Annotated in this window: 57 protein-coding genes; 49 read left to right on the top strand and 8 right to left on the bottom strand. The window is 50.3% G+C overall.

The window, feature by feature from the left end; genetic code table 11:
* Positions 1-24 precede the first annotated feature (24 nt).
* From hisC to B0F88_RS07500, 6 genes are all read left to right on the top strand, one after another.
* Complete coding sequence (hisC, locus tag B0F88_RS07525; protein ID WP_104423336.1) at positions 25-1140, top strand: histidinol-phosphate transaminase; 1116 nt, start codon at positions 25-27, stop codon at positions 1138-1140.
* Positions 1133-2011 carry a prephenate dehydrogenase gene (locus tag B0F88_RS07520; protein ID WP_104423335.1) on the top strand — a complete coding sequence of 293 codons (879 nt, stop codon included), beginning with the start codon at positions 1133-1135 and terminating at the stop codon, positions 2009-2011. Before hisC ends, B0F88_RS07520 begins: the two co-directional genes overlap by 8 nt.
* A gap of 1 nt (position 2012) precedes the next feature.
* Positions 2013-3332 carry a 3-phosphoshikimate 1-carboxyvinyltransferase gene (gene aroA, locus B0F88_RS07515; protein ID WP_104423334.1) on the top strand — a complete coding sequence of 440 codons (1320 nt, stop codon included), beginning with the start codon at positions 2013-2015 and terminating at the stop codon, positions 3330-3332.
* Positions 3332-3988, top strand: coding sequence for a (d)CMP kinase (gene cmk, locus B0F88_RS07510; protein WP_104423333.1), 657 nt, complete (start codon positions 3332-3334; stop codon positions 3986-3988). Before aroA ends, cmk begins: the two co-directional genes overlap by 1 nt.
* Before the next feature lie 102 nt (positions 3989-4090).
* The gene (gene rpsA, locus B0F88_RS07505; protein WP_104423332.1) at positions 4091-5761 is read left to right on the top strand and encodes a 30S ribosomal protein S1; all 1671 of its coding nucleotides are present in this window, start codon (positions 4091-4093) and stop codon (positions 5759-5761) included.
* Positions 5762-5794: 33 nt separating this feature from the next.
* Positions 5795-6130 (top strand): integration host factor subunit beta, encoded by a 336-nt coding sequence (locus B0F88_RS07500; RefSeq protein WP_219820805.1) that lies wholly within the window; start codon positions 5795-5797, stop codon positions 6128-6130.
* A gap of 76 nt (positions 6131-6206) precedes the next feature.
* Here the strand turns inward: B0F88_RS07500 and B0F88_RS07495 are convergent, their stop codons facing one another.
* Both B0F88_RS07495 and B0F88_RS07490 read right to left on the bottom strand, forming a co-directional pair.
* Positions 6207-6806, bottom strand: a complete 600-nt coding sequence (locus B0F88_RS07495; protein ID WP_104423330.1) for an NUDIX domain-containing protein — start codon at positions 6804-6806, stop codon at positions 6207-6209.
* On the bottom strand, positions 6799-7923 hold the full coding sequence (locus tag B0F88_RS07490; protein WP_104423329.1) for a PQQ-dependent sugar dehydrogenase: 1125 nt from the start codon (positions 7921-7923) through the stop codon (positions 6799-6801). Before B0F88_RS07490 ends, B0F88_RS07495 begins: the two co-directional genes overlap by 8 nt.
* A 113-nt stretch (positions 7924-8036) precedes the next feature.
* On the opposite strand from B0F88_RS07490, the gene htpX reads away from it, so the two are divergent.
* The 15 genes from htpX to B0F88_RS07415 all read left to right on the top strand — a co-directional run bounded on the left by htpX (position 8037) and on the right by B0F88_RS07415 (position 25615).
* Entirely contained in the window at positions 8037-8912 is an 876-nt protein-coding gene (htpX, locus tag B0F88_RS07485; RefSeq protein ID WP_104423328.1) for a protease HtpX, read from the top strand.
* A gap of 97 nt (positions 8913-9009) precedes the next feature.
* Entirely contained in the window at positions 9010-9240 is a 231-nt protein-coding gene (locus tag B0F88_RS07480) for a DUF2835 domain-containing protein (RefSeq protein WP_104423327.1), read from the top strand.
* Between the two features lie 60 nt (positions 9241-9300).
* Positions 9301-10710: a dihydrolipoyl dehydrogenase gene (gene lpdA, locus B0F88_RS07475; protein WP_104423326.1), complete on the top strand. Its 1410-nt coding sequence runs from the start codon at positions 9301-9303 to the stop codon at positions 10708-10710.
* A gap of 26 nt (positions 10711-10736) precedes the next feature.
* The gene (locus B0F88_RS07470) at positions 10737-11432 is read left to right on the top strand and encodes a DUF445 domain-containing protein (RefSeq protein WP_258076590.1); all 696 of its coding nucleotides are present in this window, start codon (positions 10737-10739) and stop codon (positions 11430-11432) included.
* Positions 11432-12220, top strand: a complete 789-nt coding sequence (locus B0F88_RS07465) for an alpha/beta fold hydrolase (protein WP_104423324.1) — start codon at positions 11432-11434, stop codon at positions 12218-12220. The genes B0F88_RS07470 and B0F88_RS07465 overlap by 1 nt, the downstream gene beginning before the upstream one ends.
* A 118-nt stretch (positions 12221-12338) precedes the next feature.
* Positions 12339-13223, top strand: a complete 885-nt coding sequence (gene galU / locus B0F88_RS07460) for a UTP--glucose-1-phosphate uridylyltransferase GalU (RefSeq protein ID WP_104423323.1) — start codon at positions 12339-12341, stop codon at positions 13221-13223.
* A gap of 683 nt (positions 13224-13906) precedes the next feature.
* A complete protein-coding gene (locus tag B0F88_RS07455; RefSeq protein WP_104423322.1) occupies positions 13907-15592 on the top strand; it encodes a SulP family inorganic anion transporter in 1686 nt (561 codons plus the stop codon).
* Positions 15593-15662: 70 nt separating this feature from the next.
* Complete coding sequence (locus B0F88_RS07450; RefSeq protein ID WP_104423321.1) at positions 15663-17264, top strand: SulP family inorganic anion transporter; 1602 nt, start codon at positions 15663-15665, stop codon at positions 17262-17264.
* Positions 17265-17311: 47 nt separating this feature from the next.
* The gene (hyfB, locus tag B0F88_RS07445) at positions 17312-19435 is read left to right on the top strand and encodes a hydrogenase 4 subunit B (protein WP_104423320.1); all 2124 of its coding nucleotides are present in this window, start codon (positions 17312-17314) and stop codon (positions 19433-19435) included.
* The gene (locus B0F88_RS07440; protein WP_104423319.1) at positions 19435-20379 is read left to right on the top strand and encodes a respiratory chain complex I subunit 1 family protein; all 945 of its coding nucleotides are present in this window, start codon (positions 19435-19437) and stop codon (positions 20377-20379) included. The genes hyfB and B0F88_RS07440 overlap by 1 nt, the downstream gene beginning before the upstream one ends.
* 97 nt (positions 20380-20476) lie before the next feature.
* Entirely contained in the window at positions 20477-21154 is a 678-nt protein-coding gene (locus B0F88_RS07435) for a formate hydrogenlyase (RefSeq protein ID WP_104423318.1), read from the top strand.
* Positions 21151-22614, top strand: coding sequence for a hydrogenase 4 subunit F (locus B0F88_RS07430; protein ID WP_104423317.1), 1464 nt, complete (start codon positions 21151-21153; stop codon positions 22612-22614). Before B0F88_RS07435 ends, B0F88_RS07430 begins: the two co-directional genes overlap by 4 nt.
* Complete coding sequence (locus tag B0F88_RS07425; RefSeq protein WP_104423316.1) at positions 22611-24185, top strand: hydrogenase large subunit; 1575 nt, start codon at positions 22611-22613, stop codon at positions 24183-24185. Before B0F88_RS07430 ends, B0F88_RS07425 begins: the two co-directional genes overlap by 4 nt.
* Before the next feature lie 9 nt (positions 24186-24194).
* Positions 24195-24728: an NADH-quinone oxidoreductase subunit B family protein gene (locus B0F88_RS07420; protein ID WP_104423315.1), complete on the top strand. Its 534-nt coding sequence runs from the start codon at positions 24195-24197 to the stop codon at positions 24726-24728.
* Positions 24729-24904: 176 nt separating this feature from the next.
* Positions 24905-25615, top strand: coding sequence for a DUF2490 domain-containing protein (locus B0F88_RS07415; RefSeq protein WP_104423314.1), 711 nt, complete (start codon positions 24905-24907; stop codon positions 25613-25615).
* A 115-nt stretch (positions 25616-25730) separates the two neighbouring features.
* Here B0F88_RS07415 and B0F88_RS07410 read toward each other — a convergent pair whose 3' ends face one another.
* Positions 25731-26312 (bottom strand): hypothetical protein, encoded by a 582-nt coding sequence (locus B0F88_RS07410; protein WP_104423313.1) that lies wholly within the window; start codon positions 26310-26312, stop codon positions 25731-25733.
* A 232-nt stretch (positions 26313-26544) separates the two neighbouring features.
* Between B0F88_RS07410 and B0F88_RS07400 the strand changes: the two genes are divergently transcribed.
* Positions 26545-26889 carry a DMT family protein gene (locus B0F88_RS07400; protein WP_104423311.1) on the top strand — a complete coding sequence of 115 codons (345 nt, stop codon included), beginning with the start codon at positions 26545-26547 and terminating at the stop codon, positions 26887-26889.
* Between the two features lie 49 nt (positions 26890-26938).
* On the opposite strand, the gene B0F88_RS07395 is transcribed toward B0F88_RS07400, so the two are convergent.
* Positions 26939-27328, bottom strand: coding sequence for a hypothetical protein (locus B0F88_RS07395; protein WP_104423310.1), 390 nt, complete (start codon positions 27326-27328; stop codon positions 26939-26941).
* Positions 27329-27441: 113 nt separating this feature from the next.
* Between B0F88_RS07395 and B0F88_RS07390 the strand changes: the two genes are divergently transcribed.
* The 6 genes from B0F88_RS07390 to B0F88_RS07365 all read left to right on the top strand — a co-directional run bounded on the left by B0F88_RS07390 (position 27442) and on the right by B0F88_RS07365 (position 35266).
* Positions 27442-28056 (top strand): TetR/AcrR family transcriptional regulator, encoded by a 615-nt coding sequence (locus B0F88_RS07390; protein WP_104423309.1) that lies wholly within the window; start codon positions 27442-27444, stop codon positions 28054-28056.
* The gene (locus B0F88_RS07385) at positions 28049-28681 is read left to right on the top strand and encodes a pyridoxamine 5'-phosphate oxidase family protein (RefSeq protein WP_104423308.1); all 633 of its coding nucleotides are present in this window, start codon (positions 28049-28051) and stop codon (positions 28679-28681) included. Before B0F88_RS07390 ends, B0F88_RS07385 begins: the two co-directional genes overlap by 8 nt.
* A gap of 186 nt (positions 28682-28867) precedes the next feature.
* A complete protein-coding gene (locus B0F88_RS07380) occupies positions 28868-29527 on the top strand; it encodes a CerR family C-terminal domain-containing protein (protein ID WP_104423307.1) in 660 nt (219 codons plus the stop codon).
* The gene (locus B0F88_RS07375; RefSeq protein WP_104423306.1) at positions 29524-31062 is read left to right on the top strand and encodes an efflux transporter outer membrane subunit; all 1539 of its coding nucleotides are present in this window, start codon (positions 29524-29526) and stop codon (positions 31060-31062) included. The genes B0F88_RS07380 and B0F88_RS07375 overlap by 4 nt, the downstream gene beginning before the upstream one ends.
* Positions 31059-32171, top strand: a complete 1113-nt coding sequence (locus tag B0F88_RS07370; protein ID WP_104423305.1) for an efflux RND transporter periplasmic adaptor subunit — start codon at positions 31059-31061, stop codon at positions 32169-32171. Before B0F88_RS07375 ends, B0F88_RS07370 begins: the two co-directional genes overlap by 4 nt.
* Positions 32168-35266, top strand: coding sequence for an efflux RND transporter permease subunit (locus B0F88_RS07365; RefSeq protein ID WP_104423304.1), 3099 nt, complete (start codon positions 32168-32170; stop codon positions 35264-35266). Before B0F88_RS07370 ends, B0F88_RS07365 begins: the two co-directional genes overlap by 4 nt.
* A 337-nt stretch (positions 35267-35603) precedes the next feature.
* Here B0F88_RS07365 and B0F88_RS07360 read toward each other — a convergent pair whose 3' ends face one another.
* Positions 35604-36047 (bottom strand): winged helix-turn-helix transcriptional regulator, encoded by a 444-nt coding sequence (locus B0F88_RS07360; RefSeq protein ID WP_104423303.1) that lies wholly within the window; start codon positions 36045-36047, stop codon positions 35604-35606.
* A gap of 101 nt (positions 36048-36148) precedes the next feature.
* Here B0F88_RS07360 and B0F88_RS07355 point away from each other — a divergent pair, with 101 nt between their 5' ends.
* From B0F88_RS07355 to B0F88_RS07340, 4 genes are all read left to right on the top strand, one after another.
* Positions 36149-36961 carry an oxidoreductase gene (locus tag B0F88_RS07355; RefSeq protein WP_104423302.1) on the top strand — a complete coding sequence of 271 codons (813 nt, stop codon included), beginning with the start codon at positions 36149-36151 and terminating at the stop codon, positions 36959-36961.
* Between the two features lie 202 nt (positions 36962-37163).
* Positions 37164-38342 (top strand): efflux RND transporter periplasmic adaptor subunit, encoded by a 1179-nt coding sequence (locus tag B0F88_RS07350; RefSeq protein ID WP_258076589.1) that lies wholly within the window; start codon positions 37164-37166, stop codon positions 38340-38342.
* Positions 38339-41455, top strand: a complete 3117-nt coding sequence (locus B0F88_RS07345) for an efflux RND transporter permease subunit (protein WP_104423301.1) — start codon at positions 38339-38341, stop codon at positions 41453-41455. Before B0F88_RS07350 ends, B0F88_RS07345 begins: the two co-directional genes overlap by 4 nt.
* 14 nt (positions 41456-41469) lie before the next feature.
* Positions 41470-42924, top strand: coding sequence for an efflux transporter outer membrane subunit (locus B0F88_RS07340; protein WP_104423300.1), 1455 nt, complete (start codon positions 41470-41472; stop codon positions 42922-42924).
* Positions 42925-43092: 168 nt separating this feature from the next.
* Here the strand turns inward: B0F88_RS07340 and B0F88_RS07335 are convergent, their stop codons facing one another.
* Both B0F88_RS07335 and B0F88_RS19325 read right to left on the bottom strand, forming a co-directional pair.
* The gene (locus B0F88_RS07335; RefSeq protein ID WP_104423299.1) at positions 43093-43524 is read right to left on the bottom strand and encodes a hypothetical protein; all 432 of its coding nucleotides are present in this window, start codon (positions 43522-43524) and stop codon (positions 43093-43095) included.
* Positions 43525-43613: 89 nt separating this feature from the next.
* Positions 43614-43781, bottom strand: a complete 168-nt coding sequence (locus tag B0F88_RS19325) for a hypothetical protein (RefSeq protein ID WP_181049856.1) — start codon at positions 43779-43781, stop codon at positions 43614-43616.
* Positions 43782-43975: 194 nt separating this feature from the next.
* Here B0F88_RS19325 and B0F88_RS07330 point away from each other — a divergent pair, with 194 nt between their 5' ends.
* The 8 genes from B0F88_RS07330 (at position 43976) to B0F88_RS07300 (ending at position 50577) form a co-directional block, all read left to right on the top strand.
* The gene (locus B0F88_RS07330; RefSeq protein WP_104423298.1) at positions 43976-45181 is read left to right on the top strand and encodes a phage/plasmid replication protein, II/X family; all 1206 of its coding nucleotides are present in this window, start codon (positions 43976-43978) and stop codon (positions 45179-45181) included.
* Positions 45182-45203: 22 nt separating this feature from the next.
* Positions 45204-45554 (top strand): hypothetical protein, encoded by a 351-nt coding sequence (locus B0F88_RS07325; protein ID WP_104423297.1) that lies wholly within the window; start codon positions 45204-45206, stop codon positions 45552-45554.
* Positions 45555-45570: 16 nt separating this feature from the next.
* The gene (locus tag B0F88_RS19185; protein ID WP_146083329.1) at positions 45571-45876 is read left to right on the top strand and encodes a hypothetical protein; all 306 of its coding nucleotides are present in this window, start codon (positions 45571-45573) and stop codon (positions 45874-45876) included.
* Between the two features lie 50 nt (positions 45877-45926).
* A complete protein-coding gene (locus tag B0F88_RS07320; protein WP_104423296.1) occupies positions 45927-46133 on the top strand; it encodes a hypothetical protein in 207 nt (68 codons plus the stop codon).
* A gap of 189 nt (positions 46134-46322) precedes the next feature.
* Positions 46323-47870 (top strand): hypothetical protein, encoded by a 1548-nt coding sequence (locus B0F88_RS19180; RefSeq protein ID WP_146083328.1) that lies wholly within the window; start codon positions 46323-46325, stop codon positions 47868-47870.
* 10 nt (positions 47871-47880) lie between these two features.
* Positions 47881-48174 (top strand): DUF2523 family protein, encoded by a 294-nt coding sequence (locus B0F88_RS07310; RefSeq protein ID WP_104423294.1) that lies wholly within the window; start codon positions 47881-47883, stop codon positions 48172-48174.
* Positions 48175-48187: 13 nt separating this feature from the next.
* On the top strand, positions 48188-49285 hold the full coding sequence (locus B0F88_RS07305; RefSeq protein WP_104423293.1) for a zonular occludens toxin domain-containing protein: 1098 nt from the start codon (positions 48188-48190) through the stop codon (positions 49283-49285).
* Positions 49282-50577 (top strand): type II secretion system protein GspD, encoded by a 1296-nt coding sequence (locus B0F88_RS07300; RefSeq protein WP_104423292.1) that lies wholly within the window; start codon positions 49282-49284, stop codon positions 50575-50577. Before B0F88_RS07305 ends, B0F88_RS07300 begins: the two co-directional genes overlap by 4 nt.
* Positions 50578-51272: 695 nt before the next feature.
* Here the strand turns inward: B0F88_RS07300 and B0F88_RS07285 are convergent.
* The gene (locus B0F88_RS07285) at positions 51273-51695 is read right to left on the bottom strand and encodes a hypothetical protein (protein WP_181049855.1); all 423 of its coding nucleotides are present in this window, start codon (positions 51693-51695) and stop codon (positions 51273-51275) included.
* Positions 51696-51815: 120 nt separating this feature from the next.
* Here B0F88_RS07285 and B0F88_RS07280 point away from each other — a divergent pair, with 120 nt between their 5' ends.
* The 9 genes from B0F88_RS07280 to B0F88_RS07240 all read left to right on the top strand — a co-directional run bounded on the left by B0F88_RS07280 (position 51816) and on the right by B0F88_RS07240 (position 57509).
* A complete protein-coding gene (locus B0F88_RS07280; RefSeq protein WP_104423289.1) occupies positions 51816-52142 on the top strand; it encodes a hypothetical protein in 327 nt (108 codons plus the stop codon).
* Positions 52143-52205: 63 nt separating this feature from the next.
* The gene (locus B0F88_RS07275; RefSeq protein WP_104423288.1) at positions 52206-52415 is read left to right on the top strand and encodes a hypothetical protein; all 210 of its coding nucleotides are present in this window, start codon (positions 52206-52208) and stop codon (positions 52413-52415) included.
* Positions 52408-53721, top strand: a complete 1314-nt coding sequence (locus tag B0F88_RS07270; protein WP_104423287.1) for a replication initiation factor domain-containing protein — start codon at positions 52408-52410, stop codon at positions 53719-53721. Before B0F88_RS07275 ends, B0F88_RS07270 begins: the two co-directional genes overlap by 8 nt.
* Entirely contained in the window at positions 53718-54008 is a 291-nt protein-coding gene (locus tag B0F88_RS07265) for a hypothetical protein (protein ID WP_104423286.1), read from the top strand. The genes B0F88_RS07270 and B0F88_RS07265 overlap by 4 nt, the downstream gene beginning before the upstream one ends.
* Entirely contained in the window at positions 54008-54313 is a 306-nt protein-coding gene (locus B0F88_RS07260) for a hypothetical protein (RefSeq protein WP_146083327.1), read from the top strand. The genes B0F88_RS07265 and B0F88_RS07260 overlap by 1 nt, the downstream gene beginning before the upstream one ends.
* Before the next feature lie 2 nt (positions 54314-54315).
* On the top strand, positions 54316-54540 hold the full coding sequence (locus B0F88_RS07255) for a hypothetical protein (protein ID WP_104423284.1): 225 nt from the start codon (positions 54316-54318) through the stop codon (positions 54538-54540).
* 67 nt (positions 54541-54607) lie between these two features.
* On the top strand, positions 54608-55942 hold the full coding sequence (locus B0F88_RS19175; protein ID WP_146083326.1) for a hypothetical protein: 1335 nt from the start codon (positions 54608-54610) through the stop codon (positions 55940-55942).
* Positions 55943-55945: 3 nt separating this feature from the next.
* Positions 55946-56299, top strand: coding sequence for a DUF2523 family protein (locus B0F88_RS07245; RefSeq protein WP_104423282.1), 354 nt, complete (start codon positions 55946-55948; stop codon positions 56297-56299).
* A gap of 7 nt (positions 56300-56306) precedes the next feature.
* Positions 56307-57509, top strand: coding sequence for a zonular occludens toxin domain-containing protein (locus B0F88_RS07240; protein ID WP_104423281.1), 1203 nt, complete (start codon positions 56307-56309; stop codon positions 57507-57509).
* The last annotated feature ends 162 nt before the right edge of the window (positions 57510-57671 follow it).

Raw genomic sequence — 57671 nt, 5'->3', positions numbered from 1 at the left:
ATTACAAGCTCTCAAACAAATACCATGAACAACGCTGATAAAATCTATAACCTTGCCGTGTCCGGCGTACAAAAGCTGATTCCTTATACGCCCGGCAAGCCGATCGAAGAACTTGAGCGCGAGCTGGGGCTTTCCAACATCATAAAGCTTGCGTCTAATGAAAATCCTTTAGGGCCTGGAAAAAAAGCCTTGGCTGCGATACAAGCGACTTTAAAGGACTTGGCCTTGTACCCGGACGGCAACGGCTTTAATTTAAAGCGCGCATTAGCCGACAAGTATGCAGTCGACATGAGCCAGATTACATTGGGCAACGGCTCCAATGAGATTCTGGAGCTGGTGGCCAGGGCGTTTTTAACGCCTGAGCTTGAGGTGGTTTTTTCGCAGCATGCTTTTGCCGTGTATCCAATCGTAACTCAAGCAGTCGGTGCTACGGCGGTTGTAGCTCCTGCATTGGATTACGGTCACGATCTTGGCGCGATGCTGCAAAGGGTGACCGACAAAACACGGCTGGTATTTATAGCGAACCCTAATAATCCAACCGGCACATTGCTGAATCACGCCTACTTGGAAGCATTTATTGGAGCGCTGCCGGACACTTGCGTGTGCGTGCTCGATGAGGCCTATTGCGAATTTGTCGGTGACGGTAGTGCGGACAATTCAATCGCCTGGCTGAAAAAATATCCGAATCTATTAATTACCCGCACCTTTTCCAAAGCCTACGGCCTGGCCGGATTGCGCGTCGGCTATGGCTTATCCAGTCCGCAATTGGCCGACATCCTGAACCGGGTGCGCCAGCCTTTCAATAATAACATGCTGGCCTTGGCCGCCGCCGAAGCGGCGTTGACGGATACCGAGCACTTGCAAAATACCATTGCGGTTAATGCACAAGGCATGCAGTTTATCACCGAAGGCTTTAAAAAACTGGGCCTGGAATGGATTCCATCGGCGGGTAATTTTGTGCTGGTTGACTTGAAACAGCCGGCAATGCCGATTTATGAGGCTTTGTTGCGCAAAGGGGTTATCGTCAGGCCGGTTGGGGTCTATGAATTACCCAATCATCTGCGCATTACTATAGGCACACAGGCGGAAAATCAGCTGTTTTTACAGGCATTAACCGAAGTTCTATCGGGCAATGTTTAACCGGCTTTGCATTATCGGCGTCGGCCTGATTGGCGGGTCTATAGCCCGCGCGGCAAGGCAGCAGGGTTTATGCAACAACATAGTCGGGTATGGAAGAAAGCTCGATGAGCAAAACCTGAAAACGGCAAAAAGCCTGGGCGTCATTGACGACTATACACTGGAGCTGGACAAAGCCGTCCAGGACGTCGATTGCGTGGTCATTGCGACGCCGGTTGCAAGCATCGAAAGCATTTTTACGCAGCTTAAGCCGCTGTGGTCGAATGACGCGATTTATACCGATGTCGGCAGCACCAAGGGCAGTGTAATCGCCGCAGCACAGAAGGTTTTCGGTGTCGTGCCGGATAACCTGGTTCCGGCTCATCCGATTGCCGGAGCCGAGAACAGTGGCGTGACCGCGTCGGTCGATGATTTATTTCTGAACAAGCGCCTGATCATCACACCAGCTGACAATGCCAGCCCCGAAGCGGTGCAAAAAATTCAAGTCTTCTGGGAACGGCTGGGCTCGCTGGTGTCGGTGATGGATGTGCAGCATCATGACAGCGTGTTGGCCGCAACCAGCCATTTGCCGCATATTCTGGCCTTTGCGTTGGTCGACATGCTCGGTCATAAAGACGAGCAGAGCGAGATTTTTCAATATGCGGCCGGCGGATTCAAGGATTTTACCCGGATTGCGTCCAGCGACCCGACGATGTGGAAGGACATTTGCGCCGCCAATAAAGACGAAATCATCCCTTTAATCGAGCAGTTGAAGGGAGAATTGGATAAAATACAACGTTTGCTGGAAACGAATGATAGCCAGCAGCTTTTTGAAACCTTTACGTATGCCAAAAACGCACGGCAACGCTTTCTTGACCAGTTCTATAATAATTAATATGTCAAAATCAATCACATTTTACGTTCAACCCGGCGGTAAATTACAAGGCGAGGCCCGCGTGCCTGGCGATAAATCCATGTCGCACCGATCAATCATGCTGGGCTCGCTGGCCGAAGGCGTGACTCATGTCAAAGGCTTTCTCGAAGCGGAAGATGCGCTGGCAACCTTGCAGGCTTTTCGTGATATGGGGGTTGAAATCGAAGGTCCGGTCAATGGTGAATTGACTATACACGGCGTCGGCAAGCACGGCTTGAAAGCGCCTAAAAATGATTTGTATCTGGGTAACTCGGGTACATCGATGCGATTGCTGAGCGGTTTATTGGCCGGTCAGGCATTCAACTCGGTATTAACCGGCGACAAATCATTGTCCGGCAGGCCGATGAAACGCGTCACCGAGCCGTTGGCGGCGATGGGTGCCGACATCAAAACCACTGAAAAAGGCACCGCTCCCCTGCACATTACCGGCAGAGCGGGGCAGTTGACCGGCATTGATTATGCGATGCCGATCGCCAGCGCCCAAGTCAAATCCTGTTTGTTGCTGGCGGGCATGTACGCACAAGGCGTAACTACCGTTACCGAGCCCGCGCCGACCCGCGACCATACCGAACGCATGCTGACCGGCTTTAATTATCCGGTAAAACAGGAAGGTAACAAGGTCAGCATTACTGCCGAAGGTAGCTTGACAGCGACCGATATTGATGTACCCAGCGATATTTCATCGGCGGCATTTTTCTTGGTCGGGGCATCCATTGCGCCGGGTTCCGACCTGTTGTTGAAGCATGTCGGTGTTAACCCTACGCGTACCGGCGTCATCGACATCCTGAGATTAATGGGCGCGAACATTGAGGTCCTTAACGAGCGCACGGTCGGCGGCGAGCCGGTAGCCGACCTGCACGTTGTTTACAGCCCTCTTAAAGGCATAGATATTCCCCAGCATCTGGTGCCGCTGGCTATTGACGAGTTCCCTGTGTTGTTTGTCGCCGCAGCCTGTGCGGAAGGTCAAACCCGGTTAACCGGGGCGGAAGAACTCAGAGTAAAAGAATCGGATCGCATTCAGGTGATGGCGGACGGCTTGCAAATCTTGGGCGTGGATGCCCAGTCGACCGAGGATGGCATGATCATTCAAGGCGGAACAATTGGCGGCGGCGAAGTTATATCGCATGGCGACCACCGAATTGCGATGTCGTTTTCAATTGCCGGTTTGCGCGCTAATGCGCCGATTACCATCCATGATTGTGAAAACGTCAATACCTCGTTCCCGGAATTTAGAGACTTGGCAAAGCGTTTGGGTCTTGATCTGGTTTGCAAGGAAGCATAGTGAGTATTCCGGTATTGACTATTGATGGCCCTAGCGGTGCCGGAAAAGGCACGGTTAGCCGGGCGGTAGCGAAAAAACTGGGCTGGAACTATCTGGATAGCGGTTCTATCTATCGCTCGTTGGCAATTGCGGTGTTAAAACAGGCTGTTGATCTGGAAGATGAAACAGCCGTTGTTAATGTGGCCCAGACGATGACGCTGGAGTTTGATTGCAATGATGAATTGGTCGTCAGGTTGGATAGTGAAGACATAACCGCCCAATTAGGCCTTGAAAGCACCGGCAATGTAGCCTCTATCGTTGCGGCGCTGCCTGAAGTCAGGCGTGTTTTGTTGCAAAAACAAAAAGATTTCAAGCAGCTGCCAGGCTTGGTTGCAGACGGACGGGACATGGGAACGGTGGTTTTTCCTGAGGCTGGATATAAAGTGTTTTTAACGGCCAGCGCAGCCGAAAGGGCTAAGAGGCGATATAAACAGTTGATAGAAAAAGGGAATGATGCTAACCTAGCGCAGATTACCAATGAGATAGAAGAACGTGATCGTCGGGATATGGAGCGTAAGGCCGCTCCGTTAGCGATGGCCAGTGACGCGCTTTATATCGATTCTTCGGATATGACATTGGATTCCGTCATAGAAGAAGTGCTGAATTTAATCCGTTAAGGATTTTTTACGTGATCACATTGTAAATTGTTTGTGTGATCTTTTTTTTAACTTTGATAAAGAAAAGGCTTGTTGTTGTTTCGACAGGCTTGGGAATAGAAAATGAGCGAAAGCTTTGCTGAATTATTTGAAGAAAGTCTAATCAAGACGGAAATGCGTCCTGGTGCCATGTTAATGGGTACGGTTGTTGATATAGAAAACGATATGATCATCGTCAGCACCCATTCTAAATCAGAAGGTGTCATTCCAAAATGGCAGTTTCTAAATAACGATGGCGAATTAGAAGTTGCCATTGGCGACGAAGTCGAGGTTGCCCTTGATTTATTTGAAGACGGCTTGGGTGCCACACTTCTTTCTCGTGATAAAGCGAAGAAAAATAAAGCTTGGTCCGAACTTGAACATGCGTTCGAAAAAGAAGCAACCATTATCGGTCGTATTACCGGTAAAGTTCGCGGTGGTTTCACCGTGGCTGTTGGCGCATTACGTGCTTTCTTGCCTGGCTCATTGGTTGACGTTCGCCCAATCAGAGACACGACTTTCCTGGAAAATCGTGACCTGGAATTCAAAGTTATAAAAATCGATCAAAAACGCAACAACGTTGTTCTGTCTCGCCGTGCTGTTGTAGAAAAAGAATACAGCGCAGAAAGAGAAGAATTGCTGAAAACGCTGGAAGAAGGCGCAGTGGTTACCGGTGTGGTTAAAAACCTGACCGATTACGGTGCGTTTATCGACCTTGGCGGTATCGACGGTCTATTACACATCACCGATATGGCATGGAGACGCGTGCGTCATCCGTCCGAGTGTGTAGAAATCGGCCAGGAAATTAAAGTTAAAGTCCTGAAATACGACAAAGATAAAAATCGCGTTTCATTAGGCATGAAGCAAATGGGTGAAGATCCATGGCAAAACATAGCCCGTCGTTACCCTGCCGGCACACGCGTATTCGGTAAAGTCAACAACCTGACCGATTACGGTTGCTTTGTTGAAATTGAAGAAGGCGTAGAAGGTTTGGTTCACGTTTCTGAAATGGACTGGACTAACAAAAACGTCAACCCTTCTAAACTTGTTCAGCTGGGCGATGAAGTCGAAGTGATGGTTCTGGAAATCGACGAAGAACGTCGTCGTATTTCTTTAGGCATGAAACAGTGCAAAACCAATCCTTGGGATGAGTTTGCAGCAACACATAACAAAGGCGATAAAATCTCAGGAAAAATCAAATCGATTACTGATTTTGGCATTTTCATCGGCTTGGATGGCGGCATCGACGGCTTGGTTCACATGTCCGACATTTCCTGGGCTGAAGAAGGCGAAGCCTCAGTTCGCGATTTCAAGAAAGGCGATGAGCTGGAAACCGTTATTCTTGCAGTTGACTCCGAGCGTGAACGTATCTCTTTAGGTATCAAACAACTTGAACAGGATCCATTCCAAAACTTCCTGGCTACTCACGAAAAAGGCAGCTTGGTAAAAGGAACTGTTAAAGAAGTTGATGCTAAAGGCGCTGTTGTCACTTTAGCCGATCATGTTGAAGGCTATCTACGCGCTTCCGAAATTCAACGTGACCGCGTTGAAGACGCCAGAACCTTGTTAAAAGAAGGCGACGAACTTGAAGCCAAGTTCATCGGCGTAGACAAGAAAAGCAAATCAATTTCTTTGTCTATTAAAGCAAAAGATAGCGACGAAGAGTCTCATTCTATTAAAGATCATTCTCAGCAATCATCAGCGGGCGTATCTACACCTACTTTTGCTGACATCTTTAAGCAAATGGAAAAATAAAGCCATGAGGGGGTATGTATCCGTACATACCCCTTGTGTTTATTTGTTTTCGCAGGACAGAATGTGACAAAATCAGAATTAATTGAGGCACTTGCCAAACATCAACCGCATCTGGCGCAGAAAGATGTAGAGATAGCGGTAAAATGTATCATTGAACAAATGAATCAGGCGTTATCTTCCGGCGAAAGAATCGAGATTAGAGGTTTTGGTAGTTTTTCGCTGCATTTGCGTCCTCCTCGCATGGGACGTAATCCTAAAACAGGTGAATCTGTAGCATTATCCAAAAAATATGTGCCGCATTTTAAGCCTGGCAAAGAGCTCCGTGATCGGGTAGATGCTTCACGGGAGAAATGTAAGATAGTCGATTAATCGCTACTGCGTTGAAGCTCTGTAAAATTTATGCAGAGCTTTGATGTTGCAGTTTTTCAATATAACCCCTCCTTTTTTAGCCTCCCCACTGCCGTTTAAGTTTTTGTCTGTTCAATGCCAGCCATTGAATTGCAATAATGGATATTGCCGACTCTATCTCGCCATTTTCCAGCATAAGATACGTCTCATCAAAATCAACAGCGCGTACCAATATATCCTCGCCCTCATGATCCAAACCGTGAATACCGCCCACATGTGTGCTATCCACTTTGCCGCAATACAGGGTGATCCACTCTGAGAAAGCGCCCGGCGTGCTATAGAATTCATTGATAACCATTAATTGCTGAATTTCACAGCCCGCTTCTTCCAAGGATTCCCGGTAAGCGACTTCTTCGGCCGATTCGCCGTCCTCAATGGCTCCCGCAACAATTTCCACTAACCAAGCCCTATCAGGATTTAAAATCGCGCCTGTCCTGAACTGTTCGATCAATACCACCTTATCGGCATAGGGATCATATAATAGAACCGCAACGCAGCTGCCGCGCATGAATAATTCGCGAGTTATTTCAGCGCTCCATCCACCGCCAAACAAAGTGTGTCTAAGACGGTATTTTTCCATGCGGAAAAAGCCCTGATAAACGATCTCCTTGCTTAAAATTTCAACCTGCTTATCCATGATTGCCTTTGTAGTCAATTTTATAAATAACGCCAAGAGCATCATCGCTAATCAACAGGCTGCCGTCCTGAATTTCCAGAATATCAACAGGACGTCCCAATACATTGCCGTCTTTGGTTAACCAGCCGTCGATAAAAACCTGTTCCGAAACGGGTTTGCCTTGCTTGAATTTTATCGAGGCAACGCGGTAGCCTTGCGGTTCAGACCGGTTCCATGAACCATGTTCTGCGACAAATAACTGATATTTGAATTCGGACGGAAATTGCTCGCCCCGATAAAAACGCAGTCCCAACGGTGCTATATGCGCCTTAAATTTCCACGCAGGCGCAGTAAATTGTCGGCATTTTTTATCTGCGCCAAGCTCGGGGTCGGGAATGTAACCGCCGTGGCAATAAGGAAAACCGAAATGTTCTCCGCTAGCAGTCCATTGATTAAGTTCATCGGGCGGCAAATCGTCGCCCAAATAATCGCGGCCATTATCGGTAAAAAATAAGGCGTCAGTTTCCGGTTGCCAGTCAAAACCGACCGAACTTCTGATACCTTTGGCAAGAATCTCAAAACCACTGCCGTCGGCATTTAATCTGACCAGCGAGCTAAAGATCGCTTTTTCAGGCTCGCAAATATTGCACGGCGCTCCGACTGAGGTGTACAGCTTATGGTCAGGGCCAAAGCGCAGATATTTCCAACCGTGATGCCGCTCTGACGGAAATTGATCGTAAACCACAGTGGGTTTGGGCGGGTTGGTTAACTGCTGCGTGATATGGTCGAAACGAATAATGCGGTTAATTTCCGCTACATAGAGCGAACCGTCCTTGTAAGCAACGCCGTTGGGCATATATAAATGGCTGGCGATCACATAACGTTTATCCGCCACGCCATCGTTATTGCTGTCTTGTACGGCGTAAACCGTACCTTCCGATCCGGTGCCTACAAATACCACGCCGTTATCGCCCAAAGCCAAACTGCGGGCATTGGGCAGATTGTCGGCAAAAATAGACAGGGTGAAACCTGCGGGTGCATGCAGCTGCTTTATAATGTCCTGATGAGTGTTTTGTAGCGCAAAGGCTGTGCAAGGATGAATTAAAAACAAAACAGACAGTATTATTTTAATAGGCATGAAAATACCCTCCCTCAATAAACTTAAGCTATATTAGCACCCTAAAAACGGATTGAATTTATTTATTCGATCCCCATATCGATTAAACCTTAACTTAGTCAAAAGGCTCAACCATGATGCGTATTTTCCTTTTTCTTGCAACCAATGCGGCTATATTGGTTGTGGTCAGTATTATTTTTAATGTTTTAGGCTTAAGCGGCACTTTGGATGCTCAAGGCGTAGACCTTAACCTGAATGCGCTTTTAGTCATGTCGGCCATCATCGGCATGACCGGTTCCGTTATTTCTTTGGCGATGTCCAAATGGTCGGCAAAAAATGCGATGGGCGTACATGTAATTGAACGCCCGCAAAATCAAACCGAGCAATGGCTGCTCAACATCGTAGCCAAGCAAGCCAAGCAGGCCGGGATCGGCATGCCGGAAGTCGGGATATTCCAGACGCCTGAGTCCAATGCCTTTGCTACCGGCATGAGCCGCGACAGTGCGTTGGTAGCGGTCAGCACCGGTTTGTTGCAAAACATGGATGCCGATGAAGTGGAAGCGGTTGTCGGTCATGAAATCAGTCACGTCGCCAACGGCGATATGGTAACAATGGCTTTAATGCAGGGCGTGGTCAACACCTTTGTTTACTTTTTTGCGACCATTATCGGTCATGTTATCGATCGGGTTGTGTTTAAAACAGAACGCGGTTACGGCCCGGCTTATTACATTACCCAGATGGTGGCGCAAATTGTTCTGGGGATTTTGGCCTCTATGCTGGTCATGTGGTTCTCCCGCTACCGCGAATTTAAGGCCGATGCCGGTGGCGCAAACCTGGCCGGACGGGAAAAAATGATCGGCGCCCTGCGTGCCTTACAGCGCGGACACGAAGCGGAAGACCTGCCCGGACAATTGGCGGCTTTCGGCATCAACGGCGGTGGCGTAAGCAAGTTGTTTATGAGCCATCCGCCATTGGAAGAGCGCATTGCCGCGCTGCAAAACAGCCGTTAATTAACTAAAAGCATAAAACCACGAAGAACACGAAGGACACGAAGAAAATTCAAGGTAAAAACTTCGTGTCCTTCGTGGTTAATTTACTGCCTATATCATGACCCAACATCAACACATCCGCTTTGCGCTAAAACTGTCTTATGACCAATACCTCAAGGTCTATCAAGGCATTGCCAAAAATGTTACCGTGGTCGCCGATGACGGCAGGAGAATCGCTTTTCCAGCAGGCAGAATTCAGTCCTTTTTGACCAAGCAGGGCATCAACGGTTATTTTGAAATGGAATTAACCCCCGAAAACAAATTCGTCAATATCAAAAAACTAAAATAAAGCCTTACGTTCATCGGCTTTTCAGATACCGATAAATTTCCATCACTCTAAATTGAAGGTGTGCAATTGAAAACAGAAGTCCTGGTGCTGGGCGGTGGCCCTGGAGGTTACACGGCGGCGTTTCGTGCGGCCGATTTAGGCAAACAAGTCACATTGGTTGAGCGTTATCCGGTGTTGGGCGGGGTTTGTTTAAATGTCGGCTGCATTCCTTCAAAAACCTTATTGCATGTGGCCGCGGTACTGAATGAAGCCAAAGAAATCAGTTCGGCCGGGATCAGTTTTACCGAACCCGGCATCGATCTGGAAAAGCTGCGCAATTGGAAAAACAACATTAGTTCTCAGCTAACCGCAGGCTTGGCGGCACTGGCTAAGCAGCGCAACGTAACGGTTGTTAAAGGTATCGGGCGATTTGTTTCCGACACGCAAGTGCTGGTTGAAGACGGCGACAACACCGAGACCATCGAGTTTAAACAGGCCATTATCGCCGTCGGCTCCCAGCCGGTAAAAATATCGTCATTCCCAAATGACGATCCCCGGCTGATGGATTCCACCGATGCGCTGAATCTTGAAAGCATCCCGAAAAAACTGCTGATTATCGGCGGCGGCATCATCGGCCTGGAAATGGCGACGGTCTATAACGCGTTGGGTAGCAAGATCACCGTGGTGGAAATGCAGGATCAGATTATCCCCGGTTGCGACAAGGATCTGGTCAGGCCGTTAATGCAACGGATCAAAAAGCAATACGACAATATCTTTCTTGAAACCCAGGTAACAAATATTGAAGCATTGCCGGAAGGCTTGAAAGTCAGACTCAGCGGCAAAGACGCCCCCGAATCCGACGTGTTCGACAAAGTGTTGGTTGCCGTAGGCAGACGTCCCAACGGCCATTTAATCGATGCCGACAAAGCCGGGGTTAATGTCGATGAACGCGGTTTTATCGGCGTCGATAAACAACAGCGCAGCAACGTGAAACATATTTTTGCGATCGGCGATGTGGTGGGCAACCCGATGCTGGCGCATAAGGCGACGCACGAAGGTAAAATAGCGGCCGAGGCGATTGCCGGAATGGCAACCGAGTGGCAGGCGTTGACGATTCCTTCCGTGGCTTATACCGATCCTGAAATAGCCTGGATGGGCTTGACTGAAAATGCAGCCAAAGCGCAAGGCATCGCTTATGAGAAAGCCGCTTTCCCGTGGGCGGCAAGCGGGCGGTCATTAAGTATCGGGCGTAAGGAAGGCGCAACCAAATTGCTGTCCGACAAACAAACCGGCCGTATTCTCGGCGCGGGCATCGTCGGCACCAATGCAGGGGAACTGATTGCGGAAGCCGTCTTGGCTTTGGAAATGGGCGCCGATGTTGAAGATTTGGCATTAACGGTACATGCGCATCCGACTTTAGCCGAAACCCTGGGTTTTTCGGCTGAAATGATTGAAGGCACTATTACTGATTTATTGATTAAGAAACGATGAAAGAAAAATTTTTAAACAAAAGCTTCATGACCAATTTTCTATCGGTTGTAATCATTGCAATCGGTTATGCCAGCCCGATACAACCGGAGTTAATCAAATCCATCGGTTTTTTTGCCCTTTCCGGTGCCATTACCAATTGGCTCGCAATTTACATGCTGTTCGAGAAAGTGCCTTATCTTTACGGTTCAGGCGTTATACCGGCCCGGTTTGAAGAATTCAAACTGTCGATCAAGCAGCTGATGATGGTGCAATTTTTTACCGCAAACAACATCGAACAGTTTATTGAAAACGAGGAACAGCAAGGTAAAGACCTGCTGAACCTGGAGCCTTTACTGAATGCGGTCGATTACGACAAGGTTTACGAAGGCTTGGTGTCATCGATTATGGGATCGTCTTTTGGCGGTATGTTGATGATGATGGGCGGCGAAGAAGCGTTGATACCGCTAAAAGACCCGTTTACCGAAAAAATGAAAGTCACCCTGACCGAAATGGTCGAGTCCGACCGCTTTAAAGCCGCCTTAAAGCAGGGCTTGGATGCGCACAAAATCGGCGGCGACATTGTCGGCAAAATCGAATCGGTAATCGACAAACGCCTGAGCGAACTCACCCCGCAACTGGTTAAGGAAATGGTCCAGGCTATCATCCGTCAGCATCTGGGCTGGCTGGTGGTTTGGGGTGGCATTTTCGGCGGTTTGATGGGCGCATTGTTCGATTTCGCCTGATGGAAACGGTGGAACTCGCTTTTGAGCAATTCGGCGACCCGGATGACAGCGCGCTGATTATTTTGCATGGCTTTTTTGCCTCCTCGCGTAACTGGCGGCAAATAGCGCAGCGTCTATCCGACCGGTTTCATGTTTATGCGCCGGATATGCGCAATCACGGCGCATCGCCGCATCATCCGGTTATGGACTACCCGGTCATGGCCGCTGATTTGTTGCGCTTTATCGATGATCGCGGGTTGGAGACAGCTAATCTTCTGGGACACAGCATGGGCGGCAAGGTGGCGATGTGGTTTGCGCTTGGATTGCCTGCTAGGGTCAACAAACTGATTGTGGCCGATATTGCGCCGGTCAGCTACAAACACAGCTTTGACAACACCGTGCTGGCCTTAAAAGAGCTGCCGCTGGACGAACTCAGCAACCGCAAACAGGCCGAAACACTGCTGGCTCCGCGTATAGCCGAGTTGAGTTACCGCCAATTTCTGTTGCAGAATCTGGTGCTAAAAGACGGCAAATATTGCTGGCGGCTTGATCTGGATATTTTTCAGCGGGCGGCGCCCAATATTGCAGCTTTTCCCGACGCCGATTATTTAGCGCCTTTTACCGGTAATGCGTTATTTATTGCAGGAGGCGATTCAGACTTCGTTCAGCCGGGAGATATAAACTCATTATTTCCCAAAGCGGCTTTTAGCACGATAGCCAATGCCGGACATTGGCTGCACGTACAACAAGCGGATGCTTTTGCGGCGCTGGTTGAAGATTTTTTAGCTCCAGGTTGGACGCAAAGATAAATAGAGCCGAAACCGGGAAAAAGCTTAAAATGAATCGCTCTTGTTGAAGAGCAGGGATGATCAAATGCTGCCCCAGCATCTGATTTTTTAATGATCTGTATAGTCGAGAATGCCACAGATGAATCAAAAAATAAGAAAAGCAGTTTTTCCGGTTGCGGGTCTCGGAACCCGCTTTTTACCCGCTACTAAAGCCAGCCCCAAGGAAATGTTGCCGATTGTGGATAAGCCCTTGATTCAATATTGCGTTGAAGAGGCTGTAGCTGCCGGTATTGATACGATGATATTTGTAACGGGCCGCACCAAAAACGTCATCATGGATCACTTTGACAAGGCTTATGAGTTGGAAAATGAGCTGACCATCCGCGGCAAGACAGGAATATTGAAAATGGTGCGGGAGATGATGCCGCCGAATGTGTCATTCGTGTTCATTCGTCAGCCTGAGGCGTTGGGACTGGGCCATGCCGTGCTTTGCGCGAAGTCTGCGGTCGGCGATGAGCCGTTTGCCGTTATCCTGGCCGATGACTTGATCGCGAACAGCGACGCCGGTGAGGGCTGCATGGCGCAAATGGTCGAGCAATACGACAAAAATCAGTGCAGCATCTTGGGCGTAGAGCGGGTTAATCCACAGGAAACCGATAAATACGGCATCGTCAAAACCAAGGAGGTGTCGCCATCGGTAGGCCAGGTTGAACTGATTGTTGAAAAGCCCGCTCCTGAGCGCGCTCCGTCAAATCTCGGGGTAGTCGGACGTTATATTCTGACGCCCGCAATTTTTGAAAAGATTGAAACCACGGAGCGCGGCGCCGGCGGTGAAATTCAGCTGACCGATGCGATCGCCTCATTGATGAGCGACGAGCAGGTGTTAGCCTACGAGTTTGAAGGCAAGCGTTATGATTGCGGCGCAAAACTCGGTTATTTGCAGGCAACCGTTGAATACGGTTTGAAGCATGACGAGTTAAAGAGCGATTTCCGGGAATATTTAAAGAACCTGGCTCTCGATTAACTTTAAGAACGATTTCCGCGAAAGACACGAAAATCACGAAGCTCCATATGCTGAGTAGCCATTCACTTCGGCTGACACGGGTTACCTGTTGAATGTTTTCGTGTTTTTCGTGGCTCCATCGATTTAAGCAAGATTGTTAAGACGGATTTATTGATCCGCCCGCATCCGCATTTTCTCCACCTAATCCCCCGCCTATTTTTGCATGTGCTGCCCGTAGCCTTTGGCCGGTATAAAGCTTCTGCAAGGCGCAATATCGCCAGATTTACTTTAGGATATGGTCAGTAATAACTTCCCGATATTGAACGGATGAAATTTTTCCGTTCGCCCTGAGCTTGTCGAAGGGTGGGCGGAAAAATTTCGTCCCGCCGCGTCAAGCCGATCATGCTTCGACAAGGCTCTCCTGAGAGTAGCCGAAGGGCTCAGCACGAACGGCTTGACGAGCGAAAATGGTGATTTCGGGAAGTTATTTTTAACCACATCCTTAGCGCAACAAACACCCTCAACAGTATCCGGCACCGGTGCAAAACAACAACCGAGAGGTTGTTTTACACCACCGCAGTTCCTGGCTTTTATCCTGACAATAAAAACTCCCATTAAAATCAGACCATTATAAAAATAAATCAGCTTGGCACGGTAATCGCTTACAACCCCGTCAGAACCTTTTTATAATTACGAGGATTTGTATGAGTGAGCCATCATTGTCAGGGATACCAAAATCCGGTCTAGCCGGTTTAAAAGAAAACTGGCGTAGCGATTTACTGTCCGGTTTTCTGGTTTTTCTTATTGCTCTGCCGTTGTGCCTGGGTATTTCAATGGCTTCCGGTTTTCCGCCGTCGGCGGGGCTGATCACGGCTATTATCGGCGGGATGCTGGTTTCGCGCATCAACGGCTCATTTGTAACTATTAACGGCCCGGCTGCCGGATTGATCGTGGTGGTTTTGGGGGCGGTTCAGGAACTGGGCGGAGGCGATGCGATGGCCGGTTACCGCTATGCATTGGCGGCTATCGTCGTCGCCAGTGCGCTTCAGGTTTTGATGGGCGTCTTTAAAGCGGGCAGGCTCAGTTCCTTTTTCCCGGCATCGGTGGTGCATGGCATGTTGGCGGCTATCGGCATTATTATCATGGCCAAGCAAATCAACGTGGTGCTGGGCACTACGCCGGAGAAAGGCAGCAGCCTGTTTTCGACTATCGCGCAAATTCCGCACAGCATTGCCAATCTCAATCCTGAAATCGCCATTATCGGCGGTTCGGGATTGGTGATACTGACGGCCTGGACGATGATAAAAAATCCAACCTTAAAGATGATTCCGGCCCCTCTTATCGTGGTATTGGTCGGCATGGGGTTGGCCCGGTATTTCGACCTGGAGCATGAGCACATGTATCTGTTCCTGCCGGACGCCCATTTTCTGCCGCATCACGAGGAAACCGTCGGGCCGAAATTCCTGGTCGCGATTTCCGATAATTTCATGTCCAGCTTTTACTTTCCCGACTTTTCTAAAGGGGCGACTCTTGAATTCTGGGAGGCGGTGGTCAGTATTTGTTTGGTCGGCAGTCTTGAAAGTTTACTCAGCGCGATGGCGGTAGACAAACTTGATCCTTATAGACGCCATTCGGATTTCGACCGCGATTTAACGGCGGTGGGCGCAGGCAATCTGCTGGCCGGTTTGATCGGCGGCTTGCCGATGATAGCGGAGATCGTGCGTAGTTCGGCCAATATAAATAATGGCGCGAAGACCGGCTGGGCCAACTTTTTTCACGGCGCATTTTTGTTGCTGTTTGTGGTGTTGTTTCCGCGCTTGATTCACAGTATTCCGTTGGCTGCGTTGGCTGCATTGCTGGTATTTACCGGCTTTCGTCTGGCTTCGCCTAAAGAATTCGCCAAGGTCATGGGCGTCGGCAAGGAACAGTTGTTTATGTTCGTGGTGACGATTATCGGCGTCTTGCAGACCGATTTATTAGTCGGTGTCGGCATCGGCATTTTAACCAAGTTCGCTATCCACATGCTGCGCGGCGTCAGGCCGAATAACCTGTTCAAGATTCACTTTGTTGTTGAACCGAAAGACGCCGATTCTGTTGTCGTCTCGATAGTCGGCGCGGCGATTTTCTCCAACTTCATGTCCTTAAAAGACGCGCTGGCCAATCTGGAAAGCGGCAAAACGGTGATATTCCAATTGAATAACGCCTACCTGATCGATCATACCGTAATGGAATTTATTCATGATTTTCAGCATAACTACGAAAGGCAGGGAGGACAATGCAGGTTTTTTGGCATGGAATATCATGATACTTTTTCAGAACATCCTTTGTCCGCACGCAGAATGAAGCGGAATAACATGAGCCGCCGCAAGAGTGATCATCATGGCGTATAAAACCTGCCAATGCTACGTGATATAGTGATTATTTATAGACATACTATTTTCACAATTAACGAGGGTTTTTATGAATGAATCATCCCTATCGGCTGCACCTAAAACCGGCCTAGCGGGCTTAAAAGAAAACTGGCTTGGCGATTTACAATCAGGATTCCTGGTCTTTCTGATCGCTTTGCCGCTGTGCCTGGGCATATCCGTGGCTTCAGGTTTTCCGCCGTCGGCCGGCATTATCACGGCGATTATCGGCGGGGTATTGGTATCGCGTATCAGCGGCTCGTACTTGACCATCAACGGCCCGGCCGCCGGGCTGATTGTGGTGGTTTTGGCGGCGGTACAAGCGTTGGGCGAAGGCGATGCGATGGCCGGTTACCGTTATACCCTGGCGGCGATTGTGGTGGCCAGCGTTTTACAGGTTCTGATGGGGGTGTTTAAACTGGGACAACTCAGCTCATTTTTCCCCACCTCGGTGGTGCATGGAATGCTGGCGGCGATCGGCATTATTATCATCGCCACGCAAACCCACGTCATGCTCGGCGTAACGCCGGAGTCCGGCAACCTGTTTTCGGTTATCGCGCAGATTCCGCACAGTTTGCTTGGCATGAATGCGGAAATCGGCCTGATCAGCTTCTTAGGTTTACTCGTACTCGTTATTTGGCCGTTCATCGGCAGCAAGATTCCCGCTCCGATCATTGTCGTGCTGGTGGGGGTCGTATTTGCCTGGCATTTTAACCTGGCTCAGGATGCGGCTGTTGGCGGGGCGAAATTCCTGGTGTCTATTTCCGAAGACTTTTCGGCCGACTTTTATTTTCCCGATTTTTCCAAGCTGTTCAGCCTAGCTTTTTGGGAAGCCGTGTTCAGCATCAGCCTAGTCGGCAGTCTTGAAAGCTTGCTGAGCACGACGGCGATAGACAAGCTCGATCCTTGCAAGCGCTCTTCCGATCTTGACCGCGATTTAACGGCAGTCGGGCTGGGTAATATCGTTGCCGGTTTCATTGGCGGCTTGCCGATGATCGCCGAAATTGTGCGCAGTTCGGAGAATGTCAATAACGGCGCCAAAACAACGTGGTCCAATTTCTTTCACGGCTTGTTCTTGTTGGTGTTTGTGGTTCTGTTTCCAGGCCTTATCAACAGCATTCCGTTAGCCTCTTTGGCCGCATTGCTGGTTTACACCGGCTATCGTTTGGCTTCGCCTGAAACCTTTTACCGGGTAAAAGAGGTCGGCAAGGAACAATTGTTTATATTTGTGGTCACGATTATCGGCGTATTGGCGACAGACTTGCTGGTCGGCGTCGCTTTGGGAATTGTTGTAAAACTTGCGATTAATCTGGTCAGGGGCGTTTGGCCCAACAACTTGTTCAAGATTCACTTTACTGTCCAGCGACAAGATAACGATACGCTGGTTATCAAGCTATTGGGTTCGGCGCTGTTTTCGAATTTCCTGCCGCTGAAAAAAGCGCTGAACCAGTTGGAAAAAGGCAAAACGATTATTTTCGATTTTACAGACGGCTACATGATCGATCATACCGTTATGGAGTTTATCCATGACTTCAAGCGGAACTATGAGGCTCAGGGCGGCCAATGCAGGAAAGTCGGCAAAGCCTTGGAAACGTTTTCAGACCATGCGCTCGCAGCGAGACTGATGACTCCTGATGATAGAAAACAATTGTAGATTTCGGTTGGGTTGTCGTAACCCGGCCTTTGGAGAGTGAGAATTTTATGATCCTTATATCCGCTTATTGTGCGGTACTGTTAAGCTTTGCGTCCGGCTTGCTGGCGTTGCTGATGAATCGGCGGGACATGCTGTTAGCCGTAAAGCGGTACGCTGTTAAGACATTCTTTAAAGCCGGGCATGGCCCGGATTGGCTTGGTAAAAATCTTGAAGAACAGCGTTTTCCGCCTTTTCTAAGATTCTCGGTGTTTGTTTTACTGGGTTTGTCCGGTGTGTTCGCGGTATTGGCCGGGTTGGGTGTACTGATCGGCAAAACGGTTATTACCGACCAGATCAGTTTGGGGTTGCCCTGGCTGCCCTGGCATGTGCGTTTTGACAGTTTGTCCGGCTTCTTCTTTCTAATTATCGGTATCGCTGTGAGCGCAGTCAGCCTTTACGGGCCCGGCTACGCGAACAGTTACGACGAAAACCGACATCCTTTTGCGGTTCTGGGCTTATTTACCGGACTGTTTGTTGCCGGGATGTTGCTGGTGCTGCTGGCCGATGATGCGTTCTTTTTCATGATCGCCTGGGAGTTGATGTCGGTCGCCAGTTATTTCCTGGTCGCGTTCCAACATGAAAATCCGGCCAATCGCCGCGCCGCTTTTATCTATTTATTGATGGCGGAAGTCGGCGCCCTGGCCATTATTCTGGGCTTTGGCGTACTGGCCGCTTTTTCCGACGGCTTTACCTTCGACGCCTTGCGTGAGGCGAAGCTGTCGACAACCTGGGCCGGCATCGCCTTTATGCTGGCGCTGCTGGGATTCGGCATGAAAGCCGGGATTGTCCCGGTGCATGTCTGGTTGCCGGAAGCGCATCCGGTTGCGCCTTCTCATATTTCCGCGTTGATGAGCGGAGTGATGCTTAAAGTCGCAGTCTACGGGCTGATCCGTTTTTGCTTCGATTTACTCGGCGAGGTGCATTGGCAATGGGGCGTGGTGTTGTTGGTATTGGGCGCCGTATCGGCGCTGGGCGGCATCTTGTATGCGATGATGCAACCCAATTTAAAGCGGCTTTTGGCCTACAGTTCGGTCGAAAACATCGGCATTATTTTTATGGTGCTGGGGCTGTCGATGATCTTCATGGCCAACGGCCATCCGCAACTGGCGGCGCTGGGTTTTTTGGCGGCGTTGCTTCATGCCTTCAATCATGCGCTGTTCAAGAATCTGCTGTTTCTGGGCGCGGGCATTATTCACCATCAAACCCATCAGCTAAACATCGACATGATGGGCGGGCTGATTAACAAGATGCCGAAAACCAGCATGCTGTTTTTGATCGGCTGTATGAGTATTTCGTCATTACCTTTGTTCAACGGTTTTGTTTCGGAATGGCTGGCTTTTCAGACCGCATTGCAGGTCGATGTGCTCGACAACGGCGTGTTGCGCAGCTTGATACCGGTCGCCGCCGCGGCATTAGCGCTGACCGCGGCATTGGCGGCCGCCTGTTTTGTCAAGGTATTCGGCTTGATCTTCTTGGGACTGCCCCGTTCGCAGCATTGTGAGAAAGCGCACGAGATTCAGGATAAAGGCATGCTGGCCGGGCCTTCTTTGCTGGCCGGTTTGTGTTTTTTGTTCGGCATTTTCCCCGGCTTGATTATCGGCCTGATCAATAATGTCGCCGGGCAATTGTTAGGCGAAACCCTGCCGAATGATGCGGCTTTAAGCTGGTTGTGGCTGGCGCCGGTTTCCAGTCAGCAAGCGTCTTACGCCCCGCCTTTGGTTTTGATCGGTGCGCTGATTGCCGGCTGCATCAGTTTTTGGTACTTGCGGCGCAATCCCGCAACGGCGTTGCGTACCGCCGAAACCTGGGATTGCGGTTTTGGCGGTTTGACATCGAAAATGCAATACACCAGCAGCGCTTTTACGATGCCGTTCCGGCGTATTTTCCGCAGCGTCTGGATTATTGACGAACGGATAGAAAAAGACATGCAAGGCGCGATGAACCAGGATGTGGCGGCGGTTCATTATCACTTGGAGGTTCAGGATCATAGTTGGCCGCGTTTATATGAACCGATTGAACACGCGGTAAACCGTTTAGCCAAACTGGTCGGGCGCATTCAAACCGGAAATATCCGGGTTTATCTGGGTTATTCGTTTGTGACCTTAATTATTATGTTATGGGTGATCAGCTGATGAACTGGTTAATCGCTATTTTACAAACCACGCTGTTTGTCGCGCTGGCGCCGTTATTGGCGGGGTGGGTCAAGTGCTGCAAATGCCGGTTGCAAAACCGTAAAGCGCCGTCCTTATTCCAGCCTTACCGGGACTTAATTAAATTAACCAATAAACAGCCGGTAGTCTCGGAACAGGCCTCATGGCTGTTTATCAAAGCGCCGTACATTATCTTTTCGGCAACCGTGCTGGCGGCGACGGTTGTGCCGCTGATTGCGGTCGATTTGCCGACTTCGGCCAGCGCCGATGTGATTGTGATGGTGGGTTTTTTCGCGTTCGCCCGATTTTTCCTGGCGCTGGCGGGCCTCGACGTCGGCACCGCATTCGGCGGTATGGGTTCTTCGCGGGAAATGACCATCTCATCGCTGGCGGAACCTGCGATGTTGATGGCTGTTTTTACACTGACCATGACCGCCTCAACGACCAATTTATCGTTCGCTATCAGCCATGTACTCAATGAAGGCTTGGTTTTGCGGCCTTCGTTTGTATTCGCGTTAGCAGCCCTGGTACTGGTCGCCGTCGCTGAAACCGGGCGCATTCCGGTGGATAATCCGGCGACGCATCTGGAGCTGACCATGATTCATGAAGCGATGATTCTCGAATACAGCGGCCGTCATCTGGCGCTGATCGAGTGGGCGAGTCAGTTGAAGCTGATGCTGTACGGCGTACTGATCGCCAATATCTTTCTCCCCTGGGGCATCGCCGATACCCTGGGCGCTCAAGCCTTAGGCTACGGCCTGCTGGCTATCATCGCTAAGCTTGCGGTGTTGTCGATATTCCTGGCGATAGCGGAGACGCTGTTTGCCAAAATGCGCCTGTTCCGGGTGCAGGAATATTTGAGTTTCGCTTATTTGTTGGGGTTATTGGGGATGTTGAGCCACATCATTTTGGAGGCGGCGCGATGAAGAAGGCAAAAGGCAAAGGACGAAAGGCGAAAACCGAGCATCAAATCCGGCCTTTAGCCTTTCGTCCTTTGCCCTTCGCCTTTTTGGAATCTTACTCATGAACATTGAACAATTGGATTTTTATACCCAGGCTATTTTATCGATGGCCGCATTGGTCGGACTGACATCATTCCTTATGCTAGGGCAGGGAAGGTTGCTGCGGCTGATCTTTGTGTTTGCGTTGCAGGGCTTTTTATTAACCCTGACCACGGCGGTGGCGGCATACAGCCTGAATAACAATCATCTGTATATTTCCGCGGTGCTGACTCTGGTGCTGAAAGTGATTTTTATCCCGTGGATGTTAAGGCGGCAGGTTTTGCAAATGAATATGCATCGCGATATTGAAGCCTTAAAAAACAACACCGCCGTGATGATGGGCGGAGCCAGTCTGATGGTGTTCAGTTATTACGTGCTGCATCCTGTTGTGCAATCCTCATCGGTCGTCATGCTGAATGCGTTGGCGGTCAGTCTTTCGGTCATGCTGCTGGGCATGTTGCTGATGATTTCACACCGGCAGGCTATCGCTCATGTGGTCGGCTTTATGTCGATAGAAAACGGTTTGTTTTTCGCGGCCATCGTCGCCACCAACGGCATGCCGATGGTCGTTGAGCTGGGCGTTGCGTTCGACGTATTGGTGGCTGCGGTGCTGTTCGGCATTTTTTTCCTGCATATACGCACCAGTATCGACTCGCTGGATGTCGATCTGTTAAACAAGTTAAACGAGGTGGATAAATGATCGCCGCTTATTTGGTCTTACTGATACCCTTGGTCGGCATATTCTATTTTGCGCTGGCAGGGCACAGGACGGACAGCGGCAAGCTCAATGTCCGGTTCAACGGCGTCTGTTTATTGGCGACTGTCTGGCTGGCAATCAACGTGCTCAATCAAGGCACGATCATCTCGTCGGGCAAAGCTTTTTTAATCGATCCGTTTAATGTGTATCTGATTGTGTTGACGGCTTTCGTCGGCTTCACCACGTCGATATTTTCCTCGCCCTATATGGCGCATGAAAAGGAAATCGGCAAGCTCACCGACAACCGCTTGAAACTGTACCACTCGATGTTCCAGGGTTTTATGCTGGCCATGTATCTGGTGTTGACGACCAATAACATGGGCATCATGTGGGTGGCGATGGAAGGCGCAACGCTGGCAACCGTGTTGCTGGTCAGTTTGTACCGCACGCCGGAGTCTATCGAGGCGGCGTGGAAGTACTTTATTCTCTGCGGCGTGGGCATTGCCCAAGCCCTGTTCGGCACCATCTTGCTGTATTACGCGGCGGTGCAGATCGGCGACGGGGAAAACGCCTTGCTGTGGTCGGTGCTTTACGAAAACGCCGATAAATTAAACCCGGAAATTCTTGAAATCGCCTTCGTTTTCTTGCTGATCGGTTACGGTACAAAAATCGGTTTGGTACCTTTGCATAACTGGTTGCCCGATGCCCATTCCGAAGGCCCGACGCCGATGTCTGCTGTGTTATCGGGATTACTGTTAAACGACGCCCTGTACGCCGTGGTGCGCAATAAAATGCTGGTCGATGGCGCCGCGCATTCCAGTATGGCGGGTTACCTGATGATGGGCTTCGGCATGCTGTCGTTTCTGGTGGCCGCGATACTGCTGCACCGGCAGAAAGATATTAAACGATTGTTCAGTTACTCGTCCATCGAGCACATGGGGCTGATGACGTTTGCGTTCGGCATCGGCGGCCCCTTGGCCACGTTTGCCGCGTTGCTGCACATGACCGTACATTCGCTAACCAAGTCGGCCATCTTTGTGACGGTAGGCCATGCGGCGCAGCTTGCCGGAACCCAGCGTATAGAACAGATCCGCGGCTTGATTAAAACCCAGCCCAAGATCGGTTGGGGGCTGTTGATCGGTACTATTTCGATTGCCGGATTTCCGCCGTTCGGCGTGTTTACCAGCGAGTTTCTGGTGCTGCTGGCGACCATGCACAGTTATCCCTGGTTGGCGCCGTTGCTGTTGCTGGGTATCGGCATCGCCTTTGCGGGACTGTTCAGGCATATACAACCGATGGTTTACGGCGACAGCCCCGAAGGTCAAAAACCGATTACAGCCAACTTATGGCCGGTCACGATACATCTGGCCTTGGTGCTATGGCTGGGGCTGGCCATCCCCGGCTTCTTGGCGCACTGGTTTTCACAAGCGACACTGTTAATCTCCGGGAGCACGCCGTTATGAGTTCTTCAAACTGGACTGCGGATTTTCTAAGCCGCTTAAGTGCCGACATAAGGGTTGACCGTATCGACGTACCTTCAATTACGCTGTGGCAAATCGAAAGCCGCACATGGCGGCGATTTGCAGAATTGGCCCAGCAGCAAAACCTGCGTTGGGCCGCCGGATGGGCGGAACAGCTTGATAAGCAATTCTTCGTCAATAGCTGTTTTGAAAAACAAGGCGAGTATGTCCTGCTGCGCACGATCATTGACGAGACCAACCCGGAGCTGCCGAGCCAAGCCACGGTCTATCCTGCGGCCAACCGCAGCGAGCGGCATACGCAAGACCTATTCGGGATTAAATTTGTCGGACATCCCGATAACCGGCGTTGGACGCGGCATCAAGCCTGGATCGAAAACAGCTATCCGTTACGGAAAGACTTTCCTGTTCAGGGTGCGCCGGTAGGCGTCACGCCGCCAGATATGCATTATCCGTTCATCAAATCCCACGGCGCGGGCGTTTATGAAATTCCGGTAGGTCCTGTGCATGCAGGCATCATCGAGCCCGGACATTTCAGGTTTCAGGCCGTCGGAGAACTTATCCTGAATTTGGAAGAACGTTTGGGTTATGTGCATAAAGGCATAGAGAAAATCGCCGAAGGCAGAACGCCCGAGTCTTTAGCCAAGCTCGCCGGACGCGTCTCCGGCGATACCACGGTCGGACATTGCTGGGCCGCCTGCATGGCTATGGAACAGGCGGCGGGCGTTGAAATACCGCCCCGCGCGGCTTTGATACGCGGCATTCTGGCCGAACGGGAACGCGTCGCCAACCACATGGGCGATATCGGCGCAATCTGTAATGATGTCGCTTTTGTATTCGCGCAAATGCAGTTCACCCGTTTGCGCGAACTTTGGCTGCGCACCAATGCGACGGTGTTCGGCCATCGGCTGTTGATGGATAAAATCGTTCCCGGCGGCGTTGCCTGCGACTTGCCGGATGCATCCTGTAGTTTAATCAAGAAGGAAATAGACGAATTAAGAACCGAACTGACGGAAGTCATACTGGCTATGGATCTTAATTCATCGCTGGAAGACCGGCTGTACACGGCCGGTTTTTTGTCCGAACAAACCGCTACGGCTTTTGGCGTCGTGGGTTACGTCGGACGGGCCAGCGGCCAGGATAGGGATGTGCGCCGCGATGCGCCTTATGCGCCTTATGATCGGGTAACGGTTAAAGTCGCACTGGAAAATCAGGGCGATATTGCCTCCAGAGTATGGATTAGGTACAAGGAAATCAGGACGGCTTTGCGGCTGATAGAAAACTTTATCGACAAGCTGGCAACCGGTGAACTACGCAGCGAATGGCGAACGCCTGAGGCGGGCAGTGAAGGCCTTGGCATTGTCGAGGGTTGGCGAGGCGAGATTATCAGCCACATTCGCTTTGACGCCGACAATAAAATCGCCCGTTTTTATCCGCGCGATCCCAGCCAATTGAACTGGCCCGCGTTGGAAAAGCTGGTATTGAATAATATCGTGCCGGATTTTCCCGTGTGCAACAAATCCCTGAACGGCTCTTATTCAGGCAATGATCTATAGGACCGGAAAATGCTGAGACTTTTTAAAAAAATCCTGACCACGGGTATTGTCACCGAACGGATTAGCATGCGTTCCCACGCAGAGCGTGGGAACGAGGACGAGCTGGAGGCTTTGGGCATTCAGATCAAACGACACATAGACAAGCGGTTTTCCGGCAGCATTGCGATAAGGCAGGTCGATGCGGGCTCCTGTAACGGCTGCGAACTGGAGATTCACGCGCTGAATAATTCCTTTTACGATATTGAGCGTTTCGGCGTTCATTTTGTCGCCTCGCCAAGACACGCCGACGTGCTGTTGGTCACCGGGCCGGTATCAAGACACATGCAAACCGCCCTGCTGCGCACTTATGAAGCGACGCCCAACCCGAAATGGGTGGTTGCTGCCGGTGATTGCGCGGCCTGCGGCGGCGAATTCGGCGTGTCTTACGCCAGTTGCGGCACGGTATCCAATGTCATTCCGGTCGATGCGGTGATTCCCGGCTGCCCGCCTACGCCAGTGGCGTTGATGAAGGGATTGCTGGGATTGATGACCGTTGAAAAATGAAAAAAAACGCATTGCGCTGGTTCCCAAGCTCTGGCTTGGTAACCCAGTTAGCGAAGCTCCAGCTTCGCGATGAGCGCTCCGCGTGGGAAGCATAAGCGGACGTTGTTTTTGGCGAGCTTCCAAGGCGACAGTATTGGGACTTTAGGCTCCCATTAAAACCATAGTAGGAAAGCGATATGATCAAGAAAAAAATGCAGCTAGGGGGAATCGCCGCCGTGATGGTGGGTTCTGTCAGCATGCCCGCTATGGCCGGTGACTTGCTTGAGGATGCCGGCAGCTGGATGCAAATCGTGGGCGAGGGCAGCCTGAAAGTCGTGGATCCAAAACTGGAAAAAGGACGACTCTGGCTGGAAGGCCAATCCCGATTCGACGACAACTGGAATCATTGGAATCAAGGTATGGTTCGCGCCGCAGTGGGTTATTCGCTCAGTGATCGGGCAACCATCTGGGCAGGCTACACATGGCTGCCTACACAAAATAGCGGGAAGAGTTATGTTTCCCAACAAGATGTCTGGCCGGCGTTTCGCTATGTCCTGCCCACCAGTGTCGGAACTTTTACTTTTAGGACTCTATTCGAAAGCAACTACCTAAATGGCAATGACGTTCGTTTCCGCCCGCGTCAGATGCTGCGATTCATGCATCCTTTAGCGTTCGAGCCGCGTTTGAGCCTGATTACCTGGGACGAGTTTTTCATCAGGGTTAACTCAACCCAATTCGGCGGCCAGTCCGGTTTCGATCAGAACCGCGCGTTTGCAGGATTGGGTTGGACCTTTAATAAAAGCTTCCGGGCTGAAGCCGGTTATCTGAACCAGTATCTGGATGATGCGACACACACCAATAACACCATGCATCACTTGATTATGGGATCGTTGTTTATCAACTTTTAATAGCGACGCTACAAATCATGTTTTTTTAAGCGGCAAAGCCGGCTTTGCAACTCCCAAAAAACAAGCTGGAGTGCAAAGCCGGCTTTGTAAATTTGCCCAGATAATTTGTCAGTCGTTATTTTTTATTTTCATAATCATGGATCAGTTGTTCCATGGCTTTTTTATCGTTTAAGCACCGTCCTATTCGGGTAACCACCATCGCATCATAATGACGGCACAAGACGGATTCCGTAGGCCGAGGGGGAACAATCGATTCGATCATCGTGCATAAATGGGTCATATAATGCCGTTTCAGTATTGAATCTTCAGGAAGGCTAACGGCTTCAGGCTTTGCAGGCAGCTCACTAACGCCAGTGGGCTTATTGGCGGGTTGTGGTTCGAGGGAAGCAGAAGCAATCGCTGTATCGGTGATTTGATCATTTATAGCGGTAGGGAAAGCATTCGCTTCAACATCACTTGCGGGTTGTTGCTCCGTCACCGCATCGGTTATTTGCCCATTGACAGCTGTAGGTATAGCGCTCACTAAGGGGTTGCTTTCCAATTTAACTTCCGGGTGTTGATTTTCCTGCTTTGGAGCTTTAGGTTTGTCGGCGAGCGTTTCTTTTGATGAACAGGCTGAGCATTTTTTTCGTTTTTTTAAGAAAATCAGTACGGCTATCAATAAAACAATAACGACTGCAATTTCAACTGTGTTCATAGCTGCTCTCCCGTTTTTAATAAGTAATTGGATGCTTAAAGCATCTTGTTATTTAACATTATTTCCAAGCAAAAAACTATCACGAATTGGCGGCGACAGGGCGTCTACTAACATATCATGCAAGTGATGAAACCAATCCGCCGCGGATAAAAACAGGTGATTCAACCCCGTCAAGAACGGTAAACTATTACGCGAAATCATCATCACATTAATCTGAACAGGAACATGAATTTTGAACGTAACGCTGTCAACCATACTGCTGCTGTGCGGCAGCAATGTCTTCATGACGTTTGCATGGTACTCCCATTTGAAAGATCTGAACAACAAGCCGTGGTTTATTGCCGCGCTGCTGAGCTGGGGGATCGCATTTTTTGAATATGCCTTGCAGGTACCCGCCAACCGAATCGGTTATTCGGTCATGAATGTCGGGCAGCTTAAAGTGCTCCAGGAAATGATCGCTTTGTCGGTATTTGTTCCGTTCTCGGTTTTGTATCTGAAAGAACAGTTAAAGCTCGATTATTTGTGGGCGGGCTTTTGCCTGATCGGTGCGGCCTATTTTATTTTCAGGACAAAATAATACTGCGGGAGCGCCGGAATTCCGATCCGCCGCTCCCTGATAGGCGCAGTTATAAAGCGTAATCCAGCAAGCTGATGCACACCCAGCCAAAGCCTATCGTAGTGACGATAAAGCTGACAGCCGAGTAAAGCCTCCAGGCCGTTTTCTCCCAAAAGCTCGGATCAAATGCAGCAACAACAAAGACACAGGGATTCGTTATGCCGCCGATCACCACCAGCCAACAGGCGGTAACGGATAACGGCACCTTGACCGCGTAAAACCCCAGGCAGAACAACGCCATTAAGGCAAAATCGATATGCGCCCTGATCAAGGTTTTATAGTCCGTAAGGAATTCGCCATCAATGCCTTTAACGGGAAACCATCGCGCAAAAGTCATCAGCCAGGCCGAAGCCAAAACGGCAAAAATCATCAGTACGGCGCCAATTAATAATATTTCCATCGTGTTGTCTCATTTATTGTAGTTATAAAAAATATACAGACCGGTCGGTATATTGACATTGCAGTATACCGACCGGTATAGTCTCAATCAACCTGTTTTCTGCTGTTCTTATTATGACCTTAACTCTGCCGGAAAAAATCCTGCAAGCTGCATCGGAGCTGTTTTATAGCCAGGGCATTCGTGCGACCGGCGTCGATGCGATTGTCAAAGCGGCAAACACGACCAAGATGAGTCTCTATAAATATTTCCCGTCCAAGGACGATTTGGTGCTTGCCTTTCTGCGCAAGCGGGATGAGGACTTTCGAGTCTGGTTTGCCGGCCAGGTTGACGCTAAGGCGGATACGCCCAAGACTAAGTTACTGGCGATTTTTGACGTCATCGGCGAATGGATGGCGATTCCCGAATTTCGCGGTTGCGCCTTTATCAATGCCGCGGCTGAATTTCCGCTGGAGGGCAACCCCGTGCATCAGGTGTCCGCCGAGTTTTACGAACATTTCCGAAGCTATATTGCCGATCTCGCCGGGCAGTACGGTTCCAAATCCCCGGAAACACTGGCGCTGCAATTAAGCCTGCTGATCGAAGGCGCCATCGTCTCGGAGCAGATGAAACGCCATTCGGGCGCCGCCGGACAAGCCAAGCAAGCCGCCATTATTCTTATTGAAGGAAGTTCAAGCCACATTCCCGATATATCTTTGCCAACCAATGACTCCAGGAGGAGCGATGAGTGAATTTTTCCATGAAGGCAGCCGACAACTGCAAGACCGTTTTGAAACCCGGCCTATGGCAGACCGTCTGGTCGAGGCGATTGTCAGCAACAAGATCAGCCCGGAAGACAAGGCGTTTATCGAAGAACAGAACATGTTTTTCTTTGCCACAGTCGATGGGGAAGGGCGGCCCAATTGTTCTTACAAAGGCGGCAGCGTCGGTTTGGTCAGGGTTATCGACGAACAGACCCTGGCTTTTCCGCTTTACGACGGCAGCGGCATGTACTTGTCGGCCGGTAATGTATTGGTTAACCCGCATGTCGGCCTGTTATTCGTCGACTTTCAGCGGCAAGCCCGGCTTCGATTGAACGGCAGCGTTTTCATACTGGAGGACGATCCTTTAATGAACCACTGGCCCGAAGCGCAAATGGTGTTGCGGGTAACGGTGCGGGAAATGTTCCCCAACTGTCCGCGCTATATTCACAAAATGGCCCTGGTCGAAGAGTCGGCATTCGTACCCAAAGAACATTGCGAAACACCTGCGCCGGCCTGGAAACGTCTGGAAGCTGTAGCGGATGTATTGCCGCCCCGGGATGCGCATCTGGCCGGTAACGATCAGGATGCCGCCGCCGCGTTAAACCGAAACTAAAACGGTCACGGTTTATGGGTTGACCGGGTGAGGGGCGTGTCCAATGACCGGCACGTTTTTTTTGACCCGCTAAATTTATTCCAATACGCGCTTCGCATGCTGCGTAGAGTTGACAATCAAACGATTGATTGATATTGTAACAATCAATCGTTTGATTTATTTCTTGCAAACAACTCCCGAGGCAGCATGGGCACTAACGAAAATCCCGACACAGAAACTCACGACGCACGCAGCAGACTTGTAATGTCGGCGCTACGGCTGTTTGCCGAAAAAGGCTACAAGGCCGCCTCCACCCGGGAAATCTGTGAGGCGGCGGAAATCAATATTTCATCCATCCGCTACTACTTCGGCGATAAGGCGGGCCTTTATCGAGCGGCATTTACCGAACCGATGGGGGAAACGCCCTGCCATTCTGAGCTCCAGGCTTATGTCGGCTTGTCGCTGGACGAAGCGCTAGGCAAATTTTTCACCGAATTTCTCGAACCGCTGAAAAAAGGCGAGGAGATTTGGTTGGTCATGAAGTTGCACTTCCGGGAAATGATCGAGCCGACCGGAGCCTGGCAGCAGGTAATCGATACAGAGATTAAACCGCAACATGAAGTGTTGGTTTCGCTGCTCAAAAAGCATTTAGGATTGCAGCGGATTGATACCGATGTTCAGCGGTTGGCTTTCGCCATCGTCGGTATGGCCGTGCATTTTTATGTCGGGCAAGATGTTGTTTCGGCTATTGCGCCGCAGCTGTTGACCACCGCCAACGCAATTGATGTCCTGGCCGAACGTCTGGCCGGTTACGCCGTTTCGATGATCGAAGGGGAGGCCCGGCGTCGCGCACAGGGTGCTTTATGAGACATAAAAACCTGCAATCACTCAGCCTGAGCCTGCTGCCGTTGCTGCTTCCGGCATGCGGCTCCAGCGGTTTGCTGACCACGGTCGGCCCCGATTACCAAACCGAGCCGTTGAAAGCGGCGGCCAACTGGCAAGCTCCCCAGCCCGTTGCTCACCAGGGAGACCCGGCCGATCTTAACCGGTGGTGGGAGCGCTTTAACGATCCGGTTCTGAACCGCTTTTTAGCAGCCGCCGAACAAGAAAGCGCCTCCGTAGCCGATGCCGCCGCGCGCATTGAAAAAGCCAGGGCAAACCTCGTCGGCGCCGATGCCGCCTTATTGCCTAATATAGGCTCCAGCATAGAGGCCAAACGTTCCTCTTCGTCCTTCGGGAGCGATCCGTTCGTATGGAACCAATTCCCGGCCGGACTGCAATCCAGCTGGGAAATCGACTTGTTCGGCGGCTTGGCGCGTCAGGAGCAGGCGGCCCTCAGCCAGCTGGAATCGAAGAACGCAGCTTGGCACGACGCCCGCGTGTCGGTAGCGGCAGAAGTCGCCAATGCTCATCTGGCTTATCGTTATTGCGAAGGCCAAGTGCAAATAGTGCAGGCCGACACCGAGTCGCGCCGGGAATCGGCCAGGCTCTCGGAAATCGCAGGTAAAGCCGGATTCCGTGCGCCGGGCGACATCGCACTCGCCAATGCCAGCGCCGCCGAAGGCAATAGAACGCTGCTGCAACAACAAGCGCAATGCGAACGCTCGATCAAAGGTATCGTCGCAATGACCGGCTTACAAGAAACAGAGGTTCGTAAGTTATTAACCGGAGCACCGGACCGGGTCGCAAAATTGCCCAGTCCGCCGGCGTTCAGGATTGATTCCCTGCCTGCCCAAGTGCTGCTGCAACGGCCCGACATCGCCGCCGCCGAGCGCAATGTCGCGGAGGCCAGCGCCAATATCGGCGTCGAGCTGGCCAAACGGTTTCCTAAGTTGAGCCTGTCGGGAAACATCACGCCGACCTTGCAAAGCATTAACGGCTCGGCGCTTTTGCTCGCGGAAACCTGGGCGATCGGCCCGACGCTCAGCTTGCCGCTGTTCGATGCCGGCAAGCGGGCTGCCGATGTGGAAGCGGCGCGAGCCCAATACCAGGCTGCCGCAAGCAACTTTCGCAGCAAGGTGCGCACGGCGGTCAAAGAAGTGGAAGAAGCCTTGGTGCGATTAGATAGCGCCAGCCAACGCTTACCCCAAGGCCGCAACGCCGTCACCGGTTACCGGGCAAATTTTTTGGCTGTCCGTGAGCTGTACCAAGTCGGCTTAGGTAATTTGATTGATGTCGAAACATCAAGGCGTAACGTGCTGTCCGCCGAAATGGCGCTTAAAGAGATAGAGCAGGAGCGGGTCAGCGCCTGGATCGCGCTCTACCGCGCAGCCGGCGGCAGCTGGGAACAGCATGAGGATGCCCGGAAAGCTGGCCCAAGTTCCGCTGCTCCGAACAGCGGCGACCCCGAAAAAACAGATCACGTAAATCATCAAACCGATTTCACCGGAGGAAAATCATGATAAAAGGAAAAATAAACGCTGTGCTGGCAGTCTTAAGCGTACTGACCGGCGTTGGCTTCATCGCCGGGTGCAGTAACCAGTCTGCGGCCGACGATACAGCTTCCGCGCCCAAGCCCGCACTTAGCGTTACAGTAATTCAGCCGTCCATCCGCGATATTCCGATGACGTTGACCGCCAACGGTTCGATAGCGGCATGGCAGGAGGCCATTATTGGCGCTGAAGTAAGCGACTTGCACTTGACTGAAGTGAATGTGCAGGTGGGCGACGCCGTAAAGAAAGGGCAGGTACTGGCGGTTTTTTCTGACGAAACCGTTCTAGCCGATGTCGCCCAAAGCCGGGCCGCGCTGGCCGAAGCCGAGGCGAACCTGGCCGATGCCCGCGTTAACGCCGAACGGGCTCAACAAATCTCGGCTTCCGGGGCGCTCAGCAGCCAGCAGGTGAACCAATATCTGACCGGCGAAAAAACGGCTAACGCCAAGGTGCAGTCGGCCAAAGCACAGCTGGATTCGCAATTGTTGCGGCTGAAATACACCAAAGTTTTAGCCAGCGACGACGGCGTTATTTCTTCCCGCAGCGCCACCTTGGGGGCGATCGCTGCAAAGGGGCAGGAATTGTTTCGGATGATCCGGCAAAACCGGTTGGAATGGCGTGGCGAAGTCACTGCCGCTGAAATGGCGCAGCTCAAACCGGGCATGACGGTCAGCGTCGAGGTACCCAACGTTGGCAATATCAATGGCAAGATCCGCTCACTGGCGCCGACCCTGGATGTCCAGAGCCGCAACGGTCTGGCTTACGTTGATCTGCCCGACGCCGCCCGGCACGGCTTGCGCGCGGGAATGTTCGCCAGGGGTGAATTCGATATAGGCGTCAAGGCCGGTCTCACCGTGCCTCAGACTGCACTTTCCCTGCGGGAAGGTTTCAGCTATGTCTTCAAACTGGGTGAGCAGAACGGCGAACTGGTCAAGGTCTCCCAGGTCAAAGTTCAATTGGGCCGAAGAACCGATGACAGTTTGGAAATACTTTCGGGACTCAATCCCGAGGATCGTCTGGTAGCCGGCGGTTCTTCTTTCCTTGCCGATGGCGATAATGTGCAAGTGGTGCAGCCATGAACGTCTCCGCCTGGTGTATCCGCAACCCTATTCCGGCGATGATGCTGTTTGTGATGCTGAGTTTCGGCGGATTATTGAGTTTTCGGGCGATGAAGGTTCAGAACATGCCGGATCTGGATCTGCCCACGGTAACGGTCTCAGCATCATTACCCGGCGCCTCGCCCGCTCAACTGGAAACCGAGGTGGCGCGTAAAATCGAAAACGCTATCGCTACCTTGCAGGGCCTAAAGCACATCACGACCAAAATACAGGACGGCAGCGTCACCATTACTGTCGAGTTTCGACTGGAAAAGCCGGTACAGGAAGCGGTAGACGATGTACGCTCCGCCGTTACCAAAGTACGCACCGACTTGCCGGGCGATCTTCGCGATCCTGTCGTCAACAAACTGGATCTGGCGAGCTCGCCGATCTTGGCCATTACGGTCGCTTCCACGCAGCGCGATGATGAAGCGCTGTCCTGGTTTGTCGAGGATACCGTCGCCAAAAAACTGCTCAGTGTGCGTGGCGTGGGCCAGGTTAGCCGGGTTGGCGGCGTCAGCAGGGAAGTGACCATTGCTCTGGATCCGGTCAAGCTGCAATCGCTGGGTGCGACGGCTGCCGATATTTCCCGGCAGTTGCGCGCGATACAAAGAGAAAGCGCCGGCGGACGCACCAATCTGGGCAGCGGCGAGCAGCCGGTGCGTGCCTTGGCCAACGTTGCTTCAGTAGAAGAACTCCGTCCGCTGCAACTTTCTTTAGCGGACGGCCGCCACATTCGGCTCGACCAGGTCGCTACGATTGACGATACCGTAGCTGAACCTCGCGCTCTGGCTTTGCTCAACGGCAAGCCGGTGGTGGGATTTGAAGTCACTCGCAGCCGCGGCGCCAGCGACGTGGAGGTTGGCGCCGGCGTGCAAAAAGCGTTAGCGGAATTGCGCATGTCCAACCCGGATATAGAATTTACCGAAGCGTTCAATTTTGTCACCCCGGTGCAGGAAGAATTCCAGAATTCCATGACCATGCTTTATGAAGGCGCCTTGCTCGCCGTGTTGGTCGTATGGCTGTTTTTAAAGGATTGGCGGGCGACCTTCATCTCCGCTGTCGCCCTGCCGCTATCAATAATCCCGGCTTTTTTAGGCATGGACTATTTGGGCTTTTCCCTGAACGGGGTCACCTTGTTGGCGTTATCGTTGGTGGTCGGCATTCTGGTCGATGATGCGATCGTCGAAGTGGAAAACATCGTGCGCCATTTGCACATGGGTAAAACACCTTATCAGGCTGCGATGGAGGCCGCGGACGAAATCGGTTTGGCGGTGGTCGCTACCACGTTCGCCCTGGTTGCAGTATTCCTGCCCACGGCTTTCATGAGCGGGATTGCCGGGCGCTTCTTCAAGCAATTCGGCTGGACGGCGGCGCTGGCCGTTTTGGCTTCGTTGGTGGTGGCGCGGATGTTGACGCCGATGATGGCCGCTTATATGTTGAAAGACAGCGGCCACTCCGAGCCAGCCGAAGGGCGGATCATGCAAAACTATATGAAACTGGCGGCCTGGTGTTTGACCCATCGCCTGACCACGATAGCGGCGGCTGCGATATTTTTTATCGGCTCATTGTTTCTGATTCCATTGCTGCCCACGGGATTCATACCGCCGGATGACAATCCGCAGACCCAGGTTTTCGTCGAATTATCGCCCGGCGCCAGTCTTGCCCAAACCCAGGCTTCGGCGGAAGCCGCCCGCCAACTGGTGGCAAACGTACCTTATGTGAACTCGGTTTACACCACCATCGGCAGCGGTTCAGCCGGCGGCGACCCTTTTGCAGGCTCTCAAAGCGGTGAAGTGCGTAAAGCCACGTTGACAATTACGCTGGCTAACCGGCAAGATCGGCCCGTGCTTAAGCAAGTCATCGAGCAAAACATCCGGCAGGCGCTGCAAAACCTGCCCGGTGTGCGCACCAAAGTGGGGCTGGGCAGCTCGGGCGAGAAATACGTCTTGGTGCTCAGCGGCGACGATCCGCAGGCGTTAAGCGCCGCCGCCCGTAACGTGGAGCGTGATCTTCGGACCATCCCGGGACTCGGCAGCATCGCATCCAGTGCGTCGCTGGTAAGGCCGGAAATTGCGGTACGAACCGATTTTGCCCGTGCAGCCGATCTGGGCGTCACCACTGCGGCTATCGCAGAAACCCTGCGTATCGCCACGTTAGGGGATTACGACTGGTCTTTGCCCAAACTCAATCTGGCCCAACGTCAGGTGCCGGTGGTAGTGAAACTGTCCGCGGATGGGCGAAGCGATCTGTCGGTGTTGGAACGGCTTGCAGTTCCATCCGGCAAAGCTGGCTCCGGGGCAGTGATGGTAAGCCAAGTGGCCAATCTGGAGCTTTCCAGCGGGCCCGCAGTCATCGATCGTTATGATCGCTCGCGTAATATTAATTTTGAAGTTGAGCTATCCGGTTTGCCGTTAGGGGATGTGACTTCAGCAGTGCAAAACTTGCCGAGCATCAGCAATCTGCCGGCCGGAGTAAAGCGGATCAATATCGGTGACGCCGAAATGATGTCTGAGCTTTTCGCCAGTTTCGGCCTTGCCATGCTCACCGGCGTGTTGTGCATATTCATCGTACTGGTACTGCTGTTCAAAGAGTTTTTGCAGCCGATCACCATCTTGGCGGCGTTGCCGCTTTCTTTCGGCGGCGGTTTTGTCGCGCTGCTATTGACCGGAAAAGCATTTTCCATGCCATCCCTGATAGGCCTGATTATGCTGATGGGCATTGCCACCAAAAACTCCATATTGCTGGTCGAGTATGCCATTGTTGCACGGCGGGATCATGGCATGTCGCGAATGGACGCGCTGCTGGACTCCTGCCGGAAACGCGCCCGTCCTATCGTGATGACCACCATTGCGATGGGAGCCGGCATGTTGCCGATTGCGATCGGCGCGGGAAATGCGGATACATCTTTCCGCAGCCCTATGGCGGTCGCCGTAATCGGCGGCCTGGTGACCTCAACTTTTCTGAGCTTGTTGGTGATCCCGGTGGCTTATACCTATTTGGATGATTTCAATACTTGGATCAAGATGTTTTGGCGGCGCTATGCCGGCGCCAAGCCATCCGATGCAGGATTTTGAAGTTTTGAGCTACTGATTTAGAGCGCATTGATATAATGTTCAGCCTGTATGAAGCAGGACGGCTGGGGCCGCCACAGGCATGAGCGGTCGCGTAGTTTTTGCCGCTTGTTGTGCAGGGATGCGCATAAAAGCTTTCGCAAAAATAGCGACTCCCCGGTTGTCCCGCTATCCCGCTATCCCTCTGTTACTCTGGGTATCACTGGTTTGCAGTCGAAATATCTATTTTAAATTCATCAACAATATATTCAATAACACATTGAATAAAAAGTAGATTATCTCGGTTGCAAAACTCATGCTTAGTTCTTCATTAATAAGGGTAGAGCAAGCAGTCATGTCATCAGCCGCCATCCGGCAGGACAAAGCGTAGCGGGCGAGTCCCGATCTTTGCCCCTGTGACCTCGTCGATGGCCACCGGTTTAATTTCCTCTCCCGTTTCAGCATCCTGGATGCGCACCAACCGGCCACCACCGCGATACTGGTGCCCCCAGGCGCCAATCATGACGAGCACCGGCAGAAAGTCGCGGCCGGCGGCAGTCAACACATACTCCTCTCGCGGAGGGCGCTCCGAGTAGAGCCGTTTTTCCAGCATTCCTTCCTCCGTCAACATAGCCAGCCGCCGGGTCAGGATCGTCGGCGCGATGCCGAGACTTTTCCGAAACTGGTCGAAGCGAGTGAGGCCCAAATGTGCGTCCCGCAGAATCAATAAGCTCCACGCATCGCCCAGGAAAGCCAGGCTGCGCGCGATTGGGCAAGGGTCATCGCAAATATTTTTATCGTTCATACTCTTTTAGTAGTGACTTAGTATCAAATTGATAGTAACATTGGTTTCGAAATGATAGTAACACTTAGTCGGTAGACTATCCACCCCCAAGGAGATTTGACATGAGCAATAAAGAAATTGGTGTAGCCCTGATTACAGGTGCCTCTTCAGGCATTGGACTGGCAACGGCCAAGGCACTTCAGCAAGCGGGTTACCGCGTATTCGGAACCAGTCGCAGGGCGGTAGCAAGTGCCGATGGTATCACGATGCTGAGCTGCGACGTAACCGACGAAGTGTCGGTAAAGAGCGCGGTAGCCGAGGTCTTGAAACAGGCTGGGCGCATCGACTTGCTGGTTAACAATGCCGGCATCGGCCTTCTCGGCGGGGCGGAAGAGTCATCCACCGCGCAGGCCCAAGCCATGTTCGATGTGAACGTGTTCGGCATCACCCGCGTGACCAACGCCGTGTTGCCGACCATGCGCAGCCAAAGAAGAGGCAGAATCGTCAATATCAGCTCGGTCCTTGGGCTGATCCCATCGCCTTACAACGCGCTCTATGTCGCGACCAAGCATGCGGTTGAAGGCTATTCGGAATCGCTCGACCACGAACTGCGCACCTTCGGCATCCGGGTGGTGCTGGTTGAGCCAGGATTTACCCGGACCTCGTTCGAAGCAAGCATAACAAGGCCTGATCAGCCGCTTGCGGTCTATGACTCGGTGCGTGCTGGCATGGAAGTGTTCATGCGGAATGGGGTGAATGCAGGCGATGCCCCGGAAGTGGTGGCAGTTAGAGTGTTGAAAGCAGCGACCGCCGCAGCCCCCAGAAGGCGTTACGCCGCCGGAAAATTAGCGCATCAGATCAGCTTTATGCGCCGATTCCTACCCGAAAGCATCGTCGATAAGAACCTGCGCAAGATCAATAATTTGCCGGCCTGAGTGGCCAAAATAGCCCATGACTGGAGTGTGCAGGCTTCGCCTGCATGGACGCAGGCGAGGGGCGCGAGCACGACTGCATGGATGCAGGAGGTAGAGCAACGCAGGAGCAGTTGCCGAGGAGCGGAAGCTTCGCCTGCAAGCGCAAGCAAAGCTTGCACTCCCGTTGAAGATTTATAGCACGGCTACCGAAGGAAGAAGCAAAATGCCGAAACACAAAACTCCATTAATGTCCGCCACCTGTGGCCGGCTTCAATTCCGGTTCGCAATCAAAGGCTGGCTGCTGGCAGGGTTGCTGCCGCTGACGATAAGCGTCGGATGCAGCGATAAGGACAGACAAACGCAAGCGGTTTCCCGCCCGGTCAAAGTATTTCGAGTCGGAGAACCGGCCGCCTCTGGCACTAAGCATTTCGCCGGGGAAATCAGGGCGAGAATCGAGACGCCGTTATCCTTTCGGGTGGCCGGTAAACTGCTGGAGCGGAAAGTAGACGTTGGCGACCAGGTGCGCAAAGGCCAGCTTTTGGCGATATTGGACGGCAACGATTACCGCCTTGCCGCTCAAAGCCTTAAGGCCCAACTGGCTTCCGCACAGGCCGACAGCAATTTCCTGCACGACGATCTGGCGAGATACCGCGAGCTGCTGACACAGCAAGTCATCAGTCCGCCGGAGTTCGAGCGGCATGAGACCGCTTATACCACGGCGCGGGAGCGGACGGCGGCGCTGGAGGCGCAATTGGCCCAAGCGCTTAACCAACTGACTTACACCGAGCTGCATGCCGACCGCGACGGCGTCGTTACGGCGTTGGAAGTCGAGGCAGGGCAGGTGCTGGCTGCCGGCCAGACTGTGGTTACTCTGGCCCAGCTCGACGAAAAGGAAATCCATTTCGACGTACCCGAGCATCGCCTGCCGGAAATCCAGCGCCAACAAGCCGTTAGCGTGTCTTTATGGTCCGACGACGAACGGCTACTCAAGGCAAAAATTCGCGAGATCGCCTCGGCAGCCGATCCGGCCAGCCGCACCTATCGTGTCAAGGCGACCTTGCTCGAAGGCATGGACGCCGCGCAATTAGGCATGACGGCGACCGTTCATATAGCAGCGAACACCGCTTCCCGCATCGCCATCCCGCTTTCCGCCGTCTATACCCTGCAAAACCAGCCCGATCATCCCTCGGTCTGGCTGGTTGACGAGCAGGCTGCCACGGTCAAATCCATGCCGGTTCGGTTGGGCGAAACGCTGGATGGCGAACGCATTGCCGTTGAGGGACTTGCCGCCGGCCAATTACTGGTCAGCGCCGGCGTTCAGCGCCTCGCCGAGGGGCAGGCTGTCCGCTTGCCGGAAGAACCGGGATTACCTAAGAATCGCGGCGGCGAGGGGCAGCCATGAAAGCATTTAATCTCAGCGAATGGGTCCTTAAACATCGCTCCTTTACCGGTTTTATGATCGCACTGGTAGTGCTTGGCGGCCTATTCGCTTATTACCGGCTGGGCCAGCAGGAAGATCCGCCGTTCACGTTCCGAATCATGGTCGTCAAAACCCTTTATCCCGGAGCCACCGCGCTGGAAGTGGAACGGCAGTTGACCGATAGGCTGGAAAAGAAAATCCAGGAGTTGCCTAACCTGGATTATCTGCGCAGTTACTCCAAACCCGGCGAATCGGTCATTTTCGTGACGCCGCGCGAAGATACACGGCCCAAGGACATTCCCGAGCTTTGGTATCAAGTGCGTAAAAAAGTCGACGATATCCGCATGACGTTGCCGCCCGGCAGCATCGGGCCGTTTTTCAACGACGAATTCGGCGATACCTATAGCCTGATCTACGCCTTTTCCGGCGAGGGCTTTAATTATGCCGATCTGAAATTGGCTGCCGATTCGGTTCGCCAACAGCTGTTGCGGGTCAAAGATGTCGAAAAGATCGACCTGATCGGCGTTCAGGACGAAAAGATTTTCGTCGGATTTTCCGACAAGCAGCTGGCCGAACTGGGCCTGGATGCTTCGGCGGTTGCCCAAGCCTTGCAGGCGCAGAACGGCATGGCACCGGCTGGCACGGTATTTTCCGCGCAGCGCAATCTACCGATACGCCTGACCGGCTCTTTCGACTCGGTGGATAGTGTTGCCAATCTGGCGGTACGCATCGAAAATCGAACTTTCAAGGTCGGCGATTTTGCCAAGGTGACGCGCGGCTATGTCGATCCTGCGGAATTTAAGATGCGTTTCAACGGCAAGCAGGCGCTTGGTCTGGGTGTGACGATGAACAAGAAAGGCAATGTCATCGACCTGGAAAAAGCCTTGGACGAGACGCTGACCCGTGTCACAACTGAGTTGCCGATCGGTTTGGACGTGGAGCCGGTCGCCAATCAAGGGCAGGTGGTTAAAAATCAGATGGCGGAATTCGGCCGTACCTTCTTCGAAGCCCTGGCCACCGTGTTGGTGGTGAGCTTTTTGAGTCTGGGCTGGCGCACCGGGTCCGTGGTGGCGCTGACCGTGCCACTGGTGCTGGCTGCCACCTTGTGGGTCATGCTGCTGTGCGGCATTGATCTGCAACGGATTTCATTGGGCGCTTTGATTCTGGCGCTGGGCCTGCTGGTGGACGATGCGATGATTGCCGTCGAGATGATGGCCCGCAAGCTGGAAGAAGGCTGGGACCGAATGCGCGCCGCGACGTATGCCTATCGTGCCACGGCCTTTCCGATGCTGACCGGCACTTTAATCACCATCGCCGGTTTCTTGCCGGTGGGTTTGGCCCAATCCTCGGCCGGTGAATATACCGTGGCGATTTTTCAGGTGGTGGGCATTTCGCTGATACTGTCGTGGATAGGCGCGGTGGTGTTCACCCCGTATTTAGGATTTTTGATACTCAAGGTGCATACCAATGCCGATGGCCCGGTCCACGACCTGTTCGACACGCCGTTCTACACCCGCTTGCGCCGTTGGGTGGATGCCTGCGTGGCGCACCGCAAGAAAGTCATTATCGCCACGCTGGCGTTGTTCGGTCTCGGTGTGGTGGCTTTAGCCCATGTCCCCGAACAGTTCTTCCCACTATCCAACCGGCCGGAAGTCATCGTCGACCTGTGGCTACCGGAGGGAAGTTCCTTCGAACAAACCGAAGCCGCCGCCAGCCGCATGGAGGCTTTACTGGCTAAGGACGAGGACGTGGAACATGTTGCCAGCTATATCGGCAACGGCACGCCGAGGTTTTTCATGTTGATCGTGCAGCAACTGGCGAATACCAATCTGGCCGAATTGGTGGTGATGACTAAGGATAATAGGGCGCGCGAACGGGTGATGCAGCACGTCCGGCAGATTCTTGCGACGGATTTCCCGAATGTCCGCGGCCGGGTGAAGCGCCTGAATGTCGGGCCACCGATGGATTATCCGTTGGTATTCAGGGTGCTCGGCGAAAACCCCAACATCGTGCGCGGCATTGCCGACCGGGTAGCCGAGGTTGTACGCGACCATCCCGGCACTGTGGATGTCAACGACGACTGGCATGACCGCATGCCTTCGTTCCGCCTGGCTTTGGATCAGGACAAGGCACGCGCCCTCGGCGTTTCGACGGCCAGCTTGTCGCAAGCCTTGCAGGCGCATTACACCGGCATCCCGGTCGGGCAATTGCGCGAGCAGGATAAATTGATCGACATCGTTTGGCGGGCCAGTCCCGAATTGCGCACCGCCGCCGACGAACTGCCGGACGTCGCGGTTCGCACGGCTAATGGCAAGTCGGTATCGCTATCGCAGTTCGTCAAGTTCGAAACCGTGTTCGAGGACGGCGTGCGTTGGCGGCGCAACCGCTTCCCGTCCATCTCGGTACGTGCCGACGTGGCCGACGGCAAGATGGCCCCGGACGTGGCGGCGGAAATCATCCCTAAACTTAAACCGATTCAGGATAGCCTGCCGGCCGGCTATTTTCTGGAAACCGGCGGCTCCAAGGAAGACGCGGTGACCGCGCAAAAATCTATCCTGGTCTGGATTCCGCTGGTGCTGATCGTCACGCTGATCTTGTTGATGATGCAGTTGCAGAATTTGTCCAGGACTTTCATGGTGTTCAGCACCGCGCCGCTGGGCGTGATCGGCGCAGCCTTCGCCTTGCTGTTGTTCGGAGCGCCGTTCGGTTTCGTGGCCTTGCTCGGCATCCTGGCGCTGGCCGGCATGATCATGCGCAACTCGGTGATTCTGGTGGATCAGATCGATCAGGACGAACAGTCGGGACTCGACACCTGGTCGGCCATCGTCGAATCGACGGTGCGGCGTTTCCGGCCGATCATGCTGACTGCGGCGGCAGCCATCTTGGCGATGATCCCGTTGTCGCACAACGATTTCTTCGGTCCGCAGGCCATCGCCATCATGGGCGGGCTGACGGTGGCGACCGCGTTGACGGTGTTCTTCCTGCCGGCGCTGTATGCGGCGTGGTTCAGGGTGGAGCGTGGGCAGTCGTATGCCGAATCGGCCCCAGCCGGTTTGCTGCTGGATGATGCCGCACTCACTGACCCTAGAGTCTAATTTGGAGTCTAATAATGAATAGCCGATATTTAACACCACTAACTATTATGTCCTTGGCTTGGCTAAGCGCCTGTACGCCGACCCGTGTCAGTAATCAGGTGTCGATCGATAGCCCGGCGCAATGGCAACATGCGGCCAACGCCCAAAGCGCCGAAACGGCGGACCTGAAGACTTGGTGGCAAGGATTCAACGATCCCTTGCTGAACGAGTTGATAGACAAAGCCTTGGCCGCCAACCACGACCTCAAGATCGCCACTGCTCGCGTCCGCGAAGCCAACGCGATGGTGACCGGTGCCGAAGCGGCGTTGTATCCCAGCCTCGATTTCTCACTCTCCGGCGGCCGGGAAAAACGCATAGACCGTATAGTCGGCGTACCGAGCGGGCAAGGCATCAAATTGATTACGCCCACTGCCGATGCCGTTAGCGGCGGATTGGCGGCACGCTGGGAAATCGACTTGTTCGGAGGCCGGCATTTGGAAGCGGAAGCCGCCGCCGCGCAAGCCGAAGGCAGTCAAGAAGGCTTGCATGCGGCGCAAGTCGGCCTGCTAGCTCAGGTGGCGACAAACTATCTGGAGCTGCGCGGCGTGCAGCAACGTACCGGCATTTTGCAAAGAAATATCGAGTTGCAACGCGAACGATTGAGGACTTTGCAGGTATTTCTTAAAGCCGGACTGGCTAACGAGGCGGATATGGTCCGTCAGCAAACGCTGTTGCAGAGCACGGAAGCGACACTACCGGTACTGACCAACGCCAAGCAAAATCTGATCCATCGTTTGGGCGTGTTGCTGGGAGAGCCGCCGGAAAACCTAGAAAACCGACTGGCTGGCGTCGGCCCGTTGCCGAAGGCAACGCCTACTATGCCAAACCTGTTGCCGTCCGATTTACTGGTGCAACGTCCCGATTTGCGTCTGGCGCAATCCGAAGTCAGTGCGGCGGCGGCCAGCCTGGGTTCTGCGCGGGCCGATCTATATCCAAAGCTGGTAGTGTCGGCCAGTGGTGGTGTCGGCGCGCTGGCGGTCGGCGGTTTTCCGAGTCTAGCTGAGAGCGTTTACGCGCTAGGCTCAGGGCTTTCGGCGCCGATATTCAACGCCGGACGCATCCGCGCCCATATTGCCGCAGCCGATGCGCGGCTGGATCAGGTCGCTGCCAATTACGAGCTTACCTTTTTGCTAGCCCTGGAGGACGTGGAAAACGCCTTCGTCGCGCATCGTTCCGCCAGGGATCGATTCAGCCAATTGACTGAAGCGGAAGGGTCGGCGGAAAAAGCTTACCGGCTGGTCGACGCGATGTATCAACGTGGTGCAGGCGATTATTTGGTCGTTCTGGATGCGCAGCGCAGCAAACTGGCCGTCAGCGACGAACGTGCAAAAGCCGAAACCGCAGTCAGCGTGGCGATGGTGTCGCTTTACCGGGCTTTCGGTGGCGGTTGGACAATTCATAGTGGTATCGATAAAGCCTCGATACGGTAATCAACGGTGGATAAGATCGCACGGCAAGCACTTGGAAAAGCGATGAACGCCATCATTATACTTCGCATAATACACACAGGCTTATGTAGAAAAGCCCTGGTGGAAAATGAGATCCCGCCAGGGCTTTTTTGCATAGGGCGCATTATGCGAGGTCTATTTTGTTTATGCTTAACCGCTTATATCAAGATATTTTTTGAATTCCATTTTTGCCCCGTTGATTTGTTCCCTGAACCATTCAGAGTTAATTTTTATTATCTTAGGGATTCTATCGTCTTTGTATTGTTCATCTATTTTTTCGCTGTGCTTCGTGCTCATAAGTTCCAGTCCGTGACGAGAAATTGTAGAGATATATTGTGAAATTTCCGAACCAAACAGAAACTCTGCTTCATGAGTGGCTGAATCAAAATTTCTTATTTCATCACTGGTTGGGCTGCCGTTTTGGTTAACAAGTTCGATAAATTTTCGAACTTCTTCATACACTTTGATTCGTCGATCATAACAATCAAGATTGAATTTCTTTTTAGTTGTTTTCCATTGTTGATACGCAACATATAAAATTACTGCACTTAAAAATGTCAAAAATCCCAAGTTGTATTCCATTATTTTTTCCTTTCAATTAAGAACGATTCACAACAAATGCAAGGACAGGGGTAAGTAGTACTGTCCTTTTGTCTCAAAAATGAGACTTTTTATTTTATTTTTTTTAACTCTTCCGTTGTTAAGTCTTCCAAACCTCTTTTTATTAAGAAGTGCAAGACATCCCCTTCTTTAATCGGCTTTTGAGTCGCTATTACTGCTTTTACTGTTAAATCTTGGATTTTTTTCCAAGTTTTTTCATCAATATGTTTTGTTGGCATTTTTAAACCTCCTTCTATTTATCATAATCTGTTTTTCTAATTTCTTGACATCTCATTTCTAAGTTTGTTATAAATGCACACATTCTAAAAACTTAGATTCTAATATTTGTCGTATGTTTTTAAAAAAAGGCCGCGAGTCCACATACTATAACCAGTGGACTCTTGTCTCATGGTGAGACAACCCAAGCATTTTTATGATCGATAAGCTCGTTTTGCGCTGCGACTTTTTGCGGGTTCGAGGCGGCCTCGGTGATGATCGTTGGCCGGATTTTCAACTGGCCGCGTTGGGTATTCCGCTCGAGCAGTCCATCGATGCCGAAGGGCAGGTTTACAACACTCGGCATCCCTGGGAGTCCATCCCCAGCAGCTATGAAGGTATGGCCTTTAAAGTCTTCGATCACCGTTTTGATCCGTTAGATAAGTTTTATATTGAGATCAAGGCCAGTCCGGCTAAGTTGATGCAAGGTCACAATGTGTATGGCTCTTCTGATTTTTACGACTGCTGTATGCACCTTATGTCTTTGCTTTGCATGACATATCCATCTCTGGCTGATCAATTGGATCACGAGTCTTGGGCATTAGCACAGATCGACATTACTTATTCCAGCCGAGCTAAGGATAGCCAAGAGGCGAGGGCATTCATCAACGCTCTGGGCAATGTCTCGTTCGGTCAGACCAAGAGCCGTACCGGCTATGACGGTACTGCTTACTTCGGTAAGAAGAATAGCCGGTTAAAGAAGATCAAGGTGTATTCCAAAGGCCCCGAAGTCCTGGAGACGATCAAAGGCAATGCCCGCCGTGTTGACGGCGAACTCTTAAACGCAATCTATACGCCTGACCTTCTGCAATTTGCTGATGGCCTAGTCCGCTGGGAAGTGTCCTTGTATCACCGCTACTTTGAACGCTTGGGCATTCCGATCCTGTTAAAACAGATTTTTTTTACTAACGCTTTATCGCCACAGCAACTGATGAATTACTGGCTGTTAGCCACATCAGATTTATTTAATGCACTGAGAGGGCAGACCATGAAAGTGATTAACGACGATGATATTAAAGACGCCTTAAGGGCTAAGTTTTCCAAGACTGGCAAAACCGGCAAAGTGTCGACTGCTGCACCTGATGCGGCTTTTAGGACTTATCGGGATATTCGCCGTGATGGCTGGTCTATTACGATGGAATCTATGACTCGGCCGACTTTTTATCGTCACATCAAAATGCTGACCGAATGTGGCCTTTCTCGTGCCGCTTTGCAGAACATGAATGGCTTAGACGATGGTTCCAAGATCATCCCTTTTGTCCGCTTTATCCAGGTCGATTTTGCAGCTCAATTTCCTGATGGCTACGTGCAACCGGCCCCTAAACACATCTACATTCCAAACCCGCTACGTCTTGTAGCTTAATTTCACTTTCAGAGGAATCACCATGGCTTATTTCCATTTATTAATTAAAGACATCGTCGAGGATGAATTCGAAGGCAAACCCCGCATTCGGGCCGAGGTCGTCGAAGTCAAACCACGCGAGTACAAAATGAACCTGTCCAAGGCGGATGCGACCATTATCAACCAGTTGAAAGGTTTAGTGGGTTGTACCGCGATGGTTCCGGCCCGTGACGGCATGATGAACGGCCAAGCTTTCTTGGCACTTCAACCAGGTGAAATTATCCCCTTGGTCGGCGCTCAACCGATTTCGTCTGTTAACCCATTTAAAGAACTTGATCCGGCTAGCGATAAGTCACGGCCTCTTGGTGCGTCTACTGCCTCTAAAAACTCATAAGACTGGGGCTTAAACAATGAGCGGAACTACTCAACGTGTTTTGGTTTGTGTGGATAGTGTTTCGGTCCCTACCTCCGCTTGGATACTTGAAGCTTGCCCTCCTTATTTCAACAACGGGGTTACTCAATATCAAACTACTTCTGTTGTTTCAGCTTACATGCTCGATTCGTCTATGGCCGCTTCAATCGAAGCTTCTTTAGGCCCATTTGATTATGTTTACGCTGCTGGTCTTTGGTCGTTGTCATTTACCTTTGTTGTCGCTTTGTTTTTGGTTGCCCGATCATCGGGAATCGTCATTAATTTTATTCGGGGTCGCACCTGATTAAAGAGCGTCCCGGCGTTTTCCGGGTTTTTTTGTAAGGATGTTTTACCATGTTGAAAATCTTTTTTGTTTTACTTTTCTCTTTCGTTTTTGGTTCAAGTGCGTTTGCTGCTGGCCCTGATATGACTGGCTTAACCACTTCTGTTGATTTCGGCACCGTAACAACCGCTGTTCTTGCTATCGCTGGCATGTTGGCCGTTGTTTATGTTGCCGTAAAAGGCGCATCAATTGGTTTGGCAATGCTTCGTAGTAAATAATTTACTGCGGATCGGAAGGGGAGTGTCCTTATTCGGCGCTCCCCTTTTTTTTGATTTTAAAAAAGTGAGGTTGTTCATTTTTTTGGTGGTTTTATGACGATTAATGATCTTTGGTATTTGTTTGTTTTCGTTTGGGGCTTGGTGTCGGCCTGGGCGGTTGTTGAGGGTTTAAAGTAAAGGGGTGGTGATATGCGGCGTTTTTTGGTTGTTTTTTTGGTTATTTCTTTGCTTGTGAGTGGTTATGTTTGTGCTTCTGCTGCGACCGCCGCTGCTCGTGTTTCTGTGGGTGTTGCGGGTGTTATTGAAAAGCAACTTGTTCGGCGCGGGTTTGCTGCTAATGATCCGCTTTTTCAAGCTACTTTAGATGCTGTGGGTGTTGCTGCTAATGATGCCGTTTTTAATGCTGCTGGAACTGTTGGGATGGCGGCGGCTGGTGTTGCTGGTTTTCCTGCTTGGGCTACTGTTGCGGTTGGCCTTGGTATTGGAGCATTGACTTTTGGGGCTTATAAATTATTGACTGATCCTGTTACGGTAACTGATCCCGTTACCGGTGTTGTTTCTAAAAAGTTTGTTATTGGTACGTCAACCCAGAGTGTTGCCGATCTTAAGGCCGCTGCTTTGGCTGTTGCGCCCCCTCCGGCCTCTTCGACGACTTCTTTTCAGTATCCTGCGGCAACTGTTGTTTTTCCTAAAGTCCAGGCGATGACAATGCCGATGTGTTCTTATTATTCACAGTGCGCTTCTCTTCCGAGTTCTGCTAATTATCCTTATTTAGGAAATTCGGATGGTTATGGAGCTATTCCGTTTACAACGATTGGCGATTTTGTGACTTATGTTAATTATAATATTTCACAATCTTTAAGCGGTGCTGTTGCTGATCCTGGCAATCCTAATGTTCCTGCTGCTATCGGTCATGTTGTTTGGATTACTGCGCCGTCTGTTTCTTCTGCTGATCCTCATCCTTTTGGGTCTTATGGCGGCATGTATGCTCAAGCGAATTTGGTTATGGATTGGGCTTGGTCTGGTAATTATGATTCAGCTGGGTATAAAACTTATATTGCGCGTACTGACGGTTATTTTTCGACATATTGGGCGCAGGCTAATCCTAATCAGGCATACGTTAAACCTCCTGAGTCTGGTTCTTTCGATCATTTAATGGCTACTCTTACGGCTGCTCAAGCATCCGCTCCTTTGAGTAATGGAAGTTTGGCCGACGTAGCCGATGCTGTTTATCAAAAAGCCGCTGCCGATCCTGCTAATGCCGGTAAGATTTTTCCGTATTCGTTAACTGATCCTGTTACAGCTTCTGATGTTTCGACGTGGTCAACTTTGAATCCAACTAGCGTTCCTACTATGACTGATGCAATGTCGCCAATTGGTTCAACTGTTACTATTCCTAATCCCTATGCTCCTGCGGCTCCTGCTGTTTCGACTTCAACGCCACCGGTTTTAGATTTGGGGCCTGATCCTGCTATTCCTGCACCTGGTCTTGAATCCACTCCTACGGCTTCACAGATTCTTTCTCCTATTTTGGGTTTGATGCCTGATCTTAAGTCTTTTGTTGTTCCGTCTCATACGGCGACTTGTCCACGGCCTACGGCTTCGGTTTGGGGCAAGACACTCACTTTATCCGGTCACTGTGATTTGCTTGATGCTCCTGCTGTCCGCGATACGCTTTATGCTGTGATGGCTTTGGTTTGGACAATGGTAGGTCTTTTCATTGTTTTAAAGGCTTAAGGGGGGCTTTATGTTTGGGATTTTAACGTCTGCTTTTAACGTTGCACTCGGCTTTGTTTTTCGGTCGATCATCGTTAAGTTTGTGTTGTTTTTTGGTCTTTTCTTCATTACTACAGAGTTCATTCAAGTTTTGGTTAGTTCTGGCTTACTTCCTACTGCGTCGTCTTTAAATGGTGTTTTTGGTGGCATTCCTGCGGGGGTTTGGTATTTTCTCGATCTTTTTAATTTCTCAATGGGATTTTCAACGGGTTTAGCTGCTTTTGTCGCTCGGTTCATTATTAGGCGCATTCCGGTGATTGGATAGGGGGGAGGTTTCGATGCCAATTAATGTTTACACCGGTCTTATGCGTTCTGGCAAAAGTTATGAGGTTGTTTCAGAAGTGATCGTTGAGGCTATTGCCTTGGGTCGTCGCGTTGTTACTAATGTTGACGGAATTTCTAATGATCTTGTTCGTGAATATGTCTCAGAAAAGAGAAAAATTGATATTGATGAGCTTGGCCACGTTTTTCACGTTGTTAATGAGGATGTTTTTAAGGCTGATTTTTTTCCTTATTTTGATGACCATAGGGGCGAACATACGGACACTATAGTTCAACCAGGGGATTTAGTTTGTATCGATGAAGCGTGGCGTTTTTGGGGTTCTGGCAGCAAGATTTTAAATAATCACAAATCTTTCTTTCTTGAGCACGGCCATTTCACTCATCCAGATACTGGTATTGCTTGCGATTTGGTAATGATGATTCAGGATATGGGAACGCTGCACCGGTCGATAAAAGCGGTTGTTGCTTTCTCTTTTCGCACACATAAGAAAGTTTCCCTGGGCATGGGTAACACTTACAGCGTGACCATGTGGGAAGGCTCCAAAATGGTCAAGGGTTCGTTAATTGGTTCTTGGGTTCGTCGTTACGATAAAAAGGTTTTTCCGCTGTATAGCAGTTTCAAGGGTGGCGCTGATGGCAAGATGGTCAACGTCGATAGCCGTCAAAACATATTCAATAATCCTAAGCTATGGCTTGGGATCGTGGCGCTTTTTGTGGTTGGTTTTTTTTCGCTTCGTACTATCTGGGGGTTTTTCCATCCAACGCCCGTTGCCGTTGTTGCCGATACTAAAACATCGGATGCCAAAGGCTTAAACGGCAAGGGTTCCGCTTCTGCCGCTGTTCCTGGTACAACTCAATATGCTGCGGTCAATCCGGCGCCGGTTCCTGCCGCTCCTGCTTTTTCTGAATCCTGGCGTTATGTCGGACAACTAAAGCTGCCGAATACGACCTATTCGGTTGTTATGGGTTCCTCTGGCCATGTTCGCTTTGAGTCACCTTCTGTTTTTCATAATTCCGGCCTTGCTTCGGTTGGGGATGTGGACGGCAGTAAGGTAACGTCTTTTTCTGGTTCTTCCGTAGGGTTAAAAAAATGAAAGTCTTTATTTTCGTGATGGCTTTTTTTTTGGCTTTCTCTGTTTATGGTGCTGAACACAAAAAGGCGATCCCAGGCGGCGGCGTTTCGTTTGAGCTTGATTCTGTACCAGTATCTGAGATTGTGCGCGTGATATTTACCGAAGTCGTGAAAACTCAATACGTTCTCGATCCGGCGATAATAGCCGATACTCGCCCCGCCTCTTTCCGTTGGAATTCTGAAACGGGTAGCGTTCGGCCTTTTCTCCTGGCTTTTTTGGATTTGATGGGCTACCAGATTAAAACGGTGTCTGGCGTTGATCTGATAAGCACTAAACAGGAAGTTAAAGAAGTAGAGAAGCCGGAAGTCGAGAAAGAAACGTTTGTCTATCATCCTCGTTTTCGTGATGGCTCGTATTTGGCTGATTTACTTTCTCCATTGCTTAAGGGTTCATTTACCGCTTCACGAGCCGTACACGCCCCGGAATCATCAAAACAAGATAACAGCATGGTTCCACCTGGTTCCGCTGCCGCAATGGTTGATAGAAAATCGGATACGCTTGTTTTCTCCGGCACCGATAAGGAAATTGAAAAACTGAAAAAATTGCTGGTTGAGGTCGATACGTCAAGCGGTGAGGTGCTGGTACGTGGTTTGCTTTACGAGGTTAACACGGGCAATCAACAAGGCACCGGTATACAGCTGGCCGCTTCGCTTCTTTCCGGCGCTCTGATGACCGGCTTTGGCGGTCCTATCGCTCCCGTTGTATCTACAGCTATGAATAGCTATTTGCATTACAAGGGTTCCCCTGTGGCCGGTGTCTCAGTCGATGCCGTCATGCAGGCACTTTCGACCGACACACGCTTTAAGGTCGTTTCCTCGCCGTCATTGCGGGTTTTATCCGGCTCAACGGCTCATATCACCATAGGTCAGGATGTGCCAATTTTGGGCGCTTTATCGTTTCCCCAGGGGGCAGGGCAGGCGGTTCAATCTGTCCAGTATCGTTCCGCTGGCGTGTTGTTCGATTTAACTCCGTCTGTTCGTGAATCGGTGATCGATCTTAAAATCAATCAACAAGTCTCTAGTTTTGTGCAAACAAATACCGGCGTTAATAACTCGCCGACACTGACAAAACGGGAAATATCGACGAATGTTTCAACGAATACTGGTGATGTCATCATATTGGGCGGCTTGAACGAAACCAAGTCAACCGAGACAGATGCCGGTTTTTCCTTTATCCCCGATTGGTTTTTTTCTCATACTGAAGATAAGAGCGAGTCTGAAATTATTTTGATCTTGCAAATAACAAAGGTTTAAGGGGTATCCAATTCCACACCCCGAAACTTCGCCCGGAGTGCGCAAGCGCGAGGACGAGGTTTTGGGGTGTGGAGTTATGCTAAGCATTTTTCTGAGAAATTTGGTCATGACCAAATAATAGTTTTCGCGCCCGCGAAAAATTCTTTTCTAATTTTAGCCGCTAAAATTTGAGTTTATCGGCAGACTTGAAGCCCATTTCTTGTTGAAAAATTTGGTCATGACCAAATAATCATTTTCGCGCCCGCGAAAATTTTTGCCTATACACAAAATTACGGTAATTATCGTATGTAGACAGGCGTTAGCCGTCTCGGCGTAAGCAACTGGCGCTTGCGTCATTTAACTTGTCCAATAGTGGCGCTTCGCGCCCATGCTGCGCGTGGGTAATGGCTCAATTCGACACCTTCACAACATCACACAATGCTATCAATCGGCTGCGCCATTCCACACCCTATACAGCCGCTTTAAAGATTGCCAACGCGCAATAGTCGGCAGCGAAGCAGCCAGCGTTCAGGTATTCAAACCAAGTTTGTCGGCGACTTTTGTCGACAAAATTTTTTCGCAGGCAAAGACTTTTGTCGACAAAAATACCCAACAAGACTTCGCATAATGTGCGCGCAGCTGATGACTAAAGTTATCCGCGCTGAAGCTGTCTTGCGCTCACGCTGAAATTGTCTTGCTTGCACCCTTAAAAAACGTCATAAGCATTTGATATTAAAGTTAGATACGCTGTTTTTAGCGTCCCAAGTAACAGTTAAAGACTTCGCATAATGTATAACATGTTGATTATTGTTAATATTGTCGAAGTCGGCCGATTCAACTTCATTTCCCGTTAGAATACAGGCAATTGCAACGCTTGCTGCTATGCCTGATAGCTTGGAAATATTTTCCCATGTCTTTTTAACTTCGCCTTCGCTTCTGGCGATTGTCGCCGCTATAACAACTTCGTTTCTATCGATTCCCAATAGGTCGGCCATTTTTATTGCTGTTTCGTCGCTCATTTTTCCGCGTGATCTAATCATTGAAATAGAGGATTTTTCAATATTTAGTAGTTTTGCGCTTCTGTAGTCGCTTCCAGTTTTTGCTTTTAAATCATCAAGATATTCAAGTACTGTTTTCATTGTGTAATCCTCTAGTAAGTTTCATGTGAACTATAGTCTTGACACGCTTATAAAACAACGGTTATCCTTTTTTGAACGGTTCAAATCAATTGAACGTTTTCAAACCATAGAGGCAAGCCTATGAAACCAACCCAAACCCCAACAGCGCGTGAATCGATCACGTTTACTTTAACATCCGAAGAGCAAGATATGCTGCTTCGTAGTTTAGAAGACACTAAGTTTTATTTAAACGGTCATTACGCACTTTACAACAAGCTTCATTTTCTTTTTACGAACATCGGGGACGCTTGCCGCTATTCTGCTCATATCCCCGAGGCTCCGGGGCAGGATGGCACTACTCAAATTGATGTTTCATCGCATCCTTTTTATTGTGTTTGTGATGTTTGCAGAACTTATTTAGATTTTTATGATGAGGCTGATAAAGGGCAGGGTGGCAACCATGCGTAACTTAGCTTTTTTTCTTGCATCTTTTTTTCTAACGGTTGCTTTTGTTTTGTGGGTAAATCTCTAATGGAAAATCTAAAGCCTTCCGATTACAACCAGTTCTGCATTACCGTTTATTCAGCCTCCGCTACGCTGATGGAATTGGATCAATATCTTGAGATTTACGATGAGATACTTCGGTTGTTGTTTTGGAATCCGATTGTAGATACTCAAATCGCTATTGAGCAAAATCCAAATCCATCTGGCGTTGTCTTGAAAGGTGGTTTTCATGGATAAGTTTTACGGTTTGCCGTCTCGCCTCAAAAATAAAATTCTTCCACCTAAGAAGTTGAAACCTATTGATGAGGCTCGCAAGCTTGCGCTTGAGGCCTCTATCTTCCCAGTGCATTTAAAAACAGCTGAAAGCGCCAAGCGGACTGCGACGAGGTACGAGGAGCAGGTAGCGCAGGACGGCGGATGCCCCCCTATTACTAACAGGGGGGGAAAGTCAGGCGGTCAAACGTTACCCTCGTTTGAGTCCTTGGAATTTCTTGAAATAGTTCCTTTGGGTGCCCGTGGCAAATATCAGCTTGTTGCAACGCCTCGTCCTGATAAGTCTCGATCAGTTCGTCATAGTTTCATCGATTGGGTCAATTTCACGTTTAAGGTCGATCAGATGCCTTTGTATCTTGACACGCATTTACCCGTCACATTTGATTTTGACTATGTTGTCTCGTTATCCGCCGTTCTTTTTGATGTGTTTGGTTATGGCGTTACCGGTCAGCGCGAGTCCGGCATGAATTTTTATAAGTCGTCATTTAATCTCGGTCATAACGGCTGGGGTCTTGTCTGTATCGGTGGTCAAAACGGTTCTTGTTCTGTCACTGTAAAAGGGCAGGGGTTGCTTGCTGCCAAGCCCGGTTGGGAGCAACGGTTATATGACCTGTTAAAGACTATTCCCGGCTCGAAGCTTACCCGCGTTGACTTAGCCAATGACAATTTTAATTCCAAGGTGTCAATGGATGATTACCTTGCTATGTACAAGGCTGATTTGTTTACTTCTCGCGGTCGTCCGCCCAATGTTGAACAGCTTGGCAACTGGATAACCCCGAACGGCAAGGGGCGAACCCTTTACATCGGCAACCGTAAAAGCGGTAAGTTGCTGCGTATCTATGAAAAGGGTTTGCAGTTAGCCAATGGTTTTCACGAAAAGTTCCCGAATTGGCTACGCGTCGAGCTTGAATTAAAAAATCAAGATCGCGTTATTCCGTTTGATGTCTTGCTTCGTCCTGGACAATACCTTGCCGGTGCTTATCCCGCCCTTGTCAACATGCACAAGGTGCAGGAAACCATTAAAACAGCCAAAAAGACGGTGCAAAGCACCTTTGAAAAATCATTGGCCACCGTAAGGCATCAATATGGTAAGCATATCTGGACTCACGTTCAAATTCTCGGCGTAGAAAAAGCGTTAGAGGCTTTGACTACTGGCAAGGAAGAGTTGCCCAAGCTCCTTAAGTTTGATACGCATGCTCAATTCGATGAGCTGTCTTATCTTCACACTCAGCACTTTTTACCCACTCCACTAAAGGAAATGCTCTTATGAAAATGAATGTTTGCGGTTGGTCTCATAAAAAAGGTGACTTTGACGGTCGGTCTTATGACTATGTTGTTATTTATTGTATCTCCAGAATGGAGCAAAAAGACATTCAGCGCGGTGCCGCCGGTATTGATATGCGCGGCGATTCCTCGCTTGTTGAAAAGCTCCGAAAAATTGAATTTACCGGAATTATTCAGTGTGAGGTTGAAACTGAGGCCCGCGCTACCGGCAAAGGTCAATTCGTTGAAACCGTTGTCAATATTGTTCCTTCTTTATCCTCTAAGGCTGCGTAGTGGCTCAATGTTTTGAATTATTGGTTTCACCGGTAAGTGTCCCGACTTCATTTTTGGGTAATACCGTTTATCCAGTAATAACCGATGTTGCTAATTGCATGACCGTTTCAGCTCAGAACCCTTATGGGGCTACGGTGGCGGGTCATTTTATTGGTTTGACATCAACAGAATATCAAACGCTCTTTCAAGGTGATTCGTTTGATTGGCAAGCCGTGTATGACGCATTCGGCATGTCTTTACTCATGTTCGCCACCGGTTTGGGTGTCGGGCTTCTTTATAACATTGTTCGTAAATTTAGGATTTAAACATGAAAATATTTCAGAAAACAAAACGTGTTTTGATTGTCATTGGCTCAACTGCTGCCGCTACCGCTATTTCGATTTCAACCGCTTCTGCGACTTTGGTTTCGGACGCTACTGCCGCAGTCACTGCGGCCGGTGCTGATGGTTTGACCGTTGGCGGCGGCGTTGTTGCGGCTGTCGCTGGTCTTGCTGTTGTCGGCGTGGTTATCGCAATCGTTCGTAAAATCTAACAATGTCTCTGTATATCGCTTATTTAATTGGGACGGCGTGGTGTTTATGTTTTGTTGCCGGTTTTCGATGTACAGCTATTTGATTTTTTGGCGGCCTTTATTGGTCGCCATTTTATTTTTTTGTTTTGGCGTTTCTTATGCAGATACTTACTCGGCTACCTTAAAATATTATGATCATTTGGGGAATCATCTTTCATATCCTGATGAGTCTTGTACGGACCATTCTGATTCGACTTATTCATATTATTTAGATTCTTCAGATATTTTATTGTTGAAATGTATGCGTTTGCATAATACGCTGGGTATTCTCTCTGTTGCATATACTTATGGCGGTCTTTATTCGTGTCCTTACGGGGGTACTGTTTCCGGTTCAAATTGTATTAACGTGATTGCGTGTGTGGCTCCTCAAATGCGTAATCCCATCACAGGGCAATGTCAGATACCTGCTGATTGCTCGGAGCTTGGTTATACGTTAAACCCTAATACGAACACTTGTATTAAGGTAACCTGTCCTGATGGTCAAATGTATTTGTCTTCTCCCTCTAATCCTGTCGGTGGATGTTATCCTTTGCCTGCTGCTTGTCCTGTAGGCGGTTTGATTTGTTCAACTGTTGAGCAATATTGTGGTAACGAGAATGGTTCAATTGCCGTCACTCCCGTCTGTCCGTTGCCTCCGACATGCCCTACTGGCTCTCATTTAGCGCCTGACAGTAAGACTTGCGCTAAGGATATTCAATTAGCTTGTCCAGTTGGTCAGCACGCTTCACTAGATAATGCTAGTTGTATTGCTGATGATCCTAAAGCCTGCCCGCCTGGTACGCGTCCAGGCACTATAAACGGCGTTACTACGTGTCAGCAAAGCGGTTCAATTGATGCGCCAGACGGTGTAATACCGGTAAAAAACACCGCAACGGCTACAACAACTAATGGCGTTCAGACGACCACGGCAATAACTGTCGCCAATCCTGATGGCTCTACAACAACGCAATCTACGACTACGCAAGCGCCTAGTGAAACTAAAATGACTTTTGATACTACGGGGCTCGCTCAAGATTCGTCTTTAAAGACAATTAATGATTCCATCAACAAGCCGTCGAGCAAAACCGCCTTTTCTAGCAATGCGCCCGGAGCTGCTCCTGCAGATACTATGCTGGCGCAGATTGACGGAAAAAAATTAGAGCTTCAAGCTTTGATGACCAATATAAAAGGTCAATTTAATGGAATGACGCCAACATTTTCAGGTGGATCTGGTATTTCTTGTGGTAGTGGTATTCATATTTCTTCGTTGAATATTAATATAAATTTTTGTCCTGATGAACAGTTGGCGCAGTATCTGCCATTGATTGGTAATGCCATTTATTTTTTGGCGGCTTTTGCTGCGTTGGTTATTCTGTTGGCATAAATTATGATTGATTTATTAAACTATCTCTTTGATTCAGTTTATACCTTTTTCACCTTTACTTATCGTTTTTTGACTGATGGGCTTTATACCTTTGCAACGTGGGCTTTTACTCAGTTTGTTGAGGCTTCAACATTGGCCTATTTGAATTTTATGCTTTGGGTTTTGCCTTTTGTTTGGGGTGTGGCTAAAAATATTATTAATGATTTGGGTATTACGTCTTTGTTATCTAGTGCGTGGTCATCTATTGACTCAAAAGCGTTGGCTTATTTGACGGTTTTACGCTTGCCCGATTCTTTGAATCTTATTATTTCTGCGTACTTTACTAAATTTGTTTTGAAGTTTATTCCATTTACATGAGTACTTTATGAGCATAAAAATACATCATGGTTCACCGGGTTCTTTCAAGACATCGGGCGCAGTTATGGACGACTTTATTGTCGCAGCCAAAGCGGGCAGGGTGGTAATTACAAATGTTCGTGGACTTAATGATCGTCGAAAAGTTATCGATACCATCAGCAAATTGCGCAAGTTCCCTAAATTTTGGAAATTTCATGCTGTTCCTGACAGCTTTGATATTATTTGGATTGATACCGAAACCCTCGAAGGTCGTCAAAAATTGGCTTCATTTTTTCATTGGGCGCCACACGGCGCTTTTTTGCTGGTTGATGAGGCGCAAACGGTTTGGCCGTTGGCTTGGAAAGAGTCGGACCTTAAGCGGCTGGATTATCCTGGCGGTTATGATGCGGCTGTTATAGATAATCGCCCGCAAAATTTCCTGATTGCCTTTGAGAAGCACAGGCATTATGGTTGGGATATGGTGTTAACGACACCCAATATAGACAAAATCAGAAAAGATATAAGGGGCTGTTCTGAGGGTGCTTATAAACATAAAAACCAAGCTTTGATCGGCTTTAAAGGCATTTATCTTGAGGCGTTCCATTTGGCGGATGATAACGGTAGTTCCTCGTCTCAATTTCTATCTATTCGTAACCGTAGGATAAAAAAACATGTCTGGCAACTCTACGCAAGCACGGCAACCGGCACTCATTCCGACACCATCGCGGGCACTCCGATATGGGCGAACCCTCGTGTATTATTTTTTCTGGTCTTGCTTGCCAGCCTTTATACTTTTCTTGCGTTCCGTCACGCTCCGGCTATTATCTCTGGCAAAACCGCTGCTTCGTCCGATAAGGTGGATAGTCCAAAAACTTCTGGCTCGCCTGCTACTGCTGCTGCTAACAATGTGGGTGGTGTCGCAGCTCCTGCGGTTGATCCTGTAAACAATTCGCCGTTTTCTGCTTACAAATGGCGGCTCGCCGGGGTGACGGTAAAACTTGAAACTTCCGCTTTTCTTGATAAGCATCGTATTTCCCAATATTTTTATATTAAAAACGATGACGAAGAAATTTTCATTAATACTACGGGCCTAAATGGTTACGGCTACAATGTCCAGTACATCGATCAATGTCACGTCGAAGTGACCTATAAAGATCAAAAGCCTTTCCCTGTTTTTTGCAAAAGTGAAAAGAAGCTAAATGCCACGCCGCTTTTAAACGCCAAGCTATAGAGCTATAGGATTTATAGTAACGCGTTACAAAAAAACACTTGGTCTTTTGCTCCGGTCATTCAGTCCGTTTGAATTCTGCGGCGTTTGGTCTTTCTGTTACTAGCCAGGCTTTTATTTACCTGGCCAAGTAACAGAACTGACGTTACTATGTCCGCATATTTC

The sequence above is a fragment of the Methylobacter tundripaludum genome (assembly GCF_002934365.1).
In the GTDB taxonomy this organism is placed as follows: Bacteria; Pseudomonadota; Gammaproteobacteria; order Methylococcales; family Methylomonadaceae; genus Methylobacter_A; species Methylobacter_A tundripaludum_A.
Note: the sequence above shows the minus strand (reverse complement) of the source record. Positions and strands in the feature narration are given on the sequence as shown.

Coding starts and splice junctions, on each gene's coding strand:
- hisC (WP_104423336.1), top strand. CDS start 25: ATGAACAACGCTGATAAAATCTATAACCTTGCCGTGTCCGGCGTACAA.
- B0F88_RS07520 (WP_104423335.1), top strand. CDS start 1,133: ATGTTTAACCGGCTTTGCATTATCGGCGTCGGCCTGATTGGCGGGTCT.
- aroA (WP_104423334.1), top strand. CDS start 2,013: ATGTCAAAATCAATCACATTTTACGTTCAACCCGGCGGTAAATTACAA.
- rpsA (WP_104423332.1), top strand. CDS start 4,091: ATGAGCGAAAGCTTTGCTGAATTATTTGAAGAAAGTCTAATCAAGACG.
- B0F88_RS07495 (WP_104423330.1), bottom strand. CDS start 6,806: ATGGATAAGCAGGTTGAAATTTTAAGCAAGGAGATCGTTTATCAGGGC.
- B0F88_RS07490 (WP_104423329.1), bottom strand. CDS start 7,923: ATGCCTATTAAAATAATACTGTCTGTTTTGTTTTTAATTCATCCTTGC.
- htpX (WP_104423328.1), top strand. CDS start 8,037: ATGATGCGTATTTTCCTTTTTCTTGCAACCAATGCGGCTATATTGGTT.
- B0F88_RS07480 (WP_104423327.1), top strand. CDS start 9,010: ATGACCCAACATCAACACATCCGCTTTGCGCTAAAACTGTCTTATGAC.
- B0F88_RS07470 (WP_258076590.1), top strand. CDS start 10,737: ATGACCAATTTTCTATCGGTTGTAATCATTGCAATCGGTTATGCCAGC.
- B0F88_RS07465 (WP_104423324.1), top strand. CDS start 11,432: ATGGAAACGGTGGAACTCGCTTTTGAGCAATTCGGCGACCCGGATGAC.
- galU (WP_104423323.1), top strand. CDS start 12,339: ATGAATCAAAAAATAAGAAAAGCAGTTTTTCCGGTTGCGGGTCTCGGA.
- B0F88_RS07455 (WP_104423322.1), top strand. CDS start 13,907: ATGAGTGAGCCATCATTGTCAGGGATACCAAAATCCGGTCTAGCCGGT.
- B0F88_RS07450 (WP_104423321.1), top strand. CDS start 15,663: ATGAATGAATCATCCCTATCGGCTGCACCTAAAACCGGCCTAGCGGGC.
- hyfB (WP_104423320.1), top strand. CDS start 17,312: ATGATCCTTATATCCGCTTATTGTGCGGTACTGTTAAGCTTTGCGTCC.
- B0F88_RS07440 (WP_104423319.1), top strand. CDS start 19,435: ATGAACTGGTTAATCGCTATTTTACAAACCACGCTGTTTGTCGCGCTG.
- B0F88_RS07435 (WP_104423318.1), top strand. CDS start 20,477: ATGAACATTGAACAATTGGATTTTTATACCCAGGCTATTTTATCGATG.
- B0F88_RS07430 (WP_104423317.1), top strand. CDS start 21,151: ATGATCGCCGCTTATTTGGTCTTACTGATACCCTTGGTCGGCATATTC.
- B0F88_RS07425 (WP_104423316.1), top strand. CDS start 22,611: ATGAGTTCTTCAAACTGGACTGCGGATTTTCTAAGCCGCTTAAGTGCC.
- B0F88_RS07420 (WP_104423315.1), top strand. CDS start 24,195: ATGCTGAGACTTTTTAAAAAAATCCTGACCACGGGTATTGTCACCGAA.
- B0F88_RS07415 (WP_104423314.1), top strand. CDS start 24,905: ATGATCAAGAAAAAAATGCAGCTAGGGGGAATCGCCGCCGTGATGGTG.
- B0F88_RS07410 (WP_104423313.1), bottom strand. CDS start 26,312: ATGAACACAGTTGAAATTGCAGTCGTTATTGTTTTATTGATAGCCGTA.
- B0F88_RS07395 (WP_104423310.1), bottom strand. CDS start 27,328: ATGGAAATATTATTAATTGGCGCCGTACTGATGATTTTTGCCGTTTTG.
- B0F88_RS07390 (WP_104423309.1), top strand. CDS start 27,442: ATGACCTTAACTCTGCCGGAAAAAATCCTGCAAGCTGCATCGGAGCTG.
- B0F88_RS07385 (WP_104423308.1), top strand. CDS start 28,049: ATGAGTGAATTTTTCCATGAAGGCAGCCGACAACTGCAAGACCGTTTT.
- B0F88_RS07380 (WP_104423307.1), top strand. CDS start 28,868: ATGGGCACTAACGAAAATCCCGACACAGAAACTCACGACGCACGCAGC.
- B0F88_RS07375 (WP_104423306.1), top strand. CDS start 29,524: ATGAGACATAAAAACCTGCAATCACTCAGCCTGAGCCTGCTGCCGTTG.
- B0F88_RS07370 (WP_104423305.1), top strand. CDS start 31,059: ATGATAAAAGGAAAAATAAACGCTGTGCTGGCAGTCTTAAGCGTACTG.
- B0F88_RS07365 (WP_104423304.1), top strand. CDS start 32,168: ATGAACGTCTCCGCCTGGTGTATCCGCAACCCTATTCCGGCGATGATG.
- B0F88_RS07360 (WP_104423303.1), bottom strand. CDS start 36,047: ATGAACGATAAAAATATTTGCGATGACCCTTGCCCAATCGCGCGCAGC.
- B0F88_RS07355 (WP_104423302.1), top strand. CDS start 36,149: ATGAGCAATAAAGAAATTGGTGTAGCCCTGATTACAGGTGCCTCTTCA.
- B0F88_RS07350 (WP_258076589.1), top strand. CDS start 37,164: ATGCCGAAACACAAAACTCCATTAATGTCCGCCACCTGTGGCCGGCTT.
- B0F88_RS07345 (WP_104423301.1), top strand. CDS start 38,339: ATGAAAGCATTTAATCTCAGCGAATGGGTCCTTAAACATCGCTCCTTT.
- B0F88_RS07340 (WP_104423300.1), top strand. CDS start 41,470: ATGAATAGCCGATATTTAACACCACTAACTATTATGTCCTTGGCTTGG.
- B0F88_RS07335 (WP_104423299.1), bottom strand. CDS start 43,524: ATGGAATACAACTTGGGATTTTTGACATTTTTAAGTGCAGTAATTTTA.
- B0F88_RS19325 (WP_181049856.1), bottom strand. CDS start 43,781: ATGCCAACAAAACATATTGATGAAAAAACTTGGAAAAAAATCCAAGAT.
- B0F88_RS07330 (WP_104423298.1), top strand. CDS start 43,976: ATGATCGATAAGCTCGTTTTGCGCTGCGACTTTTTGCGGGTTCGAGGC.
- B0F88_RS07325 (WP_104423297.1), top strand. CDS start 45,204: ATGGCTTATTTCCATTTATTAATTAAAGACATCGTCGAGGATGAATTC.
- B0F88_RS19185 (WP_146083329.1), top strand. CDS start 45,571: ATGAGCGGAACTACTCAACGTGTTTTGGTTTGTGTGGATAGTGTTTCG.
- B0F88_RS07320 (WP_104423296.1), top strand. CDS start 45,927: ATGTTGAAAATCTTTTTTGTTTTACTTTTCTCTTTCGTTTTTGGTTCA.
- B0F88_RS19180 (WP_146083328.1), top strand. CDS start 46,323: ATGCGGCGTTTTTTGGTTGTTTTTTTGGTTATTTCTTTGCTTGTGAGT.
- B0F88_RS07310 (WP_104423294.1), top strand. CDS start 47,881: ATGTTTGGGATTTTAACGTCTGCTTTTAACGTTGCACTCGGCTTTGTT.
- B0F88_RS07305 (WP_104423293.1), top strand. CDS start 48,188: ATGCCAATTAATGTTTACACCGGTCTTATGCGTTCTGGCAAAAGTTAT.
- B0F88_RS07300 (WP_104423292.1), top strand. CDS start 49,282: ATGAAAGTCTTTATTTTCGTGATGGCTTTTTTTTTGGCTTTCTCTGTT.
- B0F88_RS07285 (WP_181049855.1), bottom strand. CDS start 51,695: ATGAAAACAGTACTTGAATATCTTGATGATTTAAAAGCAAAAACTGGA.
- B0F88_RS07280 (WP_104423289.1), top strand. CDS start 51,816: ATGAAACCAACCCAAACCCCAACAGCGCGTGAATCGATCACGTTTACT.
- B0F88_RS07275 (WP_104423288.1), top strand. CDS start 52,206: ATGGAAAATCTAAAGCCTTCCGATTACAACCAGTTCTGCATTACCGTT.
- B0F88_RS07270 (WP_104423287.1), top strand. CDS start 52,408: ATGGATAAGTTTTACGGTTTGCCGTCTCGCCTCAAAAATAAAATTCTT.
- B0F88_RS07265 (WP_104423286.1), top strand. CDS start 53,718: ATGAAAATGAATGTTTGCGGTTGGTCTCATAAAAAAGGTGACTTTGAC.
- B0F88_RS07255 (WP_104423284.1), top strand. CDS start 54,316: ATGAAAATATTTCAGAAAACAAAACGTGTTTTGATTGTCATTGGCTCA.
- B0F88_RS19175 (WP_146083326.1), top strand. CDS start 54,608: ATGTACAGCTATTTGATTTTTTGGCGGCCTTTATTGGTCGCCATTTTA.
- B0F88_RS07245 (WP_104423282.1), top strand. CDS start 55,946: ATGATTGATTTATTAAACTATCTCTTTGATTCAGTTTATACCTTTTTC.
- B0F88_RS07240 (WP_104423281.1), top strand. CDS start 56,307: ATGAGCATAAAAATACATCATGGTTCACCGGGTTCTTTCAAGACATCG.